Annotated in this window: 37 protein-coding genes and 3 pseudogenes; 23 read left to right on the top strand and 17 right to left on the bottom strand. The window is 67.1% G+C overall.

Going from position 1 to position 56933, the window contains the following annotated elements:
• Positions 1-2207 (bottom strand): annotated as a pseudogene (locus F3J15_RS22225) (hypothetical protein); the annotation flags it as partial.
• 726 nt (positions 2208-2933) lie between these two features.
• Between F3J15_RS22225 and F3J15_RS22220 the strand changes: the two are divergent.
• The 3 genes and pseudogenes from F3J15_RS22220 to F3J15_RS37820 form a co-directional block, all read left to right on the top strand.
• A complete protein-coding gene (locus F3J15_RS22220; RefSeq protein WP_069249748.1) occupies positions 2934-3392 on the top strand; it encodes a (2Fe-2S)-binding protein in 459 nt (152 codons plus the stop codon).
• Positions 3393-3413: 21 nt separating this feature from the next.
• Complete coding sequence (locus tag F3J15_RS22215; RefSeq protein WP_166894036.1) at positions 3414-5906, top strand: xanthine dehydrogenase family protein molybdopterin-binding subunit; 2493 nt, start codon at positions 3414-3416, stop codon at positions 5904-5906.
• A gap of 19 nt (positions 5907-5925) precedes the next feature.
• Positions 5926-6150, top strand: a pseudogene (locus F3J15_RS37820) (short chain dehydrogenase); the annotation flags it as partial.
• On the opposite strand, the gene F3J15_RS22205 reads toward F3J15_RS37820, so the two are convergent.
• Positions 6132-7550 carry an MFS transporter gene (locus tag F3J15_RS22205; protein WP_166894034.1) on the bottom strand — a complete coding sequence of 473 codons (1419 nt, stop codon included), beginning with the start codon at positions 7548-7550 and terminating at the stop codon, positions 6132-6134. The pseudogene F3J15_RS37820 and the gene F3J15_RS22205 overlap by 19 nt on opposite strands.
• Positions 7551-7574: 24 nt before the next feature.
• Between F3J15_RS22205 and F3J15_RS22200 the strand changes: the two genes are divergently transcribed.
• A complete protein-coding gene (locus tag F3J15_RS22200; RefSeq protein ID WP_345891547.1) occupies positions 7575-8528 on the top strand; it encodes a LysR family transcriptional regulator in 954 nt (317 codons plus the stop codon).
• A 126-nt stretch (positions 8529-8654) separates the two neighbouring features.
• On the opposite strand, the gene F3J15_RS22195 is transcribed toward F3J15_RS22200, so the two are convergent.
• Positions 8655-9578, bottom strand: a complete 924-nt coding sequence (locus F3J15_RS22195) for a LysR family transcriptional regulator (protein ID WP_166894032.1) — start codon at positions 9576-9578, stop codon at positions 8655-8657.
• A gap of 67 nt (positions 9579-9645) precedes the next feature.
• Here F3J15_RS22195 and F3J15_RS22190 point away from each other — a divergent pair, with 67 nt between their 5' ends.
• Positions 9646-10263: a LysE family transporter gene (locus tag F3J15_RS22190; RefSeq protein ID WP_166894030.1), complete on the top strand. Its 618-nt coding sequence runs from the start codon at positions 9646-9648 to the stop codon at positions 10261-10263.
• Between the two features lie 77 nt (positions 10264-10340).
• Here F3J15_RS22190 and F3J15_RS22185 read toward each other — a convergent pair whose 3' ends face one another.
• On the bottom strand, positions 10341-10973 hold the full coding sequence (locus F3J15_RS22185) for an NAD(P)H-dependent oxidoreductase (RefSeq protein ID WP_166894029.1): 633 nt from the start codon (positions 10971-10973) through the stop codon (positions 10341-10343).
• Positions 10974-11105: 132 nt separating this feature from the next.
• On the opposite strand from F3J15_RS22185, the gene F3J15_RS22180 reads away from it, so the two are divergent.
• Positions 11106-11984 (top strand): LysR substrate-binding domain-containing protein, encoded by an 879-nt coding sequence (locus F3J15_RS22180; RefSeq protein ID WP_166894027.1) that lies wholly within the window; start codon positions 11106-11108, stop codon positions 11982-11984.
• A 117-nt stretch (positions 11985-12101) separates the two neighbouring features.
• On the opposite strand, the gene F3J15_RS22175 is transcribed toward F3J15_RS22180, so the two are convergent.
• Entirely contained in the window at positions 12102-13577 is a 1476-nt protein-coding gene (locus tag F3J15_RS22175) for a coniferyl aldehyde dehydrogenase (RefSeq protein ID WP_166894024.1), read from the bottom strand.
• Positions 13578-13676: 99 nt separating this feature from the next.
• Between F3J15_RS22175 and F3J15_RS22170 the strand changes: the two genes are divergently transcribed.
• Both F3J15_RS22170 and F3J15_RS22165 read left to right on the top strand, forming a co-directional pair.
• Positions 13677-14330 (top strand): TetR/AcrR family transcriptional regulator, encoded by a 654-nt coding sequence (locus F3J15_RS22170; RefSeq protein ID WP_166894022.1) that lies wholly within the window; start codon positions 13677-13679, stop codon positions 14328-14330.
• 132 nt (positions 14331-14462) lie between these two features.
• On the top strand, positions 14463-15146 hold the full coding sequence (locus F3J15_RS22165) for a type 1 glutamine amidotransferase domain-containing protein (protein ID WP_166894020.1): 684 nt from the start codon (positions 14463-14465) through the stop codon (positions 15144-15146).
• A gap of 23 nt (positions 15147-15169) precedes the next feature.
• Here the strand turns inward: F3J15_RS22165 and F3J15_RS22160 are convergent, their stop codons facing one another.
• From F3J15_RS22160 to F3J15_RS22145, 4 genes are all read right to left on the bottom strand, one after another.
• On the bottom strand, positions 15170-15655 hold the full coding sequence (locus F3J15_RS22160) for a MerR family transcriptional regulator (protein WP_166894046.1): 486 nt from the start codon (positions 15653-15655) through the stop codon (positions 15170-15172).
• 129 nt (positions 15656-15784) lie between these two features.
• Positions 15785-17029 carry a saccharopine dehydrogenase NADP-binding domain-containing protein gene (locus tag F3J15_RS22155; protein ID WP_166894018.1) on the bottom strand — a complete coding sequence of 415 codons (1245 nt, stop codon included), beginning with the start codon at positions 17027-17029 and terminating at the stop codon, positions 15785-15787.
• Positions 17030-17072: 43 nt separating this feature from the next.
• Positions 17073-17990 carry an acetoacetate decarboxylase family protein gene (locus tag F3J15_RS22150; protein ID WP_166894016.1) on the bottom strand — a complete coding sequence of 306 codons (918 nt, stop codon included), beginning with the start codon at positions 17988-17990 and terminating at the stop codon, positions 17073-17075.
• Positions 17991-18166: 176 nt separating this feature from the next.
• Positions 18167-18616 carry a MerR family transcriptional regulator gene (locus F3J15_RS22145; protein ID WP_166894014.1) on the bottom strand — a complete coding sequence of 150 codons (450 nt, stop codon included), beginning with the start codon at positions 18614-18616 and terminating at the stop codon, positions 18167-18169.
• A gap of 168 nt (positions 18617-18784) precedes the next feature.
• Between F3J15_RS22145 and F3J15_RS22140 the strand changes: the two genes are divergently transcribed.
• Positions 18785-19615: an alpha/beta hydrolase gene (locus tag F3J15_RS22140; protein ID WP_166894012.1), complete on the top strand. Its 831-nt coding sequence runs from the start codon at positions 18785-18787 to the stop codon at positions 19613-19615.
• A 73-nt stretch (positions 19616-19688) separates the two neighbouring features.
• On the opposite strand, the gene F3J15_RS22135 is transcribed toward F3J15_RS22140, so the two are convergent.
• On the bottom strand, positions 19689-20351 hold the full coding sequence (locus F3J15_RS22135) for a glutathione S-transferase family protein (RefSeq protein ID WP_166894044.1): 663 nt from the start codon (positions 20349-20351) through the stop codon (positions 19689-19691).
• Between the two features lie 123 nt (positions 20352-20474).
• On the opposite strand from F3J15_RS22135, the gene F3J15_RS22130 reads away from it, so the two are divergent.
• Complete coding sequence (locus F3J15_RS22130; RefSeq protein ID WP_166894010.1) at positions 20475-21455, top strand: YafY family protein; 981 nt, start codon at positions 20475-20477, stop codon at positions 21453-21455.
• 204 nt (positions 21456-21659) lie between these two features.
• On the opposite strand, the gene F3J15_RS22125 is transcribed toward F3J15_RS22130, so the two are convergent.
• Positions 21660-22304: an HD domain-containing protein gene (locus tag F3J15_RS22125; protein ID WP_166894008.1), complete on the bottom strand. Its 645-nt coding sequence runs from the start codon at positions 22302-22304 to the stop codon at positions 21660-21662.
• A 166-nt stretch (positions 22305-22470) separates the two neighbouring features.
• Here F3J15_RS22125 and F3J15_RS22120 point away from each other — a divergent pair.
• Positions 22471-22875 (top strand): annotated as a pseudogene (locus F3J15_RS22120) (DUF3224 domain-containing protein); the annotation flags it as partial.
• Positions 22876-23079: 204 nt separating this feature from the next.
• On the opposite strand, the gene F3J15_RS22115 reads toward F3J15_RS22120, so the two are convergent.
• A complete protein-coding gene (locus F3J15_RS22115; protein WP_166894006.1) occupies positions 23080-24318 on the bottom strand; it encodes an SfnB family sulfur acquisition oxidoreductase in 1239 nt (412 codons plus the stop codon).
• Positions 24319-24610: 292 nt separating this feature from the next.
• On the opposite strand from F3J15_RS22115, the gene F3J15_RS22110 reads away from it, so the two are divergent.
• Both F3J15_RS22110 and F3J15_RS22105 read left to right on the top strand, forming a co-directional pair.
• The gene (locus F3J15_RS22110; RefSeq protein ID WP_166894004.1) at positions 24611-25888 is read left to right on the top strand and encodes an acyl-CoA dehydrogenase family protein; all 1278 of its coding nucleotides are present in this window, start codon (positions 24611-24613) and stop codon (positions 25886-25888) included.
• Positions 25885-27285 carry an LLM class flavin-dependent oxidoreductase gene (locus tag F3J15_RS22105; protein WP_166894002.1) on the top strand — a complete coding sequence of 467 codons (1401 nt, stop codon included), beginning with the start codon at positions 25885-25887 and terminating at the stop codon, positions 27283-27285. Before F3J15_RS22110 ends, F3J15_RS22105 begins: the two co-directional genes overlap by 4 nt.
• A 253-nt stretch (positions 27286-27538) precedes the next feature.
• Here F3J15_RS22105 and F3J15_RS22100 read toward each other — a convergent pair whose 3' ends face one another.
• Positions 27539-28966, bottom strand: a complete 1428-nt coding sequence (locus tag F3J15_RS22100; RefSeq protein ID WP_166894000.1) for an MFS transporter — start codon at positions 28964-28966, stop codon at positions 27539-27541.
• Positions 28967-29324: 358 nt separating this feature from the next.
• On the opposite strand from F3J15_RS22100, the gene F3J15_RS22095 reads away from it, so the two are divergent.
• Genes F3J15_RS22095 through F3J15_RS22085 form a run of 3 tightly spaced genes read left to right on the top strand, consistent with a single transcriptional unit; the run spans position 29325 to position 32001 of the window.
• A complete protein-coding gene (locus F3J15_RS22095) occupies positions 29325-30317 on the top strand; it encodes an aliphatic sulfonate ABC transporter substrate-binding protein (protein ID WP_166893998.1) in 993 nt (330 codons plus the stop codon).
• Between the two features lie 11 nt (positions 30318-30328).
• Entirely contained in the window at positions 30329-31183 is an 855-nt protein-coding gene (locus tag F3J15_RS22090) for an ABC transporter permease (protein ID WP_205190914.1), read from the top strand.
• Positions 31180-32001: an ABC transporter ATP-binding protein gene (locus F3J15_RS22085; protein WP_166893996.1), complete on the top strand. Its 822-nt coding sequence runs from the start codon at positions 31180-31182 to the stop codon at positions 31999-32001. The genes F3J15_RS22090 and F3J15_RS22085 overlap by 4 nt, the downstream gene beginning before the upstream one ends.
• 196 nt (positions 32002-32197) lie before the next feature.
• Here the strand turns inward: F3J15_RS22085 and F3J15_RS22080 are convergent, their stop codons facing one another.
• The 4 genes from F3J15_RS22080 to F3J15_RS22065 form a co-directional block, all read right to left on the bottom strand.
• Complete coding sequence (locus F3J15_RS22080) at positions 32198-32728, bottom strand: OsmC family protein (RefSeq protein ID WP_069249774.1); 531 nt, start codon at positions 32726-32728, stop codon at positions 32198-32200.
• Between the two features lie 475 nt (positions 32729-33203).
• Positions 33204-34769 (bottom strand): methyl-accepting chemotaxis protein, encoded by a 1566-nt coding sequence (locus F3J15_RS22075; RefSeq protein WP_166893994.1) that lies wholly within the window; start codon positions 34767-34769, stop codon positions 33204-33206.
• Positions 34770-35042: 273 nt separating this feature from the next.
• On the bottom strand, positions 35043-35453 hold the full coding sequence (locus tag F3J15_RS22070; protein ID WP_166893992.1) for a VOC family protein: 411 nt from the start codon (positions 35451-35453) through the stop codon (positions 35043-35045).
• 93 nt (positions 35454-35546) lie between these two features.
• A complete protein-coding gene (locus tag F3J15_RS22065) occupies positions 35547-36284 on the bottom strand; it encodes a formylglycine-generating enzyme family protein (RefSeq protein WP_345891546.1) in 738 nt (245 codons plus the stop codon).
• Positions 36285-37142: 858 nt separating this feature from the next.
• Here F3J15_RS22065 and F3J15_RS22060 point away from each other — a divergent pair.
• From F3J15_RS22060 to F3J15_RS22030, 7 genes are all read left to right on the top strand, one after another.
• Positions 37143-37862, top strand: coding sequence for an alpha/beta fold hydrolase (locus F3J15_RS22060; RefSeq protein WP_166893991.1), 720 nt, complete (start codon positions 37143-37145; stop codon positions 37860-37862).
• A gap of 155 nt (positions 37863-38017) precedes the next feature.
• The gene (locus tag F3J15_RS22055) at positions 38018-38968 is read left to right on the top strand and encodes a UDP-glucuronic acid decarboxylase family protein (RefSeq protein WP_089486895.1); all 951 of its coding nucleotides are present in this window, start codon (positions 38018-38020) and stop codon (positions 38966-38968) included.
• Positions 38969-39176: 208 nt separating this feature from the next.
• On the top strand, positions 39177-40487 hold the full coding sequence (locus tag F3J15_RS22050) for a diaminobutyrate--2-oxoglutarate transaminase family protein (RefSeq protein ID WP_166893990.1): 1311 nt from the start codon (positions 39177-39179) through the stop codon (positions 40485-40487).
• 63 nt (positions 40488-40550) lie between these two features.
• The gene (locus F3J15_RS22045) at positions 40551-41537 is read left to right on the top strand and encodes a TauD/TfdA family dioxygenase (RefSeq protein WP_166893989.1); all 987 of its coding nucleotides are present in this window, start codon (positions 40551-40553) and stop codon (positions 41535-41537) included.
• A 192-nt stretch (positions 41538-41729) separates the two neighbouring features.
• Positions 41730-46148, top strand: coding sequence for a beta-ketoacyl synthase N-terminal-like domain-containing protein (locus F3J15_RS22040; protein ID WP_166893988.1), 4419 nt, complete (start codon positions 41730-41732; stop codon positions 46146-46148).
• Complete coding sequence (locus F3J15_RS22035) at positions 46145-49468, top strand: bifunctional LLM class flavin-dependent oxidoreductase/SDR family oxidoreductase (protein WP_166893987.1); 3324 nt, start codon at positions 46145-46147, stop codon at positions 49466-49468. Before F3J15_RS22040 ends, F3J15_RS22035 begins: the two co-directional genes overlap by 4 nt.
• The coding region (locus F3J15_RS22030; RefSeq protein ID WP_166893986.1) for a type I polyketide synthase at positions 49465-56933 on the top strand (7469 nt) is incomplete at its 3' end. The genes F3J15_RS22035 and F3J15_RS22030, both read left to right, overlap by 4 nt.

Below are 56933 nucleotides of genomic sequence, written 5' to 3'. Positions count from 1 at the left end.
AGGCCGCCCGCGCCGGCGATCGTGCCGCCCAGGCCCAGGTCGGTCGCGCCGTTCAGCCCGAGCGTCGCGCCCGCGCCGAGGTTGATCGCATTGCCGAGCACGGTGCCGCTCGCGTTCGTCGCGAGCGAACCGCCCGCGCCGACCACGTTCAGCGCGCCCGTGCCCAGTGCCGCGCCGTTGCCGGCGATGAGCCCACCGCCGCCCAGCGTCGTGCCGCCCGTAAACGTGTTCGCGCCGAGCAGCGTCGTCGTGCCGGCGCCGGTTTGCGCCAGTTGGCCGCTCCCGCCGATCACCCCGCCGAGGCCCAGGTCGGCCGCGCCGTTCAGGCCGAGCGTCGCGCCTGCGCCAAGGTTCACCGCATTGCCCAGCACGGTGCCGCCGACGTTCGTCGCGAGCGTGCCGCCCGCGCCGGACACGTTCAGCGCCCCCGTGCCGAGCGCCGCGCCATTGCCGGCGATCAACCCGCCGCCGCTCAGCGCCGTGCCGCCCGAGAACGTGTTCGCGCCGAGCAGCGTCGTCGTGCCCGTGCCGCTTTGCGCGAGGCCGCCGTTACCGGCGATCGTGCCGCCGAGGCTCAGGCCCGCCGCGCCGTTCAGGCCCAGCGTGGCGCCTGCATCGAGGTTCACCGCATTGCCGAGCAGCGTGCCGCCCACGTTCGTCGCCAGCGAGCCACCCGCACCGGTCACGTGCAGCGCGCCGGTCCCGAGCGCCGCGCCGTTGCCGGCGATCAGCCCGCCGCCGGCGAGCGCCGTGCCGCCCGAGAACGTGTTCAAGCCCAGCAGCGTCGTCGTGCCCGCGCCGGTTTGCGCAATCCCGCCATTGCCTGCGATCGTGCCGCCCAGGCCGAGGTTGGCCGAGCCGTTCAGGCCCAGCGTCACGCCGGTATCGATATTGACCGCGTTGCCGAGCACCGTGCCGCCGACGCTCGTGCCGAGCGAGCCGCCCGCGCCCGTCACGTTCAGCGCGCCGCCGCCGAGCGCCCCGCTCGTGCCGACGAGCAGCCCGCCGCCGCCCGTCAGATTCGTTCCGCCCGTGAACGAATTGGTGCCGTTCAATGCCAGCGTGCCGGTGCCTTGCGCGTTCAGCGCGCCGCCGCCGGCGATCGTGCCCGACAACGCGAGCCCGTTCGCGCCGTCCACCGTCAGGCTGCCGTTCAGCGTCACGTTGTTGAGCAGGTTCACGCCGGCCGCGCCGGCCTCGAGCGTGCCGCCGCCGGCGACGATCGTGCCGGTGCCCAGCGCACCGGCACCATGGACGATCGCGGTGCCGCCGGTCAGCGACGCGTTCGCCGCGGTCGATGCGCCGGTGATGTCCCACGTGCCGCCCTGCACGGCGAGGTTGTTGAAGTTGCCGAACGTATCGACCGCGATGGCGCCGTTCGTCGCGCCGCCGGCGGCCGGGTTCAATTGCAGGTTGAGCGTGTTGTTGCCGCCCACGCCCGCATCGACGCCGAGCCCGACCGACGATCCCGTCAACGCATTGAACGTGTTCGACGTGCCGAGGCCCGCGCCGAGCGACACGTTGCCCGTGATGGTTCCCGCGTTGGTGAACGTATTACCGGTGCCGGCCAGTCCGCTCGGCGCAAGCACCACGGAGCCATTGATCGCGCCGCCGCTCGCGTTGGTGAAATTGACCTGGGCGCCCCCCTGCGCGGTGACCACCTGTGCGGTCGGGCCCGCGGTGAAGCCGAGGATGCCGGTCGTGCCGATCGTGCCGGCATTCGTGATGTTCGTCGTCCCGCCAATGCCGTTGTAGACGGTCAATGCAGGCCCGTTGCCCAGCAACCCGCTGGTCGAACCCATCATCACGCCGGTGCTCGTGTTGGTGACATTGACCGTGCTCGGGGACAGGACATTGCCGACGACCGTGCCGTTCGAAACGGCGCTCAGGCCGGCCAGGGATGGGTCGATCGTCCCGTTGTTGGTCAGCGTGACGCCGCTGCCCGTCAGCGACATCGCCGTCCCGCCGAACAACGGCAGCACGGAAACGGTCGCGCCCTGGGCGACCGTGACGTTGAGGCCGTTCGTGCCGTTCGCGTAGCTGGCGGTCGCGCCGGTACAGGTGACGGCAGGTGTTCCGGTGCAGGCGGCCAGTGCTTCGGCGGGAATGACCCCGGCGCCGACCAGCGCGACCAGCATGCCGGTCGGAACGAGGAATTTCGGACGTGCATCCGCGCGCTTTTTATTCGAACCCATGCGCATACGCATAATCACACCTTCCCATAAAGAGAATCGACGTCCCGAATCCTTCCCGCAATTAGGAATACAGAAAGGAAATACCGGAATCTGTTATTCGATTTTTCTGGATAAAAGCCGCCTCGTCATCAAACCAAAACGGATGACCGGATTGACAACTGGCGAGAATTAATCAACTGGCATTATTTAATCAGCATTTTTTACTTTTGATCCCCCTGCCCGGTAAATCTTCCACTTATTAGAAACCGCTGCTTCAGGCACATCAAAGACGCCGCCGAAGAACCCGCGCCGATTACGCGCCTCCCTATACAGGTCAAACGGCGGTCGCACCCAAAGTGCCCGCGTGGCAAGCCTTGCGCCATGAAAACAAACGCCGGAATCCGCCCCCGGAATTCAATCCAGGAACTGTTGTTTCATATATGGATTAACCTGACTCCATCGTTCGATTCGTCTCCCCCGCATTGATCGCGAGTCAAATATAGGCTCGACTCGCAAACGTTTTCCATGGGGCCTGCAAGTTTTTGTCAAAACTCAACATTCTTTCTGAGACATTCGCACATTTGTATACCGGTTGTAAATTTTATATTTTAACTAACCAGCCAAAATCATTAAGAAAGGCAAAAAATCCGATTTTCGAGATGCTGAATTATTCTCGAATCTGCTTTAATTGGTTCACATCCGTCGCATTGCGGTTTTGTCTCGCGAACGATAACGCGGTGTCCAAGGGAGAACTTCACGATGGTGACGTTGAACATCAACAACCGGTCGGCGGAGATCGACGCCGATCCGTCGACGCCGGTGCTCTGGGTGCTGCGCGACAACCTCGGCCTGACCGGCACCAAGTTCGGCTGCGGCACCGGCGACTGCGGGGCGTGCACCGTGCACGTCGACGGCCGGCCCGTGCCCAGCTGCACGCTCGCGCTGTCGTCGGTGGGAAGTGCGCGCATCACGACGTCCGAACACCTCGCCGACGATGCAATCGGCAAGGCCGTCCTCGACGCCTGGGTCCGCCACGACGTCGCGCAATGCGGCTATTGCCAGAGCGGCCAGATGATGAGTGCGGCAGGGCTGCTGCGCGGCAACAAGGCGCCGACCGATGCCGACATCGATCGCGCGATGGCCGGCAACCTGTGCCGTTGCGCCACCTACCAGCGCATCCGCGCCGCGATTCATGATGCGGCCAGCGCACTTGCCTGAGACCGCCGGGAGACTGTGATCATGCGTATCCGCACTGCCGGGCGCCCGGCGAACACCGACGCCCCTGCCCCCGACGCTTCGACCGTCACCGGAGCCGGTTCTCCGATGCTCGGCCGGCGCGGCTTCCTGAAACTCACGATGGCGGCGAGCGGCTGCCTCGCGCTCGGCATCAAGCCGACGCGCGCCGGCGCCGAAGCCGGCATGACGCTTCGGACCTCGGCTCCTCAAGCATTCCTGATCATCGCGCCGGACAACACGGTGACGGTGGCCGTCAACCGGACCGAGTCCGGCCAGGGCGTCAGCACCGCGCTGCCGATGGCGCTGGCCGACGAACTCGATGCCGACTGGCGCAACGTGCGCACCGTGCTCGCGCCGGCCGGCGAACCGTACAAGGATCCGGTGACCGGGATCCAGATGACGGCCGGCTCGACGTCGATCAACCATTCGTTTACGCAATACCGCGAACTCGGCGCGTCCGCGCGCGCGATGCTCGTCGCCGCGGCCGCCCGGCGCTGGAACGTCGATCCGGCCACGTGCCGGACCGCGCAGGGCGTCGTGACGTCCGGCAGCCACACCGCGACCTACGGCGAACTCGCGCAAGACGCGATGGCGATGCCGGTGCCGCGGCACGTGCCGCTGAAGTCGCCCGACCAGTTCCGCATCATCGGCAAGCCGACCCCGCGCGTCGAATCGCGCGCCGTGCTCGACGGGACGCTCAAGTACGGGATGGACTGGCGCCTGCCGGACATGATGGTGGCCGTGGTCGCACGCCCGCCGCGCTTCGGCGGACAGGTTGCGAGCTACAACGCGGCGGCGGCCCGCGCCGTCAAGGGCGTGGTCGAGGTCGTCGAAATCCCGACCGATCGCGGCGGCACCGGCGTGGCCGTGATCGCGAACGGCTACTGGCCTGCCAGGCTCGGTCGCGACGCGCTGCAGGTCACGTGGAAGGACACCGGTTCGACCGTCACGTCCTCCGAACAGATGCAGGCATACAAGCAGCTCGCCGGCACGCCCGGCACCGTGGTGCGCACCGCCGATGCCGGCAACGCACCGCCGGCGGCGACGCGAATCCAGAAGGACTACGAATTTCCGTATCTTGCTCATGCGCCGATGGAACCGCTCAGTTGCACGGTCGACGTCGGCCCGCCGAGCTGCGCGTGCGGGATCAAGATCTGGGGCGGTTCGTCGATGCAGACGACCGATCGCGCCGCGGTCGCGAAGGCACTCGGTGTCGCGCCCGAGAAAGTCCAGATCTTCACGATGATGTCGGGCGGTGACTACGGCCGGCGCTCGACGCCCACGTCGGACTACGTGGTCGAAGCCGCCCACGTGTCCGCCGCGTACCTCGCGGCCGGCCACCTGGGCCCGGTCAAGACGATCTGGACGCGCGAGGACGATCTGCGCGGCGGCTATTACCGCCCGATGGTGCTGCATCGTGTCGACATCGGTGTCGACGGCAGCGGCGCGGTGCGGGACTGGCAGCACGTCGTCGTCGGCCAGTCGGTGCTGAAGGGTTCGCCGCTCGAGCGCACGACGATTCGCAAAAGCGGCACCGATCCCGACCTCACCGAAGGCGTGACGAACAGCCCGTATGGTTTCCCGATGCAGGTCTCGGTCCATCAGCCGGACGTCGACGTGCCGGTCCAGTCATGGCGCTCGGGCGGCAATACGCATACGGCGTTCGTGATGGAGACGCTCGTCGACGAACTCGCGCACGCGGCCCGCCAGGATCCGGTCGCGTACCGGATGGCGCGGCTGTCCGGCCCCGAGCACACGCGCCATCGCCAGGCGCTCGCACTGGCCGTCGACAAGTCGGGCTACGGCGCGCGCACGCTGCCTGCCGGGCACGCGTGGGGCGTCGCCATGCACGAAACCGCCGGCACGGTCGTCGCCTATGTGACCGAGGTGTCGATCGAGGCCCAGAAGCCGCGCGTGCATCGCGTGACGGCCGGCGTGCATGCCGGCCGCATCGTGAACCCGACCGGCGCGGAAGCGCAGATCCAGGGCGGTGCACTGTTCGGCCTCGCGACGACCAAGCCGGGTTTCGCGATCGACGTCGAGCATGGTGCGGCCCGCAACGCCGGCTTCGCCGACTACTCGCCGGTGCGGATGCAGGAAGCGGCGCCGGTGGACGTGTTCTTCGTCCCGTCGGACGCGCATCCGACCGGCTTGAGCGAGGCCGGCGTGCCGCCGATCGCACCGGCGGTCGCCAACGGCGCGTTCGTCCTGACCGGCGAGCGGATGCGCGCGTTGCCGTTCGCGCCGATGCTGGTCGCGTCGACCGCGCCCGCACTGCCCGCCGCGGCGGCGACGCCGGAAGACGATCCGTACGCCGACCTGCCGGCCGGCGGTTGCCGGATGCCGCACAAGGCGAAGACGGCCACCTTGAAGCCGAAGGTCAGTCAAAGCCAGGCTGGCGTCGGGCAAGCGAACTCGGTGCCCAAATTTCTCCGTCCCAAGCGGAAAGCAGGCATCCCGTGCATCGACGATCTCAAGAAGCCAACGACGACCTGATGCCCGTTGCCGGATTGGCGCGCCGAATGCCGGGATTGAAGGATGCGTGCGTGCTGCCGCGTGCGACTTCTCACGGGGCATCCGGATCAACGCGGTGAGCCCGACCGTACCGACCGAATCCGTGGACCGGTTCGGTCGGTTTTTCCCCGGCTGCGAAAGTGTGCCGGCGGCACGTGCGGCAATGGTCTATCGACGCAGCATGGAAGGCGTGCATGGCGGCCGCGTTTATCGGGTGGGGCACTGACGTTGAGGGTTCGCCCCGCGAACCGGAATCCTGCGCGCCCCCGACTGCCCGAGATACCGCCAAGCCATCACCGCACCCACCACCAGCAACAGAACCGAAACGATCAACGCCCGCTCCATCCCATGGACGAACGCCACGCCCCCTTCCTCACGAACGAAGAAGCCAAACAACGCGACGCCCATCACGCCGCCCACCTGTCGCGCCGTATTCAACAACCCCGACGCCACACCTGACTGCGCGCCGCTCACCGCCGCGAGCGCCGCGTCCATGATGGTCGGTATCGTCAACGCAATGCCGCTGCCTGCAAGCAGCATCGGTATCGCAAGCAACCCGTTGGATTGCGCAGCAATCGCCGGCCACATCGCCAGATAACCGACCGCTGAAATCGACAGCCCGGCCGTCGCCAGCGTGCGCGCGCCCAGCCGGCCGGTCAGCCGTCCGGCGACGATGCTCATGACCATCAGCACCCCCATCATCGGCAGAAACGCGACGCCTGCGCGCACGGGCGTCATATGCCAGACCGACTGAAACAGCAGGCTCAACGTAAAGACGATGCCGTAGAAGACCAGGTTCGCGATCGCGCCGATCACGATCGCGCTGCGGACGATCCGGTCCTGCCACAACCCGGCCGGCACCATCGCGTCCGGATTGCGCGCTTCCAGCCGGACGAACGCGATGCCCAACGCAACGCACAACGCGAACGCACTCACGATGACCGGACTGCGCCACCCCAGCGCACTGATCTCGGTCGACGCGAACGTGAGCGCCGCCAGCGCCAACGCACCGGTCAGTTGCGCGGGAAGATCGAGGCGCCTGCCGCCCTGCGCTTTCGTGTCGGGCGCAAACCGCCAGGTCATCCAGATACCGGCGATGCCGACCGGCACGTTTACCAGGAAAATGCTGCGCCAGCCGACTGCGGCGATGAGCAACCCGCCAGCCAGCGGCCCGGCTGCCAACGCAATGCCGCCGCCGGCGCCCCACCAGCCGATCGCGCGGCTACGCGCTGCCGCGTCGTCGAATGCGAGACGCAGCACGGCCAGCGAGTTCGGCACCAGCAGCGCGGCGCCAATCCCCTGAACGAGACGCCAGGCAATCAACGCGCCGATGGCGTGCGCGATGCCGCACCCGATCGACGACAGCGTGAAGATCGCGTAACCGGCAATGAACACGCGCCTTGCACCCAGCCGGTCGCCGAGCGCCCCCGCCATCAGCAGGGTCGCCGCGAACACGAGCGCATACGCGTTGACGACCCATTGCAGGTCGGTGAGCACTGCGCCAAACGCCGTTCGCAATGCATCGAGCGCCACGTTGACGACACTGACGTCGATCAAGACGACCGCATAACCGAGGCACGCCGCCGTTTGAACCAGCTGCGGGTGATGGGTGGATGATGTCTGCATCGGCAATCCTTCGCATTCGGAGGATTGAAGCGTAGAGGATCGCCTTCTGTGCGAATATTCCGTAAAACAGCACAGCAACCTGGAGAAAATGCACCGATGTTCGACTGGGAAAACCTGCGTTACTTCGTTGCCGTCGCTCAAGCGGGGAGTCTTTCCGCGGCCGCCAGGCGGTTGAATGTCGATCATGCGACAGTCAGCCGTCGCCTGGCCGCACTCGAATCGGAATTGAAGATGCGCGTGATCGACAGGTTGCCGCGCGCGTGCCGGCCGACCGCCGCCGGCCGGCAGATTCTCGAGTTCGCCGGGAAAATGGAGGAACACGCATTTGCGATCGAGCGCCTCGCGCTCACGGAACACCTGCCGATGCACGGCACCGTGACGATCAGCGTGCCGCCCGTGCTCGCCAACAATTTCTTCGCGAATCATCTGTATGCGTTCGCGCAATTGCATCCGGGCATTCGGCTGTCGATGGCCAGCCAGGCGCAAAGCGTATCGCTCGCCCGTCGTGAAGCGGATATCGCCGTGCGCCTGTTCCGCCCCGAGGAGCCGCAAAACGTGACGCGCAAGCTGGGCGAGATGGCTTTCGGGCTCTATGCGAGTCGCGACTATGCGCACGCGACGACGCCTGACGATTGGGCCTTCATCTGCTACGACGCGCAATTCGCGGAAATGCCGCATCAGAAGTGGCTCGAGTCGATCGCTCGAGGTCGCCGCATCGCATGCGAAGTCAGCGATATCACGACGCAGCAGGTCGCGGCCCGGACGGGCATCGGCGTAGCGGGCCTGCCCGTGTTCATGGGCGATTGCGATCCCGGGTTGCAGCGCCTGCCGTTCGACGGGGAACCGTACGCCCGCGACATCTGGCTGGTCGTGCACGCCGATCTCAGGCACTCGCCGTCGATTCGCGCGGCGATCGACTTCATCGCTGACGTGACGGGCAGGACCTTCGCACCGCACGGGCCTTCCGGGCGGTCGTGACGGCTGTCACGGCAGCCTGCGATACCGGGCGCAGCGGCCAATTGCAATGCCCGCGCCGATCGTCACCACGCCCCTTCGATGGGGACGCGCAACGTCTCCCATCCATCTGCGCGCACCCGCGAACCATCAAACCACCGCCCTCAACCACTCCAGCACATCCCCCTGCGCACTCCCCGCCACCACCGGTTCCGGCGTCAACAAGCAGTAATGCGAGCCATCCTCGACGAACCCCATCGGCGCGACGAGCACACCGCTTTCGATGTCATCGCGAACGAGATGCCACGGGCCGATCGCGACACCGAGCCCCGCGACGGCCGCCTGCAGACTGAAATAGAAATGGTCGAACATCTGCCCGCGCCCGCCCGCGGCCGGCTGGTTCGCCGCCACCGCCCATTCCTTCCACGCGTCCGGCCGTGTCCGCGTGTGCAGTCGCGGCACATCCGCCTTCAACGAACGACTGCCACGACGCACGGAAAACCACGCATCGACCTTATCCGGCCGGCAGACCGGCCCCACCTGCTCCGCGAACAGCCGCTCCGCGTGATACCCCGCCGGCCACGCAAAGTCATTGCGTCGAATCGCCATGTCGATGCCGCTGTCGAATGAAAACGGACCGCCTGCGGCAGCCAGGTGAATGTCGACGCCCGCATGCCGCGCCTGAAAATCCGGCCAGCGCGGAATCAGCCAGCGCATCAGAAGCGTCGGTTCGCACGACAGGACCCAGCGCCGCGCCCGGGCGGCCTCGGTACGCAATTCCTGCGCGGCGTGACGCATCAGCCCCAACCCGTCGTGGACGGCCTGCGCCAGCTTGCGGCCCGCATCGGTCAGGAACACACGACGGCTGCGCCGCTGGAACAGCGCGACGCCCAGGTCGTCCTCGAGCAATCGCACCGCGCGGCTGACTGCACCATGAGTCAGGCACAGCTCGTCGGCGGCACGGCTGAAATTCTCGTGACGCGCCGCCGCCTCGAAGCAACGCAACGCCATCAGCGATGGCAGGTTCGTGCGAACGGATGGTGAGTCAATCTCACCATTCTGGTCAGAAATCATCGCTTTTCCCGATGGAACATGACCCATAATATTGCGCCATCAAGCCATCAATCGCAAGGACAAGACGATGACCGAACTGATAGTTGTAGTCACCATTACCCTGCTGGCCGTGATCAGCCCGGGGCCGGACTTCGCGATGGTCACGCGCAACAGCCTGATGCTGTCGCGCCGCTCGGGCATGCTCACCGCGCTGGGTATCGGGCTCGGCGTGACGGTGCACGTGAGCTACACGCTGCTGGGCGTCGGCCTGCTGATCCGCCAGTCGCTGTGGCTCTTCAATGCCGTCAAGCTGGTCGGCGCGATCTACCTGATCTACCTCGGCGTGAAAATGCTCATGACGAAGGCCGGCAACGGGCAGACAGATGCACCGGCCGCACCGCTGTCCGACCTGGCCGCGCTGCGCACCGGCTTCCTGACCAATGCGCTGAACCCCAAGACCACGGTGTTCATCGTCAGCCTGTTCATGCAGGCCGTGCGGCCCGACACGCCGTTGATCGTGCAGATCGGCTACGGCGCGTTCATCGCCGTCGCGCATGCCGGCTGGTTCAGCCTGGTGGCCCTGTGCTTCTCCGCGACGGCCGTCCGCGATCGCCTGCTGGCGCTGCGGCACTGGATCGACCGCACCTTCGGCTGCCTGCTCGTGGGCTTCGGCGTCGCGCTTGCCATCGCGCGCGGCGGGCGCTGACTCGACACGGCGCGCCACGCGCCGATGCAACCGGCGGGCGCGCTTCGCTGGCGCGCCGGAAGCGCCACGGGTTCGCTTTAGAACGTGCGCGCGATCGTGCGGGCTTCGTCGATCGCGCGACTACGATCGACCTTTCCGTCTGGACCGAACAGGGTGCGCTCGACGACGATCCCGGTGACGTCCTTCACACCCACGAACTTGAGCCAGGTCTCCATGTACGGGCGCTGAAGATCGAATTCGGCCGCCGGCGTAAATGAGCCCGGCGACTGATAACCGAGCCCGCGCGCGTAGATCACGGCCGCCTTTTTCCCGGCCAGCTTTCCGGCGAAACCTGTGCCGTCGAACGTGAACAGCACGTCCTTCTGCGAAATCGCATCGATCAGGTGCTTGAGTTTGTACGGAATGCTGAAATTCCACAGCGGCACGCCGAACAGGAACTTGTCCGCTTCGTGGAACGGTGCCGCGAGCTGCTCGATCCGTTGCCATGCCGCCGCCTGAGCCGGCGTCAACGCCTTGCCGCTCAGTCCCGCATATTTCGCGGCCAGCGCGGCTTCGTCGAATTCGGGTATCGCCAGATTCCAGATGTCGAGCTTCTGTATCGCGTGATCGGGATGGGTGTGCCGGTACGCATCGAGAAAGGCATTGCACACGTCGATGGATGCCGAATAGTCCTTGTTGGGTGAGCCTTCGATATAGAGCACGCGTGTCATGAAACCGGTCCTTGCCGAAAGTGACGGCGACGCGCGGGATGCGCCGTCGCCCACTGCACTTCGCAGCCTATCGGATCGACCTATAATCCGGAAACGATATGAATTGATCGAATTAACCCGAATTGGTGATCAATGAACCCGCCCCTCGACACGTCACTGCTTCATACGTTCGTCGCCATCGCCGACGTGCGTAGCTTTACCGGCGCAGGTCGCAGGCTGAATCTCAGCCAATCCGCAGTCAGCGCGCAGATCGCTCGTCTCGAGGAGCAGGTCGGCCGGGCGCTGCTCGCCCGCAACACGCGCAGCGTCACGCTCACCGAGCATGGCCAGACGCTGCTCGGCTACGCGCGCGCGATGCTCAATCTGAGCGAGGAAGCGAGGACGAGGCTGGGCACCGGCAACGCAGTCGATGTCACGCTGCGGATCGGCGCATCGGAGGATGTCGCGGGGGGCTGGCTTCCCGACGTGATGCGCCGCCATGGCGCCGCGCGGCGCGGCTTGCGGCTGAATCTGACGGTCGACATCGGCGACAGCCTGTTTCAACGCCACGCAAACGGCGAGTTCGATCTCGTGATCGGTAGCCGGTGCGCGCACACGGGCCAGGGCGCGACGTTGTGGCGAGAGCCGCTCGTCTGGGCGTTTGCGCGCCACGAGCCGCTGCCGGAAGGCGATGTGCCGCTCGCGTGCTTCCCCGATCCGTGCCCGTACCGCGGCGCGGCCATCAAGGCGCTCGCGCTGGCCGGCATGCGCTATTTCATCGCATGCGAAAGCCCGAGCGTCACGGGCATCCGCACGTTCGCTCGCGCCGGCATCGCGATCGCACCGGTGCCGCGCAGCGCGATCGACGACACGCTCCGCGAGCTGGGCGTGTCCGAAGGCTTGCCGGCGCTGCCGGACATGGAATTCGTGATGATGCATGACGCGGGAATGCCGGCCGCCGTCGAATTCGCCGCGACGCTTGTCGATGAAGCCGCCATTCGCAACGGGGCAGGCGTGCGCAGCCGGCCCTAGCGGGCATCCGTCACCGCCGAGGTTCGATCCGGACAACTCCCCCGCGCATGCGCCTTCGACCACACCGGCGCGCTGCTTGCGAGACAGCCGCTCGCCGGTCGCGGTGAGTCGCCGGTCTCAGCGCTTCGCGCTCAATCCCGCCCGCACGCCCGCCGGTTCCCGGCTGCGCCCGAGCAGCGCCGCCAGCGACAGATCCGCGAGCTTGCCGAACGGCGCGCGCAGCAGGCTCGGCAGGTTCCAGCGCCCCAGTACGAACACGCCCTTGGCATGGCTCATCGCGCGGAATCCCTCGATGCCGTGATACGCGCCCATCCCGCTCGGACCGACGCCGCCGAATGGCAAGTCTTCCTGCGCGACATGCAGGAGCGTGTTGTTGATGCCGACGTTGCCCGACGTGGTGCGCTTGAGCAACGACTCGCAGTCGCTGTCCTGCGCGCCGAAGTAATACAGCGCGAGCGGCCGCGGACGCGCATTCACGTAGTCGACGACTTCGTCGATCGTGCGATACGTGCGCACCGGCAGGATCGGCCCGAAGATCTCTTCCTGCATGACGGTCGTATCGTCGCCGGCCCCGACGATCAGCGTGGGCGCGAGCGTCCGCTTGCGGGTGGCCGCCTGCTGCGGGTTCACGCCCGCCTCGATCACGCGCGCGCCCTTGCTGCGCGCTTCGTCGACGAGACTTTGCAGGCGATCGTAGTGACGGTCGCTGACGATCGACGTGTAGTCCGGGCTCGTCGGACCGTCCGGGTAGAAGCGCGCGACGGCCGCATCGTATTGCGCGACGAACGCGTCCAGGTCGTCTTCATGCACCAGCGCATAGTCAGGCGCGACGCAGGTCTGCCCGCCGTTCGACAGCTTGCCGAACACGATGCTGGACATCGTCCGGCCATCGACATGCCCTCTCGCGACGATCGCCGGGCTCTTGCCGCCGAGTTCGAGCGTCACCGGCACCAGATTGTCGCTGGCCGCCTTCATGACCTTGCGGCCCACCTGCGTGCTGCCGGTAAACAGCAGGTGGTCGAACGGCAAGCCGCTGAAGGCGGCGCCGACTTCCGGGCCGCCGAGCACGACCGCGACTTCTTCGCTCGGGAAGGTTTCCGCGAGCATCCGGCGCATCACCTCGCTGGTGCGCGGCGTCAGTTCCGACGGCTTGAGCATCGCGCGGTTGCCCGCGGCCAGCGCGGTGGCCAGCGGAATGAACGTGAGCGCGAACGGGTAATTCCACGGCGCCATCACGCCGATGACACCCAGCGGCTGGTACTCCACGCGCGCGTGCCCGGCCCGGTAAAAGATCCCGACGTGCCGGCGCTGCGGCTTCATGAAGCGGCGCAGGTTGCGCGTCAGGTAGTCGATCGCCTGGATCACGCCGACCAGTTCCATGATCGCGGTCTCGTGTCGCGAGCGATGCCCGAAATCGGCGCTGACCGCCTCCTCCACTTCGCTGCGATACGCGAGCACCACGGCGCGCAGCCGCGCGAGCCGGGCCTTGCGCTGCTGCACGCTCGGCGGCCCCTCGCTGACGAACGCGTCGCGCTGGCGGGCCAGCAACGCCGCCGGGTCGAAGCTCGAGCTGGATTCTGCGGAAACGGCCATGGTGCACCTCACGAGGTTGCGTCGATGTAGACACTGTCAACTTGCATGCGGCGGATCATAGGCTCACAATGTGTTCCCTGTCAACATAGGAGCAACGCGATGTCGTCGGATGGGGCTGCGGACGCCGGGCAAAAGGCTTATCACCACGGGGATCTGCGTCGCGCGATCATCGAAACGGCGCTCGACACGCTGCAGGAGCAACAGGGCTGGCAGTTCACGCTGCGCGAAATCGCGCGGCGCGCGAACGTCAGCCATTCGGCGCCGTACCGGCATTTCCCGGACAAGGCAGCGTTGCTGCACGAGCTCGCGCTGATCGGCTTCGATCGGCTGAACGAAGACCTCGCCACGTCCGTCGATCCCGCAGCGGACGCACCGGACGTGCTGCGCGCGCTCGCTTACGCCCATCTCGCATTCGGGCAGCGCAACCCGGATCTCTATCGACTGATGTTTGCCGCGGATGCCGGCGAACCCACGGACATCCATCTCGATCCGCGCGTGCAGGCGCCGTTCCTGCTGGTCGTCGACATCCTGGAACACGGCCAGCGCGCCGGCACGATCCGCCCGCGCCCGGCGCTCGGCCAGGCGACCGCCTGCTGGGCGCATCTGCATGGCCTGACGATGCTGGCGATCGACGGGCGGCTGGTGCGCGAGAAGGTCGGCGATCACGCGATCGAAGATGCGCTGACCACCTTGCTGGACGGTCTCGTGCTGCCTGCGAACCCCGCGCGGGCGGCGAAAACGAAAAGGCCTTGACCTTCAACTTTGCTTAAAGGTTATGGTTTGCCTCGGCAGCGTATCGAGGCCATGGGTATCGGTACTGCCATCCGACAATCCGGCGGCGCGTCGACGACGTCCGCCCGTGGCCGATGAAAGGGAAACCGCACCATGAGCAAGCGCATCCTTCACGTGGTCAGCAACGTCGCGCACTACGCCGATCCGTCGCAACCGACCGGCCTGTGGCTGTCCGAGCTGCCCCATGCCCATCACATCTTCGCGGCGCAAGGCTATGAGCAGCGGCTGGTGAGCCCCAAGGGCGGCGTGTCGCCGCTGGAGCCGCGCTCGCTCAAATGGCCGCACGCCGACGCCGCCGCGAAAGCGTGGCGCGCCGACAAGGCGAATGAAGCGCTGCTGGCCACCACCGCGCGCCCCGACGAGATCGATCCGGCCGATTTCGATGCGATCTACTTCACCGGCGGCCATGCGGTGATGTGGGACTACCCGGACGATGCGGGGCTGCAGCGGCTCACGCGCGAGATCTACGAGCGCGGCGGTGTCGTGTCGTCGGTCTGCCACGGCTACTGCGGACTGCTGAACACGACGCTGTCGGACGGCTCGCTGCTGGTGGCCGGACGCCGGATCACCGGCTACTCGTGGGTCGAGGAAATCCTGGCCGGCGTCGCGAAGAAGGTGCCCTACAACGTCGAGGAGCAGATGCAGCAGCGTGGCGCGCGCTACGAGAAGGCGCTGCTGCCGTTCACGTCGTACGTCGTCGTCGACGGCCGGCTCGTGACCGGCCAGAATCCGCAATCGGCGAAGGCGACCGCGGAACAGGTCGTCGCGTTGCTGTGATGTGATGCGCCGGCGCGCCGCCGCTAGGCGCGGGGCGACCGGCGGCGCACGACCGCTTCGTCACGATCGGCGGCGGCAGTATCAGCCTCGCCGCCGTCCGCCGCACTCCCCGGCGGGATGCGCGACAGCAATCGCTTCGCATGGGTTGCACAATCGACCGACTCCGGTTTCGCGGCGATTTCAGCGATCAGCGCCACGATCTGCACCTTGCTTTGCGCCAACCGCGCCTCCAGCGCCTCGATGTCCCGCACCTTGCCGCACAGCGCGTCCAGCAACGAAGCGCAGGGCCACTGTGCGAGGTCGGCCGGCATCAGCGCGCGAATCTCGTCGAGACTGAAATCCGCCTTCTGCGCGGCCGTGATCAGGTCGAGCACCGTCACCGCTTCCTGCGGATACGTGCGATAACCGTTCGCTTCGCGCTCGACGAGCGTCAACAGACCGATGCGTTCGTAAAAGCGGATGCGCGAAGGAGTAAGGCCGGTACGTTCCGCCAGTTCCCCGATCTTCATGTTCCGATACTCCCCGGCCGGATCGCGTCCGGCCATCTGCCCCGTCGTGACTGTCTGTTGTCTCCTGATGTTGATTCGCAATCCGATCTTTATCGGCTTCCTGTCGAATGGCGAGCGGACGATGCGCGCTCAAATCACTTCGAATCGCAACCCCGCATGGCGCACCAGGCGCTCGATGTAGCGTGCGTCGAACATCGTCGCGGGCGTCCAGAAGCCGCCGCCGCGGCCGGTCTTGACGCCGTCGCCGACGCAATCCAGCGCGAGACTGATCGCGGCCTGGCCGAGCATCTTGCCGGTGGAGCCGTAGCCGGGATCGCGGTCGCCGGTGACTTTCACGCGCAGGGTCTTCCCGTCGTCGGTGCGGCCGAAGAAGCGCAGATCGTAGCGGCCGGCCAGCTGCGCCGCGGCGCTCGGCCCCTCGCCGGGCTTCGGCAGCAGGAAACGCTCCATCAGGCCGCGCACCGGCTTGATGACGACACCCACCATGAACGCGCCGAGACCGGCCACCATCGTCACCGCGGTCAGGCGGCCCTTCAGGCCCGTGCCCGTCATCACCGCTTCGTCATACGTGAAGCGGCTGCCGTACGCGTTGCCGGCAAGCGCATTGGAGCGATGCACGACACGCTCGTTGATCGCGGCCATCACGAACGGCGCGATCCACGCGTCGAAGTCGCGATCGAATGCGGCGGATCGCACCGCATGCTGGCGGGTCGTGAAGCCATGCCCCTTCGGGCACAGCGAATAAGGATCGAGCAGTTCCCTGCGCAACGCGGGATCGGCCGCCGCTTCCCGGACGACGTTGATCACGCTCGCCACGGTGCCGCCCGACGCGCCGCCCTTCAGCGTTTTCACCCGCATCTTCACCTGCGCGGCCGGTACGCCCCACTGCTGCCGCGACTGTTGCTGCAGGAAGAACACGCCCATGTCCGACGGCACCGAATCGAAGCCGCAGCAATGGACGATGCGCGCGCCGGATTGCCGGGCCGCGGGCTCGTACCTGTCGATCATCCGCTTGATCCATTGCGTCTCGCCGGTGAGGTCGCAGTAGTCGGTGCCGGTTTCCGCGCAGACCCTGACCAGCGGCTCCCCGTAAAGCGCATAGGGGCCGACGGTGGACACGACCACCCGCGTCTGCGCGCAGAGCGTGCGAAGCTGCGCGTCGTCGGCCGCGTCGGCGACGATGATCGGCACCGACTGGCCGGCCGCGCCCAGCATATCCCTGACCTGCCTGAGCTTCGCTTCGGAGCGGCCGGCGATGGCCCAGCGCAGCGTCTCGCCCGCGCCGGACAGGTACTCGGACAGGTAGCGGACGAGGATCTGCCCGACGAAACTGGTGGCGCCGAATACGACGAGATCGTGGGTCGGACGGGTCATGGGCGATTCCTTCGGCGCGGGCGTGCCGCGAAGTGGCGTGGCGTCAGCGTGGCTTTCCGGGTTCATCGAAGCCCTTCAAGGGGGTCGGCAGGTTCAGCACCAGCTGCGCGTCCTTCACCACGTCGAGACGCAGGATGGTGGACGCGCCCAGCCCGTCGAGCAGCTGGCTCAGCGGGCCGCCGTGCCGCACGAGCTCGACGTTGCGCGGCAGCAGGCGCTGGGCGAACGATAGCGCATTCGTCTGCACGAATGTCTGATGCCATTCGCCGTCGATGCGGTTGATCATCGTCGACGTGCCCATGTGCGACTGCGACGCGACGTGGGTCTGCTCGGGCATCGGCACGCTCAGGCTCAGGTCCGGCCGGCCGCCCGGGCCGGCAATGCGGGCGCTGGCGGTGGCGCCGAGGTTCACGTCGATATCGGCGAGCCACTTGGGCAGCTGATAGCCGTGCACGCCGCGCACCCGCGCGATTTCCGTGGTGACCGGCAGCGCCAGCACGTGTGCGAAGAAGCTCCGGCGCCGCATCGAGTCGATCAGCTCGAGCGCGTGCGACCCGGTCGCGCCGGGCCGCCGGATCACCACCGCGACCGACACTTCGTCATACGGATCGTTGTCGCACACCGAATACGAGAAGAAGGTCAGCGCGACCAGCCCGTATCCGGGGAGCGCGCGCAGCGGTTCGAGCGGCACCGGCAGCGTGGTCCGCAGGCGTTCGAGCGGCGCAAGGAACAGCAGCTGAATGCTGCTGGAACGGTAGTAGAAATTCGGCGCCCAGGTCGGACCGACCCGCGACGCGACCTGACGCTTCGGAATCCGACGGAAAAAGTCGATGTTCCCCGCCGCGGGATCGCGCGCCACCTCGTCGAGGTCAGGGTTCATCCGGAACCGGTCGTAGTACCCGCCTTCGGGCACGTCGACCTTGTGCGGACCGAATTCGACCTGTGTAAAACGCCTGTCCATGTTCGTTGCCTCTCGTCGATGATCGACCGTGGCAGGCAACACCCGATGCCCGCTGACTCACCGCCGTCAGCAAGCACTCTAAGATTTAAGTCAACTTTAAGGTCAAGGCCCCCAGTAGAGGGGCACGTCGGATTGCGTCCGGGCAACCGGCAGGCGCTCGCCACGCCGGCGCCGGATCATTTGGCGATCGTGCGACGGCCCTTGCCGGGTGTCAGCACCTCACCCGGACTGCGCAACCGGTCCATCACCCAGCGCGTGCGCTCCGAGCAGTTCAGTTCGGTCGGCCGGTTCTTGATGCTGTCGATCGCGACGCGCAGTTGCGCCTTGTTCTCCTTGAGGCGCTTCTGCATCGCGTCGATCTCGGCAACTTTCCGTTCGAGCGCCTCCACCAGCCCGTCATGCTGCCAGTTGCCGGCTTTCAACGGCAGCAGATGGCGGATCTGCTCCAGCGAGAATCCGGCGCTCTGCGCGCCGGCGATGATCTCGAGCATCCACACCGCGTCGTCGCCGTAGTCGCGATAACCATTCGCGCCGCGCTCGACGGCCGTGAGCAGCCCTTCAGCCTCGTAGAAACGGATCCGCGAGGCCGTCAGGCCACTGAGCTTCGCGAGCTCTCCGATTCTCATACCTGCCTCTCCAGCGTGTTGACATTAAACCTAACTTTAAACCTAGAGTGAGCGCATCGCCAAGGCAGACGGGCTGCGGATGCCACGGCACACGCCGCACCGGCCTGGCGACCCTCGCGAACGGCAGGACCGTCACGGATCGATATCGCCCACCGAACAGGAGCAGACATGGGATACGTCACAACGAAGGATGGCGTCGACATCTTCTACAAGGACTGGGGGCCGCGCGACGCCCAGGTCATCTTCTTTCATCATGGCTGGCCGCTCAGCGCCGACGACTGGGATGCGCAGATGCTCTTCTTCCTCGCCCAGGGCTATCGCGTGATCGCGCACGACCGTCGCGGCCACGGGCGCTCCAGCCAGGTGTGGGACGGTCATGACATGGATCACTACGCGGACGACGTCGCCGCGGTCGTGAATCATCTCGGCGTGCAAGGCGCCGTTCATGTCGGCCATTCGACCGGCGGCGGCGAGGTGATCCACTACGTCGCCCGTCACGGCGAAGACCGCGTCGCCAAGGCCGTGCTGATCAGCGCCGTTCCGCCGCTGATGGTCAAGACGGACAGCAATCCGGGCGGCCTGCCGAAAGAGGTGTTCGACAACCTCCAGGCGCAACTCGCGGCGAACCGCGCGCAGTTCTACTACGACGTGCCGGCCGGCCCGTTCTACGGCTACAACCGCGACGGCGCGAAGCCGTCGCAAGGCGTCATCTGGAACTGGTGGCGGCAGGGCATGATGGGCAGCGCGAAGGCCCACTACGACGGCATCGTCGCGTTCTCGCAGACCGACTTCACCGAAGACCTGAAAAGCACCACGATTCCCGTTCTCGTGATGCACGGCGACGACGACCAGATCGTCCCGTATGCGGATTCCGGGCTCCTGTCGGCGAAGCTGGCGAGGAACAGCACGTTGAAGACGTATGCCGGCTTCCCGCATGGCATGCCCACGTCCAACGCCGAGACGATCAACGCCGATCTGCTCGCGTTCATCCGCGGCTGAACACCGACAGCGCCACCGCGGCCTTCAGTTGCCATCGCGGCTGAAGGCCGTCTCCTGCCACGCTCGAACGCAGCTAGTCGATCCCGCGAAGAAAGTCGGGAACCGCTTCACCGATCGAGGCAAGATAGCCGGCCATCGCGCCAGCGACCTTGCGCACGGCGGGGCGTGCCGTCATCCGCTCACGCCACGCGAGCAGGCGGGGCGTTTCGTCCGTCATCGGTGCGCCCTTGCGCGCGCCGAACAACTGCGCCATGTAGAACGCGATGTCGGCATAGGAATACGTTCCAGCCAAAAACTCGCGATCCGCCAGCACGTGCTCCATGCGCCGATAGTATTCGGCCGCCGCGGCGCGCGCAGCCTGTGCCGCCGGATCGTCCGGCGTCTCCTCCAGCCCCATCAGCCGGACGACGTGCGGAAAATAGATTTCGTCGCTGCAGTGCTCGAGCTGACGCGCGATCGCGCGCGCCGCCGGACGGGCTGGCCATAGTGCGGGATCGGGCCGCAGATCCTCGAGATACTCGAAGATCTGCGTGGAATCGAAAAGCGCCAGATCGCCGTCGATCAGCACCGGCACCTGCCGCTTCGGGTTGATGCGCAGCACGTCCGGATGCTTGGGATCGTAGCCGCGACGCTGGCTGAACGGCACCATCACCAACTCGAAGTCGATGCCCTTCTCGTGCGCCGCGATCTCGACCTTCGCCCCGAACATGCTCAGTGGCCCGGAAATGATCTTCATCGTTTGATCCCTCGTGATGTCATGCTGCGTCACCCGCGTCGATGAAACGGATCGGGAATGCGCGAAAGCATAAGTCGGATAACATGACACCTCATGTCAGGTATTTGAGGGAACGTGTCGCTCATGAAAGCGAGCCGCCTGTTGTCGATCATGATGATGCTGCAGGCGCGCGGCCGGATGACCGCACCGGCGCTCGCCGAAGCGCTGGAAGTGTCCGAGCGCACGATCCTGCGCGACATCGACCAGCTCTCCACGGCCGGCGTGCCGATCTGGGGCGACCGCGGCCGCAACGGCGGCTTTCAGTTGAGCGACGGCTGGCGTACCGATCTCACCGGGCTCACCGAGCACGAAGCGCACGCGCTGATTCTGGCGGGCTTGCCTGGGCCGGCGAGAGAACTGGGCCTCGACGGCATGGCGACTTCCGCGCGGCTGAAGATGATCGCCAGCCTGCCGCCCGGCTCGCGCGAGCACGCCGATCGCGTCGCCAGCCGGCTGCACGTCGACACCGTCGACTGGTACCGCGCGCAGGAAACGCCGGCATTCCTGCGTGAAGTGGCCGATGCGGTGTGGGGTTCGTACCGTATCGACGTGAAGTATCAGAGCTGGCGCGGCGTGTCCCGCCGCGCACTCGAGCCGCTCGGCCTCGTGCTCAAGGGCGGCGCGTGGTACCTGGTCGCCAAGGTGGTCGGCAAGCCCGGCGCACTCACGTTCCGGCTCGCGAATATCCTCGAACTCGATGCATCGCGCCGCCGCTTCAAGCGTCCCTCGCGATTCGACCTCGCGACGCACTGGCGCGACGCGATGAGCCGGGTCGAAGCCGACCTCGATCGGCTGAGCGCCCATATCGCCGTGTCGCCGCGCGGCGAAACCTGGCTGGTCAACGCGCGGATCAAGGCCGCGCCTGTCGCGCCGGAAGCAGGCACCACGGAGGTGCCGCCGGGATGGAAGGCGTTCCTGATGCCGATCGAATCGATCGAGCACGGCGCGCGGAAACTGCTGGGGTTCGGCGCGCACGTGAAGATTCTCGGGCCGCAGGCGCTCAAGGATCAATTCATCGACGAGTTGGCGCAGGTGAAGGCGCTTTATCAGATCGGTGACGATTGACGCATCGCCTTGCGCACCGACGTGGTCACGACGATTCGAAACAATGGAACCGTTGAGTCTTCATCAAGTTTGAAGTCGCGCGTTTCAATGCAACGGAGGTTTCGCGGGCAGAGCCGGATGATTCTCTCGCGTCGACGCGGCCGTCATCCGCATCGAGCCGTGCGCGTAAGACGACGTCGGCATCTGAACGCCGCATCGGCACACTCAGATCTCGTCGGAAAACTCGTCGAGAAAGCGCTGCAATCGATCGCGGCGAACGATCGCCAGACGCGTACCGGTGACGGTCTGAAAACCGGTTGAAAGCCTCAGCAGTTTCGTGCGGAAGTGATCGATCGCGAATCGCGTGTCGTCGAGTTCCCGTGCCGATGCGTGCGGATCGGCCGGGTCATACAACGCGCTGCCCAGCCGGCCCGCGACATAAAAACAACGCGCGACGCCCACCATGCCGATCGCATCGAGCCGGTCGGCATCCTGCAGCACCTTGGCTTCAATCGTCTTCGGCGCGACGCAGGCCGAAAAACTGTGCGCCTCGACCGCGTGCGCAACCGCGTCGATCTTCGCATCCGGCCAGTCCAGCGACTTCAGCACCTGCCGTGCCTTTTCGGCCGACAGCCGCGATGCCTGCGCGCGAAGCGGGGAATCTTTCTCCACCGCCACGCAGTCGTGCAGCAGTGTCGCAGCAAACAGCACCTCGGCGTCGCCACCCTCCTTCGCCTGGATGGCAGCCGCGTTCTTCCACACGCGTTGCAGATGCGACGTGTCGTGGGCGCCATCGCCGTTGGCATCGCGCCAGTACGCCAGCAAGGTGTGGGCCAGATCCTGAAAGGGTGCGAACGCAGGGAGAGTCATCGGGGAAAGCGGTCGAGGTCGGGGTGCCGATTATCGCCGCAAGCGACGCGGCATACGATCCGCCATCCGTTCCGCCCGTGATTCCGGCCTGTCAAGCAAACCGTTACCTCCGGCGGAACCCGGTTGGCTTATAGTGCGGGTTGCCCATTCGACGAGGAGCGCTGCAATGACACTGCTGGCCACTGGTCCGTTTGAAGTGAAGCTGAATCCGGAATCCCTGAGTGCCGTCGCGGAACAGACCGGGCTCGGCCGCATGTCGCTGGACAAGCAGTATCACGGCGACCTGGAAGCCGTCAGCCAGGGAGAGATGCTCGCGTTTCGAAGCAGCGTCCAGGGCTCCGCCGGCTATGTGGCGATGGAAACCGTGCAAGGCGCGTTGGGCGGCCGCAACGGCAGTTTTGTCCTGCAGCACAGCTCCACCATGACGCGCGGGCAGCCGCAGCAGTCGATCACCGTCGTGCCCGATTCCGGCACGGGAGAATTGCTGGGGCTCGCCGGCTCGTTGATCATCACCATCGACAACGGCCGGCATTCGTACCGCTTCGATTACACGCTGCCTGACACGCCTCGGTACACCGACTCACGGGGATGCGGCGGCTTCATCGCATCGCCGCGCCGGTGCAGTAAGCGCCCCGTGCAACATTCACCTGCCCGATACCCGGCAATTGCGCTTCGACGAAGGCAATGCCGGGTTCGCGCATGATCGTATGAATGCGTTCGAGCGCGGCGACACGTTCAACCCTCGCCGAGCCATGACACCACGGTCGCAACGCGTTCAATTCCACGCATGGCGCGCCGGCCGCACGCCGTTCAGGTAGTAGTTGCCGACGAGGTGATATTTCCACCGCACCGGATCGTGCAGCGTATGCGTGCGTGCATTGCGCCAGTGCCGGTCGAGGTTGTGCTCGGCCAGCGTCGACTGCGTGCCGGCCAGCTCGAACAGCTTCTCGCCCGCGAGCAGCGCGATTTCCGTCGTCAGCACCTTCGCCTCGCCCACCGCCACCGACGCGCGAGCGACATCGTCCTCGGTCACGTCGCCGCGCGCCGCGATCTCGTCGAGCGTACGCGCCGCGCGCTCGAGCAGCGCCTCCGCCGCATGCAGCTGGATGTGCAGATGGCCGACCTCGCGAATCGTCAACGGATCGTCGGCTGCCCGCTCGACGCCGCTGTCGACCCATGGCCGCGTGCGCGAGCGCACGAACGCCAGCGTATCGTCGAGCGCGGCCTTCGCGATGCCCGCGTCGATGGCAGCCTGGATGATCTGCGACAGCGGGCCGTTCAGCGTCGGCAGGTCCGACACGCGCTGCGCCGGCAGTACATGCGACGCCGGCACGCACACGTTATCGAGCACGACAGTGCCGCTCGCGGTGGTCCGCTGCCCGAACCCCGACCAGTCGTCGATCACGGTCAGTCCCGGCGCGGGCTGGCGAATGTACGCGAGCCACGCGTGGCCCGCGTCGTCGAGGCCGAGCACCGGCACGTAATGCGCGAACAGCGCCCCGGTCGAATAGAACTTGGTGCCGTCGACGACGTAATCGTCGCCGTCCCGCCGCACCCGCGTCTTCAGGTCGAGCACGTGCTTCGTGCCCTTCTCCGAAAAGCCGTTGCCGAACCGCTTGCCGCTCAGCACTTCCGAGAACAGGTGGCGCTTCTGCGCGTCGGTGCCGACCAGTGCGATCACGTCGACCAGCCCGAAATGATTCTGCGGCAATTGCCCGAGCGACGGATCGGCCGCCGCGACGATCTTCACCACCTCCGTCAGCGTCACGTGCGACACGCCTGCGCCGCCGTATGCCTTCGGCACGGTGATGGCCCACAGCCCCGACTGCGAGAACCATTCGATCTCGTCACGCGGCAGCCGGCGCTCCCGGTCACGCTCGGCCGCCCCTTCCGCGAGCCGCTGCGCAAGCGCATGCGCGGCCGCGATGGCCTGCGCGTCGTCGGCGATCACGCGGGCCGCCTGCGGTTGCGTATCGGCCGGCCGTTCCTGGATCGTGGCGCTCGTCTCTGACATCGGGCTCTCCTGCTGATTGACGAAAACATTCAATCTAGCAGCGCCCCGCGCGCCGGCAAACCGAGCGATTCGCACAACGATATTCCTTCGCATGACAAACGATACGGCACATCGCTCACGATAAACCGCGCGTCAGCGACGAAATCGACGCCCCGGCATCGACGCCACGCCACCTCGCCCGCGTAATGCCCGGTGACGATAACGATGTACGAATCCGTTATTGGATCGTCCGCAGCGTGCTTCCTATACTGGCCTGCCGGCATCGACGGCCCTGCCTTTCAAGGATCACCGCATGACTTCGTCTCCCGCAGCAACCGAACTTTCCACCGGCACCGACTATGACGCGCTTGCCAGCCGCTTCAGGCCGATCTTCGAACGCATCGCGGCCGGCACCGCGGAACGCGAACGCCGCCGCGAGCTGCCGCACGAGGCGATCGGCTGGCTGAAGGCCGCCGGCTTCGGCGCCGTGCGGCTGCCGGTGCGCGACGGCGGCGCCGGTGCGTCGCTGCCGCAGCTGTTCCGGCTGCTGACCGAACTCGCTACCGCCGATTCCAATCTGCCGCAGGCATTGCGCGGGCACTTCGCGTTCGTCGAGGACTGGCTGAACGCGCCGCCCGGCGCCGATCGCCAGACGTGGTTCGACCGCTTCGCGAGCGGCCAGCTCGTCGGCAATGCATGGACGGAAACCGGCGACGTGGCGCTCGGCCAGACCATCACGAAGGTGTCGGAAAAGGACGGCCGGCTCGTGCTGAACGGCCGGAAGTTCTACAGCACCGGCAGCCTGTTCGCCGACTGGATCGACGTGTTCGCGCAACGCGCGGACGACGGCAGCGACGTGATCGTCGCCGTCTCGACCGCGCAGCCCGGCGTGATCCGCGAAGACGACTGGGACGGCTTCGGCCAGACGACGACCGGCAGCGGCACCACGCGCTTCGAAGACGCGGCGGTCGACGCACGGGACGTGATCGACTTCGCGCGACGCTTCAAGTACCAGACGGCGTTCTACCAGCTCTTCCACGTCGCGACGCTGGCCGGCATCGGCCATGCGATCGTGCGCGACGCGGGCGACCTGGTGCGCCGCCGCACCCGCGTGTACAGCCACGGCAACGCCCCGCGCGCGGCCGACGACGCGCAGCTGCAGCAGGTGATCGGCGAGATCGCGTCGTGGGCCTATGCGGCCGATGCGCTCGCGTTGCGCGCCGCGCAGCCGCTGCAACGGGCCTACGAAGCGCACTTCGGCGGCGATGAGGCGGCCGAGCACGATGCGAACGTCGCGGCCGAGATCGAATCCGCGCAAAGCCAGCTCGTCGTGTCGGACCTCGTATTGCGCGCGGCGACGCGTCTGTTCGACGCGCTCGGTGCGTCGGCGACCCGCAGCACGACGGCACTCGATCGTCACTGGCGCAACGCGCGCACCGTGTCGTCGCACAACCCGCTCGTCTACAAGGCGCGGATCGTCGGGGACTGGGTCATCAACGGGCGCACGCCGCCGTTCGTCTGGCAGATCGGCAACGGCCCCGGTGCGAGTTCAAACACGAGCACGCATGCAGAGACAGGAGCCGCCCAATGAGCAAGACCATCCGCTTCAATGCCTTCGAGATGAACTGCGTCGGCCACCAGTCGCCCGGGCTGTGGGCCCATCCGCGCGACCGGTCGTGGCAATACAAGGATCTCGACTACTGGACCGACCTCGCCCGCGTGCTCGAACGCGGGATTTTCGACGCGATCTTCATCGCGGACGTGATCGGCTACTACGACGTCTACAAGGGCAGCAATTACCACGCGCTGCATCAGGCCGCGCAGATCCCGGTCAACGATCCGCTGCAGCTCGCCGCGCCGATCGCGATGGCGACCGAGCATCTCGGCATCGGCATCACCGCGTCAACGACGTTCGAGCACCCGTACACGTTCGCACGCCGGCTGTCGACCGCCGACCATCACACGAAGGGCCGGCTCGCGTGGAACATCGTCACGTCCTACCTCGAAAGCGGCGCGAAGAACATCGGCGATCACGGCCTGCGCACGCACGACGACCGCTATGCGGTCGCGGCCGAATACGTCGAGGTGCTGTACAAGCTGTTCGAGGGCAGCTGGGAAGACGGTGCGGTCGTGCGCGATCGCGACGGCCGCGTGTTCACGCATCCGGAGAAGGTGCACGAGATCGGCCACAAGGGCCGCTTCTTCGACGTGCCCGGCTACCACCTGTGCGAGCCGTCGCCGCAGCGCACGCCGGTGCTGTTCCAGGCCGGCGCGTCCGGTCCCGGCAAGGCGTTCGCCGCGCAGCACGCGGAATGCGTGTTCGTCGCCGCGCCGACGCGCCCGCAGCTCGCGCGCTACGTGGCCGACGTGCGCGCGCAGGCCACGGCCGCCGGGCGCGACGCGAGCAAGGTCCTGATCTACAACCTCGTCACCGTGATCGTCGACGAAACCGACGAGAAGGCGCAGGCCAAGTTCGACGAATACCGCAAGTACGTGTCGTACGACGGGTCGCTGGTGTTCATGTCCGGCTGGACCGGCATCGACTTCGGCCAGTACGCGCCGAACGATCCCGTCCGGCGCGTCGAAACGAATGCGATCGTGTCGGCGGTCGAGCACCTCGCCGGCGGCGACACCGCCTGGACGATCGAGGCGCTGGCGGCCTGGGGCGGCATCGGTGGCCTGGGCCCGGTGTTCGTCGGCTCGGCCGCGACCGTCGCGGACATCCTGCAGGAATGGGTCGCCGCCACCGACGTGGACGGCTTCAACCTCGCGTATGCGGTGGCGCACGAAACCTTCGAGGATGTCGTGCGTCATCTCGTCCCCGAGCTGCAGCGGCGCGGCGTGTATCCGACCGGCTATGCGCCGGGCACGCTGCGCGAAAAACTGTTCGGCGGGTCGGCGCGGCTGCCGGACGAGCATCCGGCCGCGCAGTATCGCGACATCGAGCAGGTCAAGCGCGATGCCGAACAGGTGGCTGCCTACGCGTGACGACCCTGCGTCGGCGGGTTGGCCCGCATGCGGGCCGGCCGGCTTCACGATGAGCAGGAGCCGGTGCGTCGGGCCGCCGCTCGCCCGGCACGCCGCCGCCTGATCGTCCCCTCTCCCTCACTCGACACCCGATGCGGGCGCTGCTTCCGCGCTCGTCCATCGAGCGGGCGAACCTTGCGGCTGCGGCCACCAACGACGACGCGCGCACTCACCATGCGCGCGTATCCCTGACGATGAGCGACCTCGACCGCGCTCAAGCAGCGCCGTCGTCGTCGATGTCACGCGCCGTCGGCTCATAACGCACGATCAGCAGGAACACGATCGGCGTGGCAGCGCTGATCGCGACGATCCAGAACATGTCCGTGCCGAGCCGCGCCTGCAGGATCGGCAGCACGAACAGCGCGAGCGCCTGGCCGATGCCGCACAGCGAACGCCCGAAGCCGACGCCCGTGCCGCGGATCGCCGCCGGATACGACAGCGTCGGGTAGATCATCATCTGCGCGCCGGGCCCGAACCCTTCGGCGAACAGCCAGGTGCCGAGCATCAGCAGCACGAAGCCGATCGCGAGCGCGCCATGCGGATGCCCTGCCAACGCGAGCGCCACGAGCGCGACGAACTGGAGCGCGAATCCCGCGATCGCGACATGACGCGACGCATGGCGATGGGCCAGGCGCATGCCCAGCAAGCCGCCGGTGAACGCAAACAGCACGTTCAGCGCCAGCGACGCCGCGATCGTTTCGAACACGCCCGCGCCGAGAAACTGCGACAGGATCGACGGCAGGAAGAACGCGATCGCCGTGTATTCGAACGGGATGCACAGGTTCATCACGCTGGCGACGATCGTGCGCCCCAGGTACGGCCGCTGGAACAGCACGCGAATGCGCACGGGCGGCTGGCTCGGCGCGCGCCGGGCGTCCTCTGCTTCGTGTGCATGAATCCCGTACGACTCGCGCAGAATCCGCGCGGCGTTGGCCAGGTCACCCTGGTTCGCGGCCCACAGCGGCGATTCATTCATGAACCGGTTCCTGAACAGAATGATGACGAGGGCGGGCACCGCGCCGAAGATCAGCGACGCGCGCCACAGCCATCCCGCATGCTCGGCCGGCAGCAGGAAATACAGCCCGAAGATCAGCAGGAAGCAGACCGACGACGCCACGTACCACATCGGGCACCACGCCGCGAGCCGCGACGCCTTGTTGCCGCGGCCGTTGAACTTCGAGAATTCCGCGAGAAACGCCATCGTGACGGGCAGGTCGATACCGACACCGAGCCCCATCACGAAGCGCGCGCCGATCAGCACCCAGACGTTCGGCGCCAGCCCGGCCGCGATCGCCGCGACCACGAAAAACAGCATGTCGGCCATGAACACCTGATAGCGGCCGATCTTGTCGGTCAGCCAACCGCCGATCAGGCTGCCGAAGATCGTGCCGATCATGATCGCCGACCCGACCAGCCCGGTCAGCGCCGGTGTCAGGCCGAACTCGCGCGCCACGTCGTCGATTCCGTAGGACAGCGTCGTCAGGTCGTACGCGTCGAGAAAGACGCCGCCGAGCGCCAGCAGCACGATCATCCGGGCATGGCTGACCGAGCTGTCCACCGTGTTGATCAGGCGCGCGACGTCGCTTGCCGAGCGAATGGGTGAGGATACCGGGGTGACGGCGTTCAGATCGATCGAACTCATCGCATTCCTTAGTTTTCCGCCGAATGACCGGCGATGTCCGCATGGAGCCGGAAGTCGGGCGTATTTCGGGCGCATTGATTCGCGATCGACAGGGACCCTGTGCGGCCACGCGCCGCTCGACACGCAACGCCATCACGTACCGGCAGCAGGCATTCTGTTCTCCCGTTCCCGTTATCCCAAGCGATATAAATCGATAAATTAATCGGCGAGCGTCATTAAGTTGCTCGGCGTCCACGCTTAGCAGCAGCGCGCATGTTCAATCGCGGATTTCTTCGTTCACGGATCGCCGATGCTTCGTTACATTGGCCGGTCACCCTGCCTGTTCGCGGCACCTTGCCGCCCTTCCGGAGAATCCCCGATGAAGCTGTCCTGGTCCCGCGCGTGGCAATCCGCGGCCCTCGTCGTTGCCGCGTTCGCCGGTCTCGTCCCGGTGCACGCACGCGCCGCGACGCCCGCGGAGATCCGCGTCGACTACGCGTACTACTCACCGGAGAGCCTGGTGATTCGCCACTTCGGCTGGCTCGAAGACGAATTCAAGGCCGACCGCACGTCGATTCGCTGGGTGCTGAGCCTGGGCAGCAATCGTGCGCTCGAATACCTGAACAGCGGTGCGGTCGATTTCGGCTCCGCCGCAGGCCTCGCGTCGGTGCTCGCGCGTGCGAACGGCAACCCGATCCATACGGTCTACGTGTTCTCCCGCCCCGAGTGGACCGCGCTGGTGGTCCGCAAGGACTCGCCGATCCGCTCGCTCGCGGACCTGAAGGGCAAGAAAATCGCCGCGACGCGCGGCACCGATCCGTTCCTGTTCACGCTTCGCGCGCTGCACACGGTCGGTCTGACCCGCGACGACGTCGAGATCGTCAACCTGCAGCATCCGGACGGGCGTACCGCCCTCGCGAACGGCCAGGTCGACGCGTGGGCCGGCCTCGATCCGCACATGGCCGCGGCGCAGCTCGACGACGGCGCGCGCCTGCTCTACCGCAATGTCGCGTTCAACACCTATGGTTTCCTGAACGTCCGCGACGCATTCGCCAGCCAGTACCCGCAGGCGGTCACGCGCGTACTGAAGGTCTACGATCGCGCGCGGCAGTGGATCGTCGCGCATCCGGCCGACACCGCGCAGATCGTCGCCGACGAATCGAAGGTATCGCTGCCGGTGGCGAAACTGCAGCTGCAGCGCAACGATTTCAGCGATCCCGTTCCGGGCGACACCCAGCGCGCGGCGCTGAAGGCGGCCGCCCCCGTGCTGACGGCCGAACAGCTGACCAAGCCCGGCGTCGATCCCGCGAAGATCGTCGATACGCTGATCGATCCGTCGTTCGCACGCCCACTCGTCGACGCATCGCGCTGAGGCTGCCGCCCATGACCGACACCGCTGCCCGCGACGACACGCTCGCGCCCCGTCGCCCCGCTTCGCCAGCCGCCCGCCGGCGCGATCCGCTTCGCCGGTGGCGGATCGCGGGCCTCGCGCTGCCGTTCGCGGCGCTCGCGTTGCTGGAGGTCGTCGTGCGGCAGGGCTGGCTGCCGAATCATCTCGTCCCCGCGCCGAGCGAGATTCTCGACACGCTCGCCCGCCTCGGCGTCACGCGCGTGGCGCGCCATATCGGCGCGAGTACGCTGCGGGTCGCGGCGGGGTTTGCGGCGGGCGCCGGACTCGCGCTCGTGGTCGGCGCGGCGATGGGCCTGAGCCGCCGGATCGACGCGCTGTTCGAACCGACGTTCCAGGCGCTGCGCGCGATTCCGTCGCTCGCCTGGGTGCCGGTGTTGCTGCTGTGGCTCGGCATCGACGAAGCACCGAAGATCACGCTGATCGCCATCGGCGCCTTCTTCCCGGTCCACCTCGCGGTGGTCGCCGGCATTCGCGACGTCGACCGCAAGCTCGTCGAACTCGGCGCGGTGTACCGGCTCGGTCCGTTCGCGCTGTTCCGTCGTATCCTGCTGCCGGCCGCGCTGCCGCAGATCGTCACCGGCTTGCGCACCGGCCTCAGTCTCGCGTGGATGTTCATGGTCGCCGCGGAGCTGATCGCGGCCACGCGCGGGCTCGGCTTCCTGTTGAGCGACGGCCGGGAAACCGGGCGCCCCGATCTCGTGTTCGGTGCGATCCTGCTGCTGGCGCTGCTCGGCAAGCTGACCGACGGCGCAATGGCGCGCATCGAGTCGCACTGGCTCGTTTGGCGCGACGCATTCGACCACTCGCCACGTAAAGGGTCGGCATGAGCACGCGTTCTTCCGCACACACGGCGGCGCGCACCGCGACACCGCTGCTCGACGTGCGCATCGCCCGCAAGCTTTACGGCGATCGCACGATCCTCGCCGACGTCCCGCTGCAGGTCGCGCGCGGCGAGATCGTCTGCGTGGTCGGCCCGAGCGGTTGCGGCAAGAGCACGCTGCTGCGGATCGTCGCCGGCCTCGACACCGATTTCCGCGGCAGCGTGAAGCTCGGCGGCATCGCGCTCGACGGCCCGTCCTCGCGCGCCGGCGTGATCTTCCAGGAGCCGCGGCTGCTGCCGTGGCTGTCGATCGCGGACAACGTCGGCTTTGCGGCCGGCCCGCGCGGCGGGCGCGAGCCGTCCGTCGCACGGTTGCTCGACGAAGTCGGCCTGGCCGGGGTCGCCCGGCAACTGCCGGCCACGTTGTCGGGCGGGATGGCCCAGCGCGCGGCGATCGCGCGCGGGCTGTTTGGCGAGCCCGACCTGCTGCTGCTCGACGAACCGTTCAGCGCGGTCGATGCGATCACCCGGATGCGGTTGCAGACGCTGCTGCTCGATGTCGTCGAGCGGCACCGGACGGCCGCGATCGTCGTCACGCACGATCTGGACGAAGCGCTGTATCTCGGCGATCGCGTGCTGATGTTCGCGCCCAACCCGGGCCGCATCGACGACGAGATCCACGTCGAGGTTGCCCGGCCGCGCGATCGGCGCGACCCGACGCTGGCCGTGCTGCGCGCGCGGCTGCTGGACGCATTCCAGCAGCTTCAGGATCGTGCCGACGAGACGAAGCGCGGAACGCGCGACCTTCAAGCCTCGGCCGCCTGACTTCGCGCCGGCCGATTCACGACCGGCGTCGCCCGGCCCCGATTCGGCACGCGCTCTGCACCGGAACGACGCATCCGTCATCGAATACCGGTGCGACAGGAATCGCAGTCGTATCGGAGCACCGATAGGGTGCGCGAGGAATCGCGCGCCTGCTCACCTCTCAGCGAGGTGACATGCTGCAACCCACCGACGCACTTCAACCGTGCGTATGCCGCAACTCGCCGTCGATCGTCTGCGGCAGTCGCAACAGGTTGAAGATCGGGCACAGGGCCTCGACCGCCTGATGCAGTGCACGAATCGTCTCCGGCGGTTCGGGCGAAACGATATCGAGCGTGTAGCGGAGGTTGTGCGGGAACACCGGCACATGCTCGAAACCCGGTTGCTGCGCGAGCGGATGCTGATCGCCGGTCACTTCGACCTTGATCGAATCGATTTTCAGGCCGCGCTCCGCGGCCTGAATCAGCGTGATGTGCGTCAGGCAGCTGCCCAGCACGCCGAGTTGCAACTCCGGCGACGCCGGCCCGAGGTTGTAGCCGGCGAAATCGGGCGGGCTGTCGCTGATCACCTGGAAGTCGCGAATGCGGATCTCCCGCACGCCGCTGCGGCCCAGCGCGCGCACGGTCGCTTTCAGCGGGGTGGCCTTGAGTTCCGGATTGCCGCGGGCGGCTTCTTTTTTCGCGAGCCAGGCGTCGCGCTTTTGTTCGAGATAGTCGTTCAGTGTCGTCATGTCGGGCCGATACGGTCGCAATGACTGGCCACGCATACGGCGGCCAATCGAGGGGGATCTTCATGCTATTCCCATCCGCGACCGCGACGAAACGATCATTCCAGCAAAGCAATTCGCCGTATGTGATGTCACATGGCGACACGCGCGCTCGCGAATTTGTCGACTGCCGTTCGCCCCTCGAGTTATCCACAATTTCCGTGCATAACCCTGTGGAGAACGTTCGAGAAATTTCTCGTCCGCCTTGACCGACAAGGATCGCGGCGACGCCGTGCTACGTCGCGGGCTCTGAACGCAGACAGCGTCGCATCGGGTTCGGCGATCGTCCGATCGTCGTGCTTCACCGCGCCGGTGCATGGATCGCGTCGACATCGGCAGTCAGGAAGTCCGCACCGGAAATGTGCCGCTTCGACACCGGTGCACCGCGTTGGCCATCAGTCCGACCCGACGATCCAGCTCCGGTGCCCACATCGGTGCATCAGGCGAGCGCCTCGTCACGCAGACGGAATTGCGCAACCGCCGCACTCAGCCGCGCGCCCTGTTCGTCGAGCGACAGCGCCGCGGCCGCGGCCTCCTCGACCAGCGCGGCATTGCGCTGCATCGTCTGCTCCATCTGGATGACCGCGGCATTCACCTGCTCGATACCCGACGATTGCTCCTCGAACGCGTGGCTGGTTTCGTTCATGATCGTATTGACGCGCTCGACCGCCGTGACGAGTTCGGCCATCGCCGAACCAGCCAGTGCGACGAGGCCGCTGCCGTCTTCGACACGCTGCGCGGAATGGCCGATCAGTTCGCGGATCTCCTTCGCCGCCGACGCGCAGCGCTGCGCGAGCCCGCGCACCTCGGTCGCGACGACCGCGAAGCCGCGCCCCTGCTCGCCTGCGCGCGCGGCTTCGACGGCAGCGTTCAACGCAAGGATGTTGGTCTGGAATGCGATGCTTTCGATCACGCCGACGATCCCGGAGATCCGCGTGGAACTGAGTGCAATCGCCGACATCGTCTCGACCACGCGCTGCATCGCCTCACCGCCGCGCGACGCGATGCCGGCCGCGCCTTCGACATAGGTGCGCGCATCGCGCGCATTGTCCGCGTTCTGGCGCACGGCCGCCGTCAGCTGTTCGACGCTCGCCGCCGCCTGTTGCAGCGATACGGCCTGCTGCTCGGTGCGTGCCGAAAGGTCGACGTTGCCGCTCGCGATCGTGCGGACGTCGCCGACGATCGTCTCCGTGCTCGTGCGCACCTGGCTCACGGTGTCGACGAGGCCGTCCTGCATCCGCTTCAGCGCATGCAGCAGATAGGCCATCTCGTTCTCGCCGGGCACGACGACCGTTCCGGTCAGGTCGCCTTTCGAGATCTTCTCGAACTGGTCGACCGCGAGCTTGATCGGCTCGATGATCGCCTTCGCGAGCACGCGCTGCGCAAAGAAGCCGACGACGAGTGCGAAGGCCGCGACCGCCGCCATCCCCCACACGATCCGGTGGAGTTGCACGCCGGCCGCCTCATAGCGCGCCTTTTCGCGCGCGACCTGGAACGCCTCGAGCGCATCGATCGCCTCCTGGTAGGCGGCGAACAGCTCGGGCGGCGCGGTACGTTGCGTGTCGAGGAAGCCGAAACCGTCGTCGCCGTCGAGCTGCGAGAGCGCCTTCAGGAACACGCGGTCGAGCAACGCCCGACGGCGATTCTGCAGCGTGTCGAACAGCGCCTGCTCGTCGGCGTTGCGTGCGTGCAGGCCCGCATAGGCATCCAGTTCGTCGTTGCTCTGCTTGAGGAGCGTGCGGAGTTTCGCGATCTCGTCCTTGCCCGAGCGGCCGGCGCTGATGATCTGCGCGACGTCGCTCATGCGTTCGCGCAGCACGAGCATCCGCTCGGAGCTGGTTTTCAGGTGCAGCAGTGACGCGGTGTCGTCGCGGTACATCGCCTCGAGCGAACCGTTGCCCATATAGAGGGCCGCGATGCTCGCGCCGACCACCAGCACGAGCAGCACGGTATAGCCGGCGATGGTCGCGACGAGGCCACCACGGATAGTGAGTTGTTTTCGCATGACGTTCCCTTGCGCCGGTCGGGCGCGGCCAGCGGCGGATGTGGATTCCGGATCACGAAAGACGCGCGCCGCGTCGCAACGCGGGGCGCATGGGCTGCGAACGGGTTAACGGCGGCGGGAACGGGGAGGTTTTATCTGCACGCGACGTGAATCTTGACGATTGCGACAGGCGCAGCGGCGAAGCGGTACGTGACGGGTGCGCGAAGCCGTGCCGATGATCACCCGGGCGGGAAGCAAGGCATCCTGATCACTTCGATGCACCCGGACGGGTATCTAGCCGCCGTTCGTCAGCCTCGAACGAATCTCGTCAACCGACAGGTCGCGCTGATGCGTCGCGATCTGCCATCGATTCCCCCACGGATCCTTCACCATCGCCCGCCTGTCGCCGTACGGCATGTCGGCGGGGGCTTCGAGCGGGGTCGCATCCGCTGCCAGCGCGCGCCGATAGGTCAGGTCGGCATCCTCGACATACACGTACAGGAATGCCGGCATCGGCTCACGCAGGCCATCTTCCCCGCTGATCATCACGACGGAATCACCGATCCTGATTTCCGCCGGCAGCCCCGGGCGGTACTCGCCCTGCGCGTGAAATACCGTTCGGATGAATTCGATCAGATTGTGCGGATCCGGCACGACGATCCGGGGCGTGACGGTGTGCCATCCATCGGGCTGGAACTTGGCCATGTCGGGCAGCCTCCGAAGAGATTTCCGGGGGTATTGTGCGCCGGGCTCCCTCTGGCGGCAAAGGGGCGACGCTGCGCTGCGCGGCCAGCGCCGTCAATCTCCGGGCGATCCACGCACCGCGCGCGCGATTCGCCCATCCCCCGCATCAAGCGACCGCGCAACGCGAAACCCGAGATCGTCGATTGCAAAGGTCGGATGACTGCGACGGCGATTCGTCGCAAGGCAGCCCCGTTCGACATCGGCCCAGCCCCCGCCGCGAAACACGCGATACGAACCATAGACCGCCGGGTCGTACTGATCCGCGCACCACTCCCACACGTTGCCCAGCATGTCGTGCAGCCCCCAGCCATTGGGCTGTTTCCGGCCGACGTCGTGCGTGCGGCCGCCGGAATTGTCCCGGTACCACGCGATGGCATCGAGTTCGCCATACCTCGAGCCCTGCGTTCCCGCGCGGCAGGCGTACTCCCACTCCGCTTCGGTGGGCAGCCGGTAGCCGTTGCTGCCCGGAATCGGGGAGGCGCTCGTGCCGTCTTCGCCGATTTCGTAACCGCAAGGTAGACCGTCGGCCGTCGACAGCCGGTTGCAGAACCGGACGGCGTCGAGCCACGATACGTTTTCCACCGGGCAATGCGCTCCGCCATGCGACGACGGCGACAGGCCCGTTACCGCCGCATATTGCGCCTGGGTCACCGGATAGCGGCCAATCGCAAAGCGTTGCAATTCGACGCACCAGGTGCGGCCGATCCGGTCGTCCCTCAATGCGATGGTCCCGGCGGGAACCTGCACCATCGGCAGATCGAGTGTTTCAGACAGATATTCGATGTTCTCCACGCTGCCGCACCTCATTTACGAAGACAGCCTGACGGAACCGGCTTCGTTATAAGCCACGATGTTCAACCCTTCCGTCGCGGCCGGCGCGACGAGCGTCGATTTTCCGGACGCGATCTTGCCGCATACCATGTGGAGCAACACGGCATCGTCCGATGCGGTCGCATGAAATGATTTCGCTGTCTGCATTTCCAGGCTCTCCCTCGAACGCCCAGAAAGCGAAAAACCCGCCTTCCGGGCGGGTTTTGACGATATCCATTCAGTCGATCGCTATCCCGCCGGCAACATTGCGGCGCAAATGATCGAACGGGTTTGCGAATGGGTCATGGGCGCCAGAATAACCAACTAACCGATGGCGAGCAAGCGGGTTGGAAGCGGTGCAATTCAACCTGCGTGCGTGAAACCGGTACACCAGCCGGAAATGAACAGGGCGTTCCGTGGTGTCTGCGCGCCGCCATCCATTCAGATATGGATGGGTTCGACAGGGCCGACTACGCGCGTCCCCTCTTCCTACGACATACAACCGCGCGGCCGCATGTTTAACTCATGCCGAGCCGGATCGGGCGCATTCCGAATCCGGGCGGCGCGCACCTTGAATTTTCACGAAGCCAATCAACGCTTCGATGATTTCCGATGTGCTTGACGCACTGCTTGTGTACAGCGATCACGAACCGGCTATCGACGTGTGAACCAACGCGCGCGTCGCTGCCGCATCCGTTGCTCTCCAAGTGAGGATTGCCGACGCATCGCCATGTCAACAATGACTGGAACCCGAATGGTGAAAAACACCGAACACGTGAATTTCCACAGCGCGATCGCCCCTGCGCCGGCAGCCAATGCGCCGCTCGAGTACCCGCTCGCATGCGCCTGATCTGTTTTCCCTATGCGGGCGGTTCGGCCGCCGTCTATCGTGCGCTGCAAGCGTCGTTGCCCGGCATCGAAGTGCACCGTCATGAACTTGCAGGCCGAGGCATCCGCCTGTCCGAGCCTGCCGTACGAGACATGACGACGCTGGTCGACACGTTGCTGTGCGACCTGGACAACTGCTTCGATCGTCCCTTCGCCCTGCTCGGACACAGCATGGGCGCGGCCATTGCCGCCGAACTGGCGCTGCGGCTTCCCGCCCACGCACGACCGAACCTGCGGCATCTGTTCGTGAGCGCGCGTGCCGCACCGGGCAAGGAGCGCCACGATCGGCGCATGCAGGCGCTGGACGACCGTGCCTTCATCGATGCGCTGCGCGAGATGGGCGGCACACCGAAGGCGGTGCTGGACAACAGCGAACTGATGGCGCTGCTGATGCCGGCGCTGCGTGCGGATTTCACGCTGATCGAAAACCACCGGCCCGTGCCCGGGCCCAGGCTGGCGGTGGATATCACCGCATTCGCGGGCCGGGGGGACAACGAGGTCCCTGTCGATGCCGTTGCGGGCTGGGGCGCCGCGACGACCGGGCGCTTCGATTTGCACGTCATCGAAGGTGATCATTTCTTTTTGAGAAACGAAATGCGGACGATGGCCGGCATCATCGCGGCCCGCCTGCGGCGCGCGGAACACGCCGCGCCGAGCGCACTGCAGGCATGACGGGCCGATCCTCGCGATCGGCGTGCCGGCCGGTGCCGTGATCGTCGAATGAAAAGGCCCGCGCGCCTGATCCGCTCCCATGCCGGAGCCGCGGGCCGGTCAAGCAAGCCGGGAGGCCGCGTCGCTTCCCGGCGCGCGATACTTGGAGTGCCATTGTGCAACGTAATCGAAAGCGAATCCTCGTAACAGGTGGCGCGGGTTTCCTCGGTTCGCATCTTTGCGAGCGTCTCGTCGAACTCGGTCACGACGTATTGTGCGTCGACAACTATTTCACCGGCACGAAGCAGAACGTGGCTGCGCTGCTCGGCAACCCGAACTTCGAGGCGCTGCGCCACGACGTCACCTTTCCGTTGTACGTGGAGGTGGACGAGATCTACAACCTCGCCTGCCCGGCTTCGCCGATCCACTATCAATTCGATCCCGTGCAGACCACCAAGACCAGTGTGATGGGCGCGATCAACATGCTGGGGCTCGCCAAGCGCACGCATGCGCGCGTTCTGCAAACCTCGACGAGCGAGGTGTACGGCGACCCCGATGTGCATCCGCAACCGGAGAGTTACCGGGGCAACGTCAACCCGCTCGGGCCGCGCGCCTGCTACGACGAAGGCAAACGTTGCGCGGAGACCCTGTTCTTCGACTATCACCGCCAGCAGAACGTACGCATCAAGGTGGTACGCATCTTCAACACGTACGGGCCGCGCATGCATCCCAACGACGGCCGCGTGGTGTCCAACTTCATCGTGCAGGCGCTGCGCGGCGAGGACATCACGCTGTATGGCGACGGCAATCAGACCCGGGCATTCTGCTATGTCGACGATATGGTCGACGGCTTGATCCGGATGATGGCCACGCCCGCGGACCTCACCGGCCCGATCAACCTCGGCAATCCGCACGAGATCGCGGTCAGCGAACTGGCGCAGATCATCTTGCGCCTGACCGGCTCGAAGTCGCGGCTCGTCTTCCGTCCGCTGCCGAAGGATGATCCGACACAACGTTGCCCCGACATCAGCCTCGCACGCGCCCACCTCGACTGGGAGCCGACGATCGGGCTCGAAGCGGGGCTCCGGCGGACCATCGATTATTTCTGCTCGACCCTCCCTGCCTGACGCCGCGTCCGGACACCCCGCTTCGATGCTCGGGAGGCAATGGCATGACGGGGTGACGTCGCATGGCCGATGTCCCATTTTCACGTGACAGACGTGATACGGCGACCATGCTCCAATCCGGTCGTACCGTTAAACACCATTGGCCAGGATGAAGCGATTCTCGTGCGCCAGTGTCCATCAATCCGCCTCGCAAGCCGGATCCGCGCGCATGGAAAAACTCGAGTATCTGAAGCAGGTCGAATCGAACGCGCGAACCTACGCGACTTCTTTCCCGCGGCTGTTTACCCATGCCAAGGGCATACGCGTACGCGACGCCGAGGGCCAGGAATACATCGACTGCCTGTCGAATGCGGGTACGCTCGCACTCGGACACAATCACCCGGAAGTCACTGAAGCCGTGATGCGGTTTCTGTCGTCCGATCAGATGCAACAGGCACTCGACCTGGCGACGCCGGCCAAGCACGCGTTCGTCGAGCAGCTTTTCTCGCTCCTGCCCGGGAAGATCGCCGAATCCGGCAAGATCCAGTTTTGCAGTCCCAGTGGGGCGGATGGCGTCGAAGCGGCGATCAAGCTGACCCGGCACCATACGGGCCGGCCGACGATCATGGCGTTCCACGGCGCCTACCACGGCATGACGGCCGGCGCACTCGCCGCGTCGGGAAACCTCACGCCAAAATCGGCCGGCGGCAATGGACGCGACGTTCATTTCCTGCCCTATCCCTATGCCTTTCGCTGCCCGTTCGGCACCGATGGCTCGGCGACCGATCAACTCAGCATCAACTACATCCGGACCGTGCTGTCCGATCCCGAGAGCGGGATCACCAAACCGGCGGCCATCATCGTCGAAGTCGTGCAAGGCGAAGGGGGCTGCATCCCCGCCCCCGACACCTGGTTGATCGAGTTGCGCGAGCTGACGCTGCGGCATGAAATCCCGTTGATCGTCGATGAAGTGCAGACCGGACTCGGTCGAACCGGCGCCCTGTTCGCTGTCGAACATTCCGGCATCCGGCCGGACGTACTGGTGCTGTCGAAGGCCTTCGGCGGCGGCTATCCGTTATCGGTGGTGGTCTATGACGAGCGCCTGGACACCTGGCCGCCCGGCGCGCATGCCGGTACCTTTCGAGGCAACCAGATTGCGATGGTCGCCGGCTTGTCGACCATGCGCATCGTCGAGAGAGACGATCTCTCGGCACACGCGGACCGGGTCGGCAAGCGCCTGGTTGCCGGCCTCGAGGGGCTTGCCGACCGCTTCCCCTGCCTGGGCCAGATACGCGGTCGCGGCCTGATGATCGGCGCCGAAGTCGTCGTGCCCGGCACCCATGGCCGAACCGGCCCGCCTCATGCGGAACGGGCAAAGGCCATCAAGCGGAACTGCCTGCGAAACGGGCTCGTCATCGAAACCGGCGGCCGCAACGGCGCGGTACTCCGGTTCCTGCCGCCGCTGATCGTTTCGGAAGCGGATATCGACGAGATTCTCAATCGCTTCGCGCATGCCGTGGAAACGGCGTGTCGTGCATAACCGCACTGCGGCGCGACCCGATCGGTTTCGCCGCGATCCACGTACAAGAAAGGACTATTGACGATGCTGGGCATGACGGAACGCAGGCTGCTTGCCGACGGAAGCTCGCCGTGGCTGCTGGAGCCCGTGTCGAACGAGCGCGATCTCGCGCAGGCGGTGAAGGACAACCGGGCGGCACTCGAATCCCGGCTTCTGGAACAGGGTGCACTCCTGTTTCGTGGCTTCGACGTTTCATCCGTGGGCGACTTCGAAGCGTTTGCTCACGCGATTTCGGTCCATCAGTCCGACTACGTCTATCGTTCCACACCGCGCACCTCGATCGGCAACGGCATCTTCACCGCAACCGAGTATCCGCCGAGCGAGACGATCGCCCTGCATTGCGAAAACGCGTACCAACGCAGCTGGCCGCTGAGCGTCGCATTCTGCTGCCTGACGCCGGCCGCGACCGGCGGCGAAACGCCGATTGCCGACATGCGGGAGGTGAGCCGCAGGATCGGACCGCGCATCCTGGATCAGTTCGAGGCGAAACAGGTCCGCTATGTCAGGCACTACCGGCGGCACGTCGACATTCCGTGGGAAACCGTGTTCCAGACCAGCGACCGCAGCCAGGTCGCAGCCTTCTGCGCCGACAACGGCATCGAACTCGAATGGCTCGACGACGACACGCTGCGCACCGCCCAGGTCAACCAGGGCGTGGCCTACCATCCGGCCACCCGCGAACGGGTGTTCTTCAACCAGGCACATCTGTTCCATCTCTCGAACCTGGAAACATCGCTCGCCCGTTCGATCGTCAGCCTGTTCGGCGAGGATCGAATTCCGCGCAATGCCAGCTATGGCGACGGGAGTCCATTCGATCTCGCCGACCTCGAGCAGATCCGCACCGCGTTCCGCGAATGCGCGATCACGTTTCCCTGGCAACGAGGCGACGTCCTGCTGGTCGACAACATGCGCTTCGCGCATGGCCGCAATCCGTTCGAAGGCGAGCGCAAGGTCGTCGTGTCCCTGCTGGACCCGTACGAGCCCGACCTAGAAGGATTCACCGATCGTTAGCGAGCGCGCGCGTGCACATCAATAGCAAGCCGTATTGATCAAGTGCGCGAAACGCCGTGTCCTTGGATTACGGGGCAGACGTCGGATTAGAGCGATGCTCTAATTTCAATACCGTCCAGTGAAGCGAGCTTGGCGGGATCGCCACAACCGGTCCTGAGATATTCAACGTTTAGAAGACAACGAAGGTTGAGCATGCTTCCCGATACAAAATTCAGGACTGTTACAGAAATTTTGTTGTTTCGCGGCAAGGTCGAACCGGAGAAGACCGCGTTCATTTTTCTCGAAAACGGCGAAGCGGAACTGACTCGACTCACGTTCGGCGACCTGGACAAGCGGGCGCGCGGCATCGCCGCCAGGCTGCAAGCCATCGCGCAACCAGGCGATCGCGTCCTGCTGGTCTATCCGCCCGGGCTGGAATTCATCTGCGCATGGGTGGGTTGCCTGTACGCCGGCCTGATCGGCGTACCCGCCTATCCGCCGCGCAGGCATCGTCCCGCCGACCGTCTCAAGGCCATCGTCGCCGACGCCGGGCCGGTCGTCGCACTGACCGACGCCGCCACGCTCGACGGCATCGCGCATCACGCGGACGGCTATTCCGACACGCTGGAACTGAAGATCCTGGCGACGGACCAGCGCTTCGACGCGCCGGCCGAACAATGGCGCGCACCGGACATCACGCCGCAGACGCTGGCGCTTCTGCAATACACGTCAGGCTCCACCGGTACGCCCAAAGGCGTGATGATCAGCCATGCGAACATCCTGAGCAATATGGCGGTCATCGCCGAGGCGAGCGATGCCGATGCGTCGACGGTGTTCGTCAGCTGGCTCCCGGTGTTTCACGACATGGGCTTTTTCGGGAAGGTGCTGCTGCCGATCTATCTCGGCGTGCTGTCGGTGCTGATGGCGCCGGCGGCGTTCGTGCAGAAGCCCATCCGCTGGCTGCAGGCCATCACGAAGTATCGCGGCACGCACTGCGCCGCGCCGGATTTCGCGTATGACCTGTGCGCGCGCAAAATCTCCGATGAAGCGCGCGCGCAACTGGACCTGAGCAGCTGGCGCGTGGCATTCAACGGCGCGGAACCGGTGCGCGCGGAGTCGGTGGCGCGTTTTTCGCGCGCATTCGCCGCATGCGGCTTCCACGCGCACACCATGCGCCCGGTCTACGGGATGGCCGAGGCAACCTTGTTCATCTCCGGTCAGCCGGCACGCTCGCTGCCGCGCGTGGCGGACTACGACGCCGACGATCTGGCACAAGGCGTGGCGACGAGAAGCGACCAAGGCAAGCGCCACGCGCTGGTCTCATGCGGTCGGACCTGGGCGGAGCATCGCCTGCAGATCGTGAATCCGGATACCGGCGCGCGCTGCGCGCCCGGCCGGATCGGCGAAATCTGGCTGACCGGCCCGAGCGTCGGCGTCGGCTACTGGAACCGCGTCGAGGAAACGGAGCGCACCTTCCGCGCGAAGCTGGATGGCGATGACGCGCGTTACCTGCGCACGGGCGATCTCGGCTTCGTCGATGGCGACGACCTCTTCGTCACCGGCCGTTTGAAAGACCTCATCATCGTCGCCGGCCGCAATCACTACCCGCAGGATCTCGAACAAACCGCGGAGGGAAGCCACCCCGCGCTGGCGCCGAACGCATCGGCGGCTTTCTCGATCAGCGTCGATAACGTGGAGCGGATCGTTGTCGCATGTGAAGTGCGCCGGGAAGCGCTCAACACGCTGGACGCGGAAGCCGTCGCCGCGGAGATCCGGCGCGCGCTCGCCGAAGCGCACGACGTCGATCTGTATGCGGCGGTCCTGTTGAAGCCCGCCACGATCCTGCGCACGTCCAGCGGAAAAATCCAGCGAAGCCGGATCAGGCAGGCATTTCTCGATGAACAGGGGCTCGCGATCGCGGGCGAGTGGCGGCGTGCGTTCTCCGCGCCGCCAGTCCCCCCGCAGACGGCCATGCCACGCGACACGCAAGCGCTGGTGCAATGGTGCATCGAGCGTGTCTCGCGTCTGTCGGGAATCGCTTCCGGCAAGATCGACCCCGACGCGCCGTTCAGCGTCCATGGGCTCGATTCGAAGGACGCCATCCTGCTCTCGGGCGAGTTGCAGGACTGGCTCGGGCGGCCGGTTTCCCCGACCGTCGTCTACGATTTTCCGAGTATTTCCCTGCTGGCGCGCCATTTGAGCGGCACCGGGAATGCGATGCCGGACCCGGTGCCCGGCTCGGCCGAAGCACGCGCGGATATCGCGATCGTCGGCATGGGATGCCGTTTCCCCGGCGCCGGCAATCCCGACGCATTCTGGCAGCTTCTGCTGGAAGGCCGGGACGCGGTCGGCGCGTCGACGCAGCGCGCCGCCGACCTTCCGCCCGCCGGACTGCTGGACCAGGTCGATCAGTTCGATGCGGCATTCTTCGGCATCAGCGCCCGCGAAGCCGAATCGATGGATCCGCAACAGCGTCTGCTGCTGGAGGTGGCCTGGGAGACGCTCGAGCATGCGGGGATCGCACCCCGCAGTCTCGCCGGCGGACGCACCGCGGTCATCGTCGGCATCAGCAATTCGGACTACATCCGTCTGGCGCAGGACGAAGTCGCGGACGTCGGCCCTTATGTCGCGACGGGCAACGCGCTCAGCGTCGCCGCCAACCGCATTTCCTACGCGCTCGATTTGCGCGGCCCGAGCTGGGCGGTCGACACCGCGTGCTCGTCCTCGCTCGTCGCGGTGCATCAGGCATGCCGCGCGCTGCAGCGCGGCGAGTCCGATGCGGCGCTGGCCGGCGGGGTCAACCTGATTCTGGCGCCGCAATTGAGCGCGTCCTTCACGCAAGCGGGCATGCTGTCGCCGGATGGCCGGTGCAAGGCGTTCGATGCGTCGGCGAACGGCTATGTGCGCGGCGAAGGCGTGGGCATGGTGCTGCTCAAGCGGCTCGACGATGCGCTCGAGAACGGTGACACCGTGTTCGCCGTGATCCGCGGCTCCGCGGTGAACCAGGACGGACGCAGCAATGGCCTGACCGCGCCGAATGGCCCGGCCCAGCAGGCCGTGATTCACGGTGCGCTGCGCGATGCCGGCGTGCGCGCGCACGACATCGGCTTCGTCGAAGCGCACGGTACGGGCACGCCGCTCGGCGACCCGATCGAGTTGAACTCGCTGGCGGCCGTCCTGGGCGAATCTCGTCGGCCGGACGATCACTGCTGGATCGGGTCGGTCAAGACCAACATCGGCCATCTGGAATCGGCGGCGGGCATCGCCAGCCTGATCAAGACCGCCCTTGCGCTCCACCATCGCGCCATTCCGCCGAACCTCCATTTCCAGTCGATCAATCCGCAAATCGCGCTCGACGGCACGCCCTTCCGCATTCCGCAGCAGGTCACGCCGTGGCATTCGGAACACGGGCCGCGCCTGGCCGGCGTCAGTTCGTTCGGCTTCGGCGGTACCAACGCGCACCTGATCCTGTCCGAAGCACCAGCGCCCGCAGCGATCGAAGCCGACCCGGCCGCGCTCGCAGCGCGCGTCGTGACGCTCTCCGCGCGCACGCCGGAAGCGTTGCAAGCGCTGGCCGCGTCCTATGCGGCCTATCTCGACGCCCATCCCGAGGCCAGTGTGCGCGATGTCGCGTTCACGGCCAATACCGGGCGCACCCACTTCACGCGGCGCGCGGCCATCGTCGCAACGAATCTCGATTCGTTGCGTTCGCAACTTGATGCCGTTTCGTCCGGGGAGCCTGCCGAAACACCGCCTGCGGTGACGTTCCACTTCTGCGCCGACGACGGCGGCAGCACCGACGCGGTTCGGCAATTGCGCTCGGCCTGCCCCGCTTTCGATGCGCTGATGCAGCGGCAGTCCGAGGCGCCCGGGCTCGCCCCCGCCGAAGCCGGGTTCACGGCATTCCAGCGCGCGCTCGCGCAACTGTGGATGTCCTTCGGCATCACGCCGGATGCCGTCAGCAGCACCGGCGACGGGCATCGCGCCGCAGCCTCGTTGGCAGGCGTGCCGCAGGCGCCGGACGGCGGCGCGGCAGGACACCCCGGCATCGTGATCGAAATCGGCGCGCACATGGCCGCGTGGGACGCGATCCTGCACACGCTCGCCGCGCTCTACGTACGCGGCGCGTCCATCGACTGGGATGCCGTAGAGCGGGACGCACCGCGCCGCCGGCTCGCGCTGCCGACCTACCCGTTCGAGCGTCGCGGCTTCTGGATCACGCCACGTGCGCCTCGGCATCCGTTGCTCGGGCGCCTCATGGAGCAGCACGCGCATGCGCCGGCCACGTGGATCTGGCAATCGCGTCTCGATGCGCCGGCCACCACCTTTCTCGACGGTCATCGCGTCAAGGGTTCGCCCGTCCTGCCCTATTCCGCGTTCGTGGAAATGGCGCTGTCGGCCACGTCTGAAATCGGCGCTGCCGGCCATACGACGTTGAAGGACCTCGCCCTGCATGCGCCGTTGCCATTGCATCCGCATGAATCGCGCACCGTGCAGACCGTGTTGAGCCGCCGGTCCTGGGGACCATTTTCGTTTGCCGTCTATCACCGGATCGACGACACCCGCACCGCCGCGACGTGGCAGATGTGCGCGAGTGCCGAAATTCACGAATCGGATCGGAGCCACGCATGAAATTCGGCCTGATGTTCTTCGCCAGCAGTGAAGAGGCGCTGTCCGGCAACAAGTACCAGCTTGTGATGGAAAGCGCGCGTTTCGCCGATGCGAACGGGTTCTCCAGCGTCTGGGTGCCGGAGCGCCATTTCACCGAATTCGGCTCGCTGTACCCGAATCCCGCCGTCCTGCACGCCGCGCTCGCCGCTGCCACCCAACGCGTGAAGCTGGTCGCGGGCAGCGTGGTCGCGGCGCTGCACAACCCGATCCGGATCGCGGAAGAATGGTCGATGGTGGACAACCTGTCGAACGGCCGCGTGGGCGTGTCGTTCGCCTCCGGATGGAATCCGGACGACTTCGTGTTCGCCCCGGACAAGTATGCGAGCCGGCAGGACGACATGCTGACCACGATGCGCGCCGTCCAGCATCTGTGGCGCGGCGGCACGCTGGACGCGACGAACGGCGTCGGCAAGCCGGTGCGGCTGCGCGTCTATCCGACGCCGGTGCAGTCGGAACTGCCCGTCTGGGTGACCGCCGCGAGCAATCCGCAGACGTTCGTGCGTGCCGGCGAAGCCGGCGCCAACCTGCTGACCCACGTGCTCGACCAGGATCGGGACCAGCTCGCGCACAAGATCGCCCTCTACCGCGAGGCGCGCGCGAAGCAGGGCTTCGATCCGGCAGCCGGCACCGTGTCCGTGATGCTGCACACGTTCGTCGGCGACGATGCGGCGCAGGCGCGCGAACAGGCGCGTGTGCCGTTCTGCAACTACATCCGCAGCAATATCGGGCTGCTGAACGGGCTGGCGCAGAGCCGCGGCCAGTCGGTCGACGTGCGCGCGATGGGCGCACGCGAACTGGACGAGTTCGTCGAGTTTCTCTATGAACGCTTCGCGCAGTCGCGCGGGCTCATCGGCACGCCGGAAACCTGCGTCGAACTGGTGCGGGATCTCGGGTCGATCGGCGTGGACGAAGTGGCCTGCCTGCTCGATTTCGGTCCGCCGGTCGAGCGGATTCTCGGCAACCTTCCGCAGTTGCGTCGACTGCGGGAGATGTGCGCCCCCAGGCCATCCGCCGCGCCGACGCGATTCGATGCCGCCGAAGTGCAAGCTCGCTGCCCGGAAACGACGTCGGGCGCGGACTTCAACGGCGAAATCCGGCAGCACGGCGTGCAGATCGACGGTGTGTTCGACGCGATCCGGCAGATCTGGCGCACGACCGGCGAGGCGCTGGGAAAAATCAGCCTGCCGGCCGACGCGCTGGCGTCGTCGCCCTACCAGGTCCACCCCGCCTTTCTCGACGCGTGCAGCCGCGTGCTCGCCGCCGCCATCGATCCGGACGCGCTGGCGTCGGGCGACCTGTACCTGCCCAGCGCGATCGGCGCGGTACGGGTGCATCAGCCGCCGTCGTCGACCGAGGCATGGAGTCACGCCACGCTGCGCAAGCCGGTCGGACAGGGCACGCTGGAGGGCGACATCCGCATCCATGACCTGGCGGGGCGACTGCTGATCGAGATCGATGGGCTGCGGCTGCAGCAGGTGCGCGCGGGGCGCGCCGTCGAGCTGCACGACTTCGCCGCGCTGCTTTATCAACGCGTCTGGAGACCGTCGAACGTCGACGCGGCAACCGGCGGTTCGGCGCAGGGCGAGTGGCTGATTCTCGCGGACCGCGGCGGCGTGGGTGCACAGCTGTCGGCGCTGCTGGAAGCCAACGGCGATACGTGCACGCTGCGCTTCGCCGACGCGACGCCGGAACTGCCCGCGCCCGACCGCCCGCTGAAGGGCGTCATCCACCTGTGGAGTCTCGATCTCGCGCCCGCCGACATCGCGGCGAGACGGCGTGCCAGCACGAGCGTGCTGCATCTGGTCAGGGCGCTTGCGTCACGCGCGCCGTCGGCCCCGCAGGCGCGTCTGTGGCTGGTGACGTCGGGCGCGATGAATGTTCTGGATGGCGAATCGATCGCGGTGGCTCAGGCTCCCCTGTGGGGATTGGGCCGGGCGATCGCGGTGGAGCATGCGGCGCTGTGGGGCGGGCTCGTCGACCTCGATCCCGCCCAGCCGTCGGCGGCTCACATCGTGCAAGCGGTACAGGCGGGCGGCCGTGAAGACATGATCGCGTTTCGCGGCGAACAGCGCTACGTCGCGCGCATCGCCCGCGACAATCGCGAATTCGTCAGCCACCGGCCGGTCCGGTTCCACGATGACGCGACCTATCTGGTGACCGGCGGGCTCGGCGGGCTCGGCCTGCGGCTCGCGTCCTGGCTTGCCGACAACGGCGCCGGGAAAATCGTGCTGCTGGGGCGCGGCGAGCCTTCCGCCGCGCACGAGAAAATCCTGCGCACGCTCGACGCGCGGTTCATTCGCGCCGACCTGTCGCGTCGCGAGGACGTCGAGCAGGCGCTCGGTGAAATCGCGCATTCGATGCCGCCGCTCAAAGGGGTCTTTCACCTCGCCGGCGCGCTCGACGATGCGCTGCTGACGCGCCAGGACGACGACGTCTTCCATCGCGCCGGCAGCGGCAAGGCCGACGGCGCCTGGTACCTGCACGAGCTGACGGCCGACTTGCCGCTCGACCATTTCGTGCTGTTCTCGTCGATGGCCGCGCTGATCACCATGCCCGGCCAGGGCAACTACGCGGCGGCGAACAGCTTCCTCGACGCGCTCGCCCAGCATCGGCGCGCGCAGGGGAAACCGGGGCTCAGCGTCAATTGGGGGCCGTGGGCGGAGATCGGCCACGCCGCCACCGACTACGGACGGCGCGCGCACGAACAGCTGGGCGCGCTCGGCGTCGGCACGCTGCCGCCCGAGCTGGCCATCGCGACGCTGGAACGGCTGATGGCGTCCGGCGTCGCCCAGTCCGGGGTCGCGCGGATCGACTGGCCGACCCTGTTCCGGGTCGATGCGCCGGCCGCCGGGTCCGCGCTCTTTTCCGAGCTGGCGCAACCGGCCGCGCAAGCCGCGCAGCAGGAAACGGCATTGCTGCGCCAGCTGCAAGCGTGCGCGCCGCGTGAGCGGGTCGAGCGCATCACCGACACGCTCGCCGCGATGCTGGCGGAGACCTTGCGTCTTTCCGGCCCGGACGCCATCGCGCCCGAGCAATCGCTGCTCGATCTCGGCCTGGATTCGCTGGTCGCGCTCGAACTGACCGATCGCCTCACCAAGGTGTTCGGCAGACCGTTTCGCGCGACGTTGTTCTTTTCCTATCCGAACCTGCAGACGCTCGCCCAGTACGTGCTCAACGAACTGTCGCCGTCGCTCCCCGCGCCGGTCGTCGACGAAGCATCCGACGACCTCGACGAGGACGACCTTTCCGAACTGATCGCCCAGGAGATCGGCGCCCAATGAACGCCAAGGCCACGCAAGCACTGAAAGCCGCGCTCGACGAATTGCGCCTGCGGCGCGCGGAAATCGCGGCGCTGCGTTCGGACCGCAACGAGCCGATCGCCGTCATCGGCATGGCTTGCCGCTTCCCCGGCCGCAGCGATACGCCGGACGCGTTCTGGCAATTACTCGATGGCGCGCGCGATGCCGTCACCGAAGTGCCGGGCGAACGCTGGGACATCGATCGCTATTACGACCCCGATCCGTCCACGCCCGGCAAGATGGCGACCCGCCACGGCGCCTTTCTCGAACGCGTGGATCAATTCGACGCGGCGTTCTTCGGGATCGCGCCGCGCGAAGCGACCTACCTCGATCCGCAACAACGGCTCCTGCTCGAAGTGGCGTGGGAGGCGCTCGAGAACGCCCATCTCGCGCCCGAGCGCTTCCGGCAGTCCGCCACGGGCGTGTACGTCGGCATCACCTGCTTCGACCATGCGATCCAGGTGTCCAATGCGTCGATGCCGTCGAGCAGCTACGCGGGCACGGGCAGTGCGCTGAACATGGCCGCGGGCCGGCTGTCGTTCGTGCTCGGCCTCACCGGCCCGAGCATGGCGATCGATACCGCCTGCTCGTCGTCGCTGGTGTGCCTGCACCTGGCGTGCGAAAGCCTGCGCTCACGCGAAACCGGCATGGCGCTCGCGGGCGGCGTCAACCTGATGCTGTCGCCCGAGGTCATGGTCAGCTTCTCGCAGGCGCGCATGCTGTCGCCGGACGGACGCTGCAAGACCTTCGACGCGGCGGCGGACGGCTACGTGCGCGGCGAAGGCTGCGGCATGGTGGTGCTCAAGCGCCTCGCCGACGCACTCGCCGACGGCGACCGCGTGCTCGGCATCGTGCGCGGCACGGCGGTCGACCAGGGCGGCGCGGGCGGCGGGCTGACCGTGCCGAGCCGCGACTCGCAGGAACGGGTGATCCGTCGCGCACTGAACCAGGCCGGCCTCGCGCCCGGCGACGTCTCCTATGTCGAGGCGCACGGTACCGGGACGTCCCTCGGCGACCCGATCGAGGTCGAAGCGCTGGCCGGCGTCTACGGCGCCGGGCGCGCGGCGAACGAGCCGCTCGTGATCGGTTCGGTCAAGACCAATATCGGGCATCTGGAGTCGGCTTCCGGCATCGCTGGCCTGATCAAGGTCCTGCTGTCGTTCGAGCACGACCGGATTCCGGCGCACCTGCATTTCACCCAACCTAATCCGCATACGCCGTGGCAGGACATCCCGATTCGCGTCGCCGCCGATCCGGTCGCGTGGCAGCGCGGGGAACGCAGGCGCATCGCCGGGGTGAGCGCGTTCGGATTCAGCGGCACCAATGCCCACGCGATCGTCGAAGAACCGCCCGTCGCGCCGGCGCACGCCGCGCAGCGCGCGCTGCTGCTGCTGTCGGCACGATCCGAAGCGGCGCTGGCGGCGCTCGTGCAACGCTACGAGCGCACGATCGCCGGCGCGACGCCGCAGGAGCTGGCCGCCATCTGCCGCGCCGCCGCCACCGGACGGAGTCACTATCCGTTTCGCGCGGCCTTTGTGTCGGGCGTGAAGGCAGCGTCGGCGGCAGCGCCGCGCACGGGCAAGGCGTTGCGCGTGGGCTTCGGGTTCGGTGCGCCGGACACCGGCGTCGCGCGCACGCTCCACGCGTCGGAACCGCTGTTCCGCGATGCGTTCGCGCGTTGCGCGGTGCCGCTGGAGGCAGTCGAAACCGACGCGGGCCGCTTCGCGATCCAGTTCGCGTGGGCGGAACTGTGGAAGGGATGGGGCATCCGCCCGGCCGTCGTGTCGGGCCATGGCATCGGCGAATATGTCGCGGCCTGCGTGGCGGGCGTCGTGAGCGTGGCCGACGCACTACGCCTCGTGGCCGCCCGTTCGGATGCCGAAGCGTTGCGCGCCGTGCTTCAGGACATCTCGCTTGCACGGCCGTCGGTCCGCCTGATTTCCGGCTGTCTCGGCACGGAAGTGACCGACGAGGTGACACACCCGCAGTACTGGTTGAAACTCGCCGGGATGTCGGATCAAGCCGACGCGCCGCACACGCCGGAGGCGCTCGCCGACGGCTGGCTGCCGCCTCCCTGCGCGGGCGATGCACTGGAGCGCGCACTCGCGGCGCTGTACGTGCAGGGTGCACAGTTCGACTGGCGCGCGCTGTTCCCGGCGCCCGCCCAGCCCGCCACGACCCTGCCGAACTACCCGTTCGAGCGGCAGCGCTTCAGCCTGGAGAAGATCCCGTCGCCCGTCGTCGGCATGGATGCGGGCAGCATCGACGCAGCGGTGCGGCACCTCAAGTCGTCCGGCAAGTACCCGGAGGACATGCTGAACGCGCTGCCGGACCTGCTCAGGACGGCATTCGCCCCCGCCGGAACCGCCGCGTCGAACGCAAACGCGCTCTATCACGTGGTGTGGGAGCAGCAGGCCGCGTTGCCGGCCGCACAGGTCGCCGCCGACGCGTCCCCGTGGCTGATCTTCGCGGACGCGAGCGGTGTCGGCGAGCGGCTCGCGGCGCTGCTGCGCGCGCGCGGCGCATCCTGCTCGCTGGTGCGCCCCGGCCCCGCCTATGTCGCCGACGCGGAAGCGGGCTGGCAGGTCGCGCCGGAGCGGGCGGACGATTTCGTCCGCCTGCTGGACGAGACCGCCGCCCCCGGCCAGCGCATCGTCTTTCTGTGGGCGCTGGACGAAGCCGTCGGCGAGACGCGCATGTCCACCGCCCTGCTGCATCTCGTGCACGCGGTGGTCGGCGGCGAGCGCGAGTGGACGCCTTCGACCCGGCCCAGGATCTCGGTGGTCACGCGCGACGCGGTGGAAGCCGGCGACGCGCCGCACGTATCCGGGCTCGCCCAGGCTGCGCTGTCGGGCCTGGCACGCGGGGCGATGATCGAGCATCCGGAATGGTTCGGCACCGCGATCGATCTCGACCCGGCCGCGCCGGAAGACGAGGCGCAGGCGCTGCTTCAGGAGATGCTCGGCGAGAGCCGCGAGGACCAGGTGGCGTTGCGGCACGGCATGCGCCATGTCGCGCGCCTGAGCCCGCTCGCGCCAGCCGAAACCGCCGCGCTGCCGGTCGACCCGGACGCGGCCTACCTGATCACCGGCGGGTTCGGTGCGCTCGGGCTGCACACCGCCCGGTGGCTGGCGGCGCGCGGCGCACGCACGTTGATCCTGGTTGGCCGGCAAGGGGCCGCGAGCGACGAGAGCCAGCGGGCGATCGCCGAGCTGCGCGAGCGGAACGTATCGCTGCGCTGCGAGCGTCTCGATATCGCCGACCCCGCGGCGGTCGCCGATTTCTTCGCCGCGCTCCGGCGCGACGGCGTGCCGCTGCGGGGTATCGTGCACGCGGCCGGCGTCGTCGGCTACAAGCCGATCATGCAGGTCGAGCGCGAGGAGCTGGACGCCGTGCTGCAACCCAAGGTGGCCGGCGCGTGGCTGCTCCATCAGCAAAGCGGACACTTCCCGCTCGATTTCTTCATCCTGTTTTCGTCGATCGCGTCCGCGTGGGGTTCGCGTGAGCAGGCGCACTACAGTGCCGCGAACCGCTTCCTCGACGCGCTCGCCCATCATCGCCGCGGTCAGGGCCTGCCGGCGCTGAGCGTGAACTGGGGGCCGTGGGCGGAAGGCGGCATGACGTTCCCCGAGGCGGAAGCGCTGCTGCGGCGTGTCGGCATCCGGTCGCTCGCGGCGGATCGCGCGCTCGACGTGCTGAATCGTCTCCCCGCCGTCCCCCAGGTCGCGGTCGTCGATATCGACCTGGCGCTGTTCCAGGGCTCCTACGAGGCACGCGGACCCAGGCCGTTCCTCGACCGCGTGCGGGTGGCCAAAAGCGCGCCGAGCGCGCCGGCGATGCCGGCGTTGAGCGACGCATCGCCGCGCGAGCGAAAGCGCCTGCTGGCGGACAGCATCGATCGCGCGGTGGCCCAGGTGCTCGGCTACGACGCGGGGACGCTGGATCGCGATCTCGGCTTCTTCGAGATGGGCATGGATTCGCTGATGGCGCTGGACGTGCGCACGCACCTCGAAAATGCGCTGGGCATCCCGTTGTCGGTCGCGCTGTTGTTCGATCATCCGACGGTCAACGCGCTCGCGGATTTCCTGGCGGAGCAGGCGTCCGGCACGGCGCCGGACGCGCACGCGGCGCCGGCACAGGCCGTGCCGCCGCAGCAGCAGCCGCGACCGGTCGCGCCGGCCATCGAAGCCCGCGACGCCGGCACGCCGGAGCCGATCGCGATCGTCGGCATGAGCTGCCGGTTTCCGGGCGCCGCGCACGATCTCGACGCCTACTGGAACCTGCTGAACGACGGGGTGGATGCGATCTCCGAAGTGCCGCGCGAACGCTGGGACATCGACGCGTACTACGATCCCGATCCTGAAAAGCCGGGCCGCATGTATTGCCGCTTCGGCGGTTTTCTCGATGACGTCGACCAGTTCGATCCGGCGTTTTTCCGCATCACGCCGCGCGAAGCGAGCGCGATGGACCCGCAGCAGCGCCTGTTGCTCGAAGTCAGCCACGAAGCGCTGGAGCATGCCGGCATTCCGGTCGACAGTCTCAAGGGCAGCCGGACCGGCGTCTTCGTCGGCATCACCACCAACGATTACGCGAACCTGCAGCTTCGCAACGGCGGCGGCGCCGGCATCGACGGCTATTTCTTCACCGGCAATCCGCTGAACACGGCGGCCGGCCGCATCTCCTACGGACTGGGCGTGCAGGGGCCGAGCATGGCGATCGATACCGCCTGCTCGTCGTCGCTCACCGCGATCCATACCGCCAGCCAGAACCTGCGCAGCGGCGAGTGCGATCTCGCCATCGCGGGCGGCGTCAACCTGATCCTGTCGCCGGACAACTCCATCGCCGTCTCGCGCACGCGGGCGCTGGCGCCGGATGGCCGCTGCAAGACCTTCGACGCGTCCGCGGACGGCTTCGTGCGCAGCGAAGGCTGCGGCGCGCTGGTGCTCAAGCGCCTGTCCGACGCGCTCGCCGCGGGCGATCGCGTGCTGGCCGTGCTGCGCGGTTCGGCCGTCAACCACGACGGCGCGTCGAGCGGCTTTACCGCGCCGAACGGCCGTGCGCAGGAAGCCGTGATCCGCCAGGCGCTGGGCGGGCTGCCCGCCGCGTCCATCGATTACGTGGAAGCGCACGGCACCGGCACCCCGCTGGGCGATCCCGTCGAGTTGCAGGCACTGGCGACGGTGTTCGGCGCGGGCCGCGACGCGGGCCGGCGGCTGCGCGTGGGCTCGGTGAAAACCAACATCGGCCACACGGAGTCCGCCGCCGGCATCGCGGGGGTCATCAAGGTCGTGCTGTCGCTGAACCACGACCGCCTGCCCGCCCACCTGCATTTCCGCCAGCCGAGCCCGCTGGTGCAGTGGGACGCGCTGCCCCTCGAGATCTGCGCCGAGGCGAGCGCGTGGCCGCGCGGCGAACGGCCGCGGCGAGCCGGCGTCAGCGCGTTCGGCGCGAGCGGCACCAATGCTCATCTGGTACTCGAAGAAGCACCCGCGCCGGCGCGGCAGGCAACGCCGTCGACGCACAAGGTGCACCCGCTGGTGCTGTCGGCCAAGACCCCGGCGGCGTTGCGCGAGCTGGTCCGGCGCTATCAGCGGCGGCTCGAAGCCGAACCCGGTCTCGACATCGCGGCCGTGGCCTTTTCGGCGGCGACCGGCCGCTCGCATTTCGCGCATCGGCTGGCGTGGCCGGTGACGTCGCTCGACGACGCCATCGACAAGCTGCGCGCCTTCCAGGCGAAGGAATCCGCCGGCACGACGCAGCCCGCGCCCCGCGTGAAGATGGCCTTCCTGTTCACCGGCCAGGGTTCGCAATACGCCGGCATGGGCCGCCGCCTGTACGACGCGTATCCGGTGTTCCGCGACGCCATCGACCGCTGCCGCGCGGTGGCCGATGCGCTGCTCGACAAGCCGTTGCTCGAGGTGCTGTCGGCCCAGGGCGAGGACATCCACCAGACCGGCTACAGCCAGCCGGCCCTGTTCTCGCTGCAGTACGCACTCACCACGTTGCTGGCGTCGTTCGGTGTGGTACCCGACGCCGTGATGGGCCACAGCGTCGGCGAGTACGCGGCGGCTTGCGCGGCCGGCGTCTTCTCGCCGGAAGACGGCCTGCGGCTGATCGCCGAACGCGGCCGGCTGATGCAGGCGTTGCCCCGCGACGGCGAAATGGCGGCCATTTTCACCGACCTCGCCACGGTCGAGCGCGCGATCGAAGCGTGGCCGCACGAGGTCGCGGTGGCGGCCGTCAACGGTCCGGCGAGCATCGTGATCTCCGGCAGGCGCGAGCGCATCGCGATGCTGGTCGACGCGTTCGCCGCGCGGGACATCCGGTCCGTGCCGCTCAATACGTCGCACGCGTTTCACTCGCCGCTGCTCGAGCCGATGCTGGACAGCTTCCAGGCCGCGGCGAAAGCCGTGCCCGTCGCCCGCCCGGCGATCCCGTTCTATTCGAATCTCACGGGCGCCGTGATGGACGAGGCGCCCACCGACACGTACTGGCGCCGCCATTGCCGTGAGCCGGTGCAGTTCGCGAGCAGCGTCGAGCGCCTCGCCGAAGCCGGTTTCAACGTGCTGGTCGAAATCGGCCCCAAGCCGGTGCTCGTCAACCTGGCCCGCGCGTGCTGTGCGCCGGACGCCGGGGTCCAGTTCCTTGCCCTGCAGCGGCCGCAAGTCGAGCAGCAAGCGCTGATCGAAACGCTGTCGAGCCTGTATGCCCGCGGCGTCGATGTCGACTGGGCCCCGACCGAAACACCCGCGCCCGCACGCATTGCATTGCCGTCCTATCCCTTCCAACGCAGCCGTACCTGGTTCCAGAAAGCGGACACGTCCATGACTCAGACAAGCGCATCACCCATCGCCGCAGCACCGACGCTCAATCGCAGCGGCGAGGTTCTCGAATGGCTTCGCGGCAAGATCGGCGAATTGATCCAGGCCGATCCCGACACCATCAACATCGAACTGCCCTTCCTGGAGATGGGCGCCGACTCGATCGTGCTGATCGAGGCCATCCGGCACATCGAGGCGGAGTACGGCGTGAAGCTGGCCATGCGCCGCTTCTTCGAAGACCTGGCGACGGTGCAGGCGCTCGCCGAGTATGTCGCGGACAACCTGCCGGCGACTGCCGCGCCGTCCGGGGCCGAGGTCGTGGCCGTAGCCGTCGCAGAACCGTCCACGGCGGCGGTCGCGGTCGCGCCGTCCGCGCAGGCGCTTGCGCCGCTCGCCGCCGCGCCGGTGGAATGGGTCGCGGCCGAAGGCGGCTCGACGGTCGAGCGCGTGTTGCGGGAGCAGAATCAGCTGCTGTCCCACGTGATGAGCCAGCAGATGGAACTGCTGCGCACGTCGCTGACAGGCCAGGCCGGCGTCCGGCCGACGACGGTCGCCGCGCAAGCCGTCGCGAGCACGGCGAGCGTCGCCCCCCCGGCCGCGATCGCGACCCCGGCCGCCGCGCCCGA

The sequence above is a fragment of the Burkholderia sp. Ap-955 genome (assembly GCF_011753045.1).
Classification (GTDB): Bacteria; Pseudomonadota; Gammaproteobacteria; order Burkholderiales; family Burkholderiaceae; genus Burkholderia; species Burkholderia lata_D.
The sequence above is the reverse complement of the archived record's forward strand: the minus strand, read 5'-3'. Positions and strand labels throughout refer to the sequence as shown.

Bases quoted from the DNA above. Each gene is read 5' to 3' on its own strand.
- F3J15_RS22095 (WP_166893998.1), top strand. From the start codon at position 29,325: ATGAAGCTGTCCTGGTCCCGCGCGTGGCAATCCGCGGCCCTCGTCGTT.
- F3J15_RS22205 (WP_166894034.1), bottom strand. From the start codon at position 7,550: ATGCAGACATCATCCACCCATCACCCGCAGCTGGTTCAAACGGCGGCG.
- F3J15_RS22180 (WP_166894027.1), top strand. From the start codon at position 11,106: ATGAACCCGCCCCTCGACACGTCACTGCTTCATACGTTCGTCGCCATC.
- F3J15_RS22165 (WP_166894020.1), top strand. From the start codon at position 14,463: ATGAGCAAGCGCATCCTTCACGTGGTCAGCAACGTCGCGCACTACGCC.
- F3J15_RS22175 (WP_166894024.1), bottom strand. From the start codon at position 13,577: ATGGCCGTTTCCGCAGAATCCAGCTCGAGCTTCGACCCGGCGGCGTTG.
- F3J15_RS22220 (WP_069249748.1), top strand. From the start codon at position 2,934: ATGGTGACGTTGAACATCAACAACCGGTCGGCGGAGATCGACGCCGAT.
- F3J15_RS22145 (WP_166894014.1), bottom strand. From the start codon at position 18,616: ATGAGAATCGGAGAGCTCGCGAAGCTCAGTGGCCTGACGGCCTCGCGG.
- F3J15_RS22040 (WP_166893988.1), top strand. From the start codon at position 41,730: ATGCTTCCCGATACAAAATTCAGGACTGTTACAGAAATTTTGTTGTTT.
- F3J15_RS22135 (WP_166894044.1), bottom strand. From the start codon at position 20,351: ATGAAGATCATTTCCGGGCCACTGAGCATGTTCGGGGCGAAGGTCGAG.
- F3J15_RS22155 (WP_166894018.1), bottom strand. From the start codon at position 17,029: ATGACCCGTCCGACCCACGATCTCGTCGTATTCGGCGCCACCAGTTTC.
- F3J15_RS22050 (WP_166893990.1), top strand. From the start codon at position 39,177: ATGGAAAAACTCGAGTATCTGAAGCAGGTCGAATCGAACGCGCGAACC.
- F3J15_RS22215 (WP_166894036.1), top strand. From the start codon at position 3,414: ATGCGTATCCGCACTGCCGGGCGCCCGGCGAACACCGACGCCCCTGCC.
- F3J15_RS22060 (WP_166893991.1), top strand. From the start codon at position 37,143: ATGCGCCTGATCTGTTTTCCCTATGCGGGCGGTTCGGCCGCCGTCTAT.
- F3J15_RS22195 (WP_166894032.1), bottom strand. From the start codon at position 9,578: ATGATTTCTGACCAGAATGGTGAGATTGACTCACCATCCGTTCGCACG.
- F3J15_RS22080 (WP_069249774.1), bottom strand. From the start codon at position 32,728: ATGACGACACTGAACGACTATCTCGAACAAAAGCGCGACGCCTGGCTC.
- F3J15_RS22125 (WP_166894008.1), bottom strand. From the start codon at position 22,304: ATGACTCTCCCTGCGTTCGCACCCTTTCAGGATCTGGCCCACACCTTG.
- F3J15_RS22105 (WP_166894002.1), top strand. From the start codon at position 25,885: ATGAGCAAGACCATCCGCTTCAATGCCTTCGAGATGAACTGCGTCGGC.
- F3J15_RS22070 (WP_166893992.1), bottom strand. From the start codon at position 35,453: ATGGCCAAGTTCCAGCCCGATGGATGGCACACCGTCACGCCCCGGATC.
- F3J15_RS22035 (WP_166893987.1), top strand. From the start codon at position 46,145: ATGAAATTCGGCCTGATGTTCTTCGCCAGCAGTGAAGAGGCGCTGTCC.
- F3J15_RS22140 (WP_166894012.1), top strand. From the start codon at position 18,785: ATGGGATACGTCACAACGAAGGATGGCGTCGACATCTTCTACAAGGAC.
- F3J15_RS22150 (WP_166894016.1), bottom strand. From the start codon at position 17,990: ATGGACAGGCGTTTTACACAGGTCGAATTCGGTCCGCACAAGGTCGAC.
- F3J15_RS22115 (WP_166894006.1), bottom strand. From the start codon at position 24,318: ATGTCAGAGACGAGCGCCACGATCCAGGAACGGCCGGCCGATACGCAA.
- F3J15_RS22190 (WP_166894030.1), top strand. From the start codon at position 9,646: ATGACCGAACTGATAGTTGTAGTCACCATTACCCTGCTGGCCGTGATC.
- F3J15_RS22075 (WP_166893994.1), bottom strand. From the start codon at position 34,769: ATGCGAAAACAACTCACTATCCGTGGTGGCCTCGTCGCGACCATCGCC.
- F3J15_RS22085 (WP_166893996.1), top strand. From the start codon at position 31,180: ATGAGCACGCGTTCTTCCGCACACACGGCGGCGCGCACCGCGACACCG.
- F3J15_RS22110 (WP_166894004.1), top strand. From the start codon at position 24,611: ATGACTTCGTCTCCCGCAGCAACCGAACTTTCCACCGGCACCGACTAT.
- F3J15_RS22090 (WP_205190914.1), top strand. From the start codon at position 30,329: ATGACCGACACCGCTGCCCGCGACGACACGCTCGCGCCCCGTCGCCCC.
- F3J15_RS22185 (WP_166894029.1), bottom strand. From the start codon at position 10,973: ATGACACGCGTGCTCTATATCGAAGGCTCACCCAACAAGGACTATTCG.
- F3J15_RS22160 (WP_166894046.1), bottom strand. From the start codon at position 15,655: ATGAAGATCGGGGAACTGGCGGAACGTACCGGCCTTACTCCTTCGCGC.
- F3J15_RS22130 (WP_166894010.1), top strand. From the start codon at position 20,475: ATGAAAGCGAGCCGCCTGTTGTCGATCATGATGATGCTGCAGGCGCGC.
- F3J15_RS22100 (WP_166894000.1), bottom strand. From the start codon at position 28,966: ATGAGTTCGATCGATCTGAACGCCGTCACCCCGGTATCCTCACCCATT.
- F3J15_RS22170 (WP_166894022.1), top strand. From the start codon at position 13,677: ATGTCGTCGGATGGGGCTGCGGACGCCGGGCAAAAGGCTTATCACCAC.
- F3J15_RS22045 (WP_166893989.1), top strand. From the start codon at position 40,551: ATGCTGGGCATGACGGAACGCAGGCTGCTTGCCGACGGAAGCTCGCCG.